This is a genomic window from Collinsella aerofaciens (assembly GCF_040926185.1).
GTDB classification, from domain to species: Bacteria; Actinomycetota; Coriobacteriia; order Coriobacteriales; family Coriobacteriaceae; genus Collinsella; species Collinsella aerofaciens_BC.
Window position 1 is genome coordinate 1 of record NZ_JBCOIQ010000010.1, and the last position, 57,671, is coordinate 57,671.

The window sequence follows — 57,671 nt, forward strand, 5'->3', positions numbered from 1 at the left end:
GCGAAGATGCGCAAGGCGATGCGGGTGACCCAGAAGCAGGCCGCCGCGGGGCTCGGCCTGTCCGCGGCCACACTCGGGCACTTGGAACGGGGGAAACGGCGGTCGACGAAACTGGAGAGGAGGTATTACGAGCTCCTGTGCGAATTGGAGAGAGCGCTCCCGCAAACTGCCTCTTGACAACTTATAGGAGCGTCGGTTTTATTGCCTAAAACAGGTTGTGCTCAGCGGTTTTCGAATTTTCCCCGCACTTCGGAAAACACGGCAACACCGAGCGCCCTGAAGTGAAAATCGCTGCGAAGTAAGGCCAAGCAGCCACGCGTCAGTAAAGTTACGTGCGAACAGAAAAACGCCCGCAATTTCGTCTTTTCCCAACTGAGATGTAAGTTTTGACAGGCCGAATCTTACATCCAAGCAAAAAGAGGGCGGGATTGAAGGGGAGAATATAGAACGATGTCGTTTTCGGAGAGGAACATGCCCGTGACAGAGGCCGAACAGAACCAGATCTTCGATATCTACTATGAGATGCGGGGTCTCGCGGCAACGCTCCTTGCGGCGTCTCGCGGCGACCTACAGGATCCGGACAGAATCGTCGAATATGCCGCAGGCCAAATCGACCGCCTTGCCGATAATCTCGCGTCATGCATTACGGGGAAATTCAAGCAGAGGGCGGAATAGCTCTCGTTTTAGCGCTTTATGAATGAATTGTTTGGCTACCGGTCGAGAGGCCGCCTGCCGGCCCGCTCACAGAGACGGGTCGCAGGACATACACCACAAGTCGATTCTGAAATCCCGAGTTCACTCTTCGAAGAAGTCGGTATCGACCGCTTTAATCTCGTAGATCTGCCTCGTGCTCACTCCGACTCCGTAGTCGATCATAAGGCCGGCGAGGGCTGGGCCGTCGACGAGCACGACCGTTTGGCCTAGGAGCCCGTCAGCATATCTGCGAGCTTCCTTGGAGAACCGTGCCGTAGTGATGAACAGACCCTTGGATACGCCCTTACCGGAAAGGGCTCCGACGAACGCCTGCACCTCGGGGCGGCCAACCGTTCTCGAAGGGTCCCAGCGCTTGGCCTGATAGCAGATGGTGCCGAAGCCAAGGCGATCTTCGCGCACCACGCCGTCGATCCCTTCGTCGCCGCTCTTCCTGGTGACATCCGCATGGGATTCCAGGCTCTCCCCGTAGCCCATCGCCACGAGCAGTTTTCCCACCAGGTGCTCGAAGAAGTACGGGTCCTTGGCCATGATGGCGGAAATGAGATCATCGACGAGCGCATCCCTGATTTCGCTGTAGGCGGACTCCATGACCTCCTGGGGCGACTCCTGGTCCTCCTCAGTGGGCGTCGTGGGGGCCTCCGCCGAGGTCTTGGCCTTGCTGGCGGCCCGGTAGCCGTCCTTCCAGGCTTTGAACGACGGACACCGATCATAGAGCGCCTTGGCCGTGATGGGGCCGGGGTAATCGGCAAGGTACGACCTGCCGGCACCGGTGATGCGGTAGGTCCCCTTCCTCTCCCCGTATTCAAGGAGTTTGGCCTTCTCCAGGTCGGTGATTCCCCAATACACACGGTTGTAGAGCCTCAACTGCCCGCTCTTGAGGCGCTCGGCACGTTCATCACCTGTCATGTCGAACGCTGTCGCTACGGCTTCTTGAAGGTCGGAACCGGTCAGGCACCCATCGCCTTTCGCCAGTGTCTCAAGGATGGGCCGCATGGTCTCATGCCATTTGGGCATCGTCATCGCTACTCACCGACCTTTTCGGCATAGAGATTGAATAGATGGGAGACGATCTTGTTCTCGTCTCCATTGAAATCGACGCCGTAGGCCGATTCGATTGCCTCGTCGAGCTTGCCGTGGGCTTCGAACAGCTCTGGATACAGGAACTCGTCCGCCGGTTTATAGAGGTCGGCCAGGGACGCGCCGTGATACAGCCCCCTTGCAGAAAGCACCGCCTGACCGGCATCGATGATGGCTCGCCGTCCCTCATCGGTTAATTTCGGCAGGGGGAAGTTGTTCCACACGATGGTGTTCGAGAAACGGCAGTCGCTCTTGAGCTCGCCTCCGACCGCCTTCTGCCACGCCATGAAGACCCCTGATGAGATGATTCCGAACAGGAGACCATCGGGGTCGTCGGCGAAGAAACAGGCGTCCGTGGCGATTTCCCCGGATTCGCACCGTTTGACCGTGAAGTACTTTCGCCCACCGGAAAAGTGACGTGGGACGCAGAGGAACGGCCCGTCGGCCTTCCTCACCTCAGCATAGCGCCAGGGCTCATCAGCAAGCAGCCTCGTCGATGCTTTCTTCGAGGCCAAACGGAAATCTCGGACTCCCTGGACCCTCCCCCTCAAGATCGGGGATTTGGCGATATCCGATCTGGGCGCGTCCGCAAGCCACAAAGACCATCTTTCCTTGTTGTTAATCAACTCCTGGGCTCCCACACACGGGACTACATATTTTGCGGCGACGCTGTCGGAAATAACGTCCTCGTATTCTTCTCTTGTCTTAATCTGGAAGTATCCCCCATCCGCCGGTTTACCTCCGATGACCATAGGAGATACATCCTCAAACAGTGGTCTCATTTTCTTCTCAACAAAGACGTTCGGGGCGTCAAGCAGGTAACCGTTCAAATTGTTCGGATGCTCAATCGTCCTTTTGCCCCGATGATACGAGAAGGCAACAGGCTCCACGGGACCCTGGGAGAATCCAACGATGACTACGTGCACATGGGCCTCGTCGTCAGCCGCCGAATCCCATACGAAAGAACGGTGCGCGAAACTGACCCTCCATCCCGCGTCGAATAGGGGTCTGAAAAGGGATGGAACCGGCTGGCCCTGGCAAATCGAGTTCGTCGAGACAAACGAAAACTCCGCGTCAGTATTAACCAAATAATCGGCCGCTTTCCTATACCAGCATGTCGCATAGTCGAGATAGCCGTCGTAGCCCCGGCCCCAAACATACTTAAGGTCGTCCACCTGCTCATCGGTCCTTTGGGACTGCCCGATAAACGGCGGATTGCCGAGAACGTAGTTGACCTCATCACTTGGGACCACGTCGTTCCAGTCGATGCGGAGAGCGTTCGCGTTAACGATGCCCTCGTAGTCCCTGAGCGGCAACTCCTGATAGACGCGCTGCGTCACTTTTGCGGTGTCAGCGTCCGCCTGCTTCTCAGCGATCCAGAGCGCCGTGCGGGCAACGCAACAAGCGAAGTCCTCAAGCTCAATACCATGGAAGTTTTTTAGGTTAACCAGCACGTCGCGATCGCCGGAATCCTCAAAGCTGAACGACGTCTGCTCACCCTGGAGCTCGAAGAGGATACGATTCTCCAGCTGTCTCAGGCAGAGATAGCTTTCGGTGAGGAAGTTACCGGAACCGGCCGCTGGGTCGAGAATGGAGATGCTTCCGATCTTCTCGTGAAGGTCCTTGAGCGCACGGGTCCTCGCGCCGCCCGCGACGGGCTTAGCGCAGACCTCATCGAACTCGGCCTTGAGGCCGTCGAGAAAGAGCGGGTCTATGACCTTGTGAATGTTCTCGGGGCTCGTGAAGTGCTGGCCGTTTGCGCGGCGGTGGTCGTGGGACAGCGCGCCCTCGAAGATGGAGCCGAAGACCGTGGGGCTCACGCCCGACCAATCAAACTCCTGGCACCCCTCGACGATGAGCGTATGGCGGAAGTTCTCGGACAGGGGCGGAATCTCCGTCTTCTCGCGGAAGAGGCCGCCGTTCATGTAGGGCAGCTTCTTCAGCCAGGACTCGGCATACTTGTCGCGGTCCTCGTCCTTGGTGTCGAGCCAAACAAACAGGTCCTTGAGGCCGCGCCTGAGGTCACCCGCCGAGAAGTGGGCAACGTAGTCGCGGAAGGCGTTTGGGGCAACGAGCCCCGAGTCCTCACAGAACATCAAAAACATGAGGCGCGTCATGAGCACGGAGAGTGCATGGTGATTCTCGGGCGTGTTGGGGTCATCAAACGCCTCGGCGACCTGGTCATGAAGCTTTGACATGATCTTGCCGGCTTCGACCGAGACCGCGCGCGAGATCGTGGCCGGGGCATCAGTCCCGCCCTTGAGGAACTGGACGGCCGCGAGGTTCTTGGGAAGCTCCGCGAGCGGCAACTTGAAAAGAGGCTCTCGACATAGCGAATCCCGCTCGCGGTCGAAGACCCAAAACTCGGCAAAATTGCAAGCGATGATATAGCGCGGCTGCTGCGAGAGGGGCATGCCCTGGGCATAGGCGTTGCCCTGCTTCGCGGGCGTCACCTTGCGGCCCTGGCGCGTCTCCTCCTTGGCGAGATCGATTCCAAGCGACTTCTGCTCTACAAGGGTTTTTGCTGACGGAATGAAGACGTCGATATATCCCTCATGCGTGCTTGCGTCGGTGGAGACGGGCTTCTCGAACTCGAGCCTCGAGACTGCATCCTCCACACCCAGGACATTCTGATAGAAGTCGATCCAGAACCGCTGGGTGTCCTGGTTCTCATTTCCCTTGTTCGCCCACCTGCTGGCGAATGACTCCGCGTCAGATTTTTTACCGGCCATCCGGCCTCCTTGTATCGAAATTCATCGCTTTCGATTGTAGGGGAGGGGAGTCCGGTGACTCACCTATATAGCTCAGTAATGAATAATTGTTGTGGGCGGATGGGGGCGAAAATATGAATTGCGCCTCAAAGGGCGTCGGAGAACAGTCTTTCTTGGTGCTGACGTTTTCTCAATTTCGATTGGATTGATCTGTCTTGTCTTATTCGATTCAACATTGAGGCGTCATGGCATATGGAACCAGCGATTTCAATACGACGCAGATGAGTACGGGGACATACCCGGTTTTTGTTGTTTGGCTTAAGATTGAGCTGTTGCGACGTTATGAGTGCTTTTTCGGCGGTAGGCGTGTTTGCTTGCCGATGAATGATTTGATTGGAAGACCGTATGGACGTCAGGCTGCTTGGAAAGAAGAGCGAGGGTGAGGGTCTCGAGGCCGCAGTTCCTGTTGATTCGGCTCTTGCAGAGTTAAAAGACAAGAGCGATGAGCAACTGGCAGAGGCTCAGAAGTTTTTGATTGACTTTATGAAAAAAGTTGCTCGGTTAAAAGGGGTGAAGATTGATCGGGCCCATTTCCTCCACTCAGAGCTGAGGAAGAAGGGCGTCTATAAAGATGTCGTCGAGTTTGCAGTGGAAACGACTCCCGTTACCGCCGGAATTGATGCGGGCCTGATCGATAGAATCGCTAGAGATATTATTGATTTTGAGACAAAGAAGTCAACGGCTCTTTCCTTTGCAGCGGGTCTTCCCGGAGGTGTCGCGATGGCGGGCACCATTCCTGCCGATATTACGCAATACTACGTGCACGCATTTAGGATTATGCAGAAGCTGGCATACCTGTATGGCTGGCAGACCTTTTTTGAAGAATGCGACGACGTTGATGACGAGACTCTCTACGAAATGGCAGTGTTGCTCGGTGTGATGATGGGTGTAGGCAGCGCGAATTCGATGCTAACCGTAATCGCCAAAAACGCCCAAGAGGCGGTCGCGAAAAAGGTCGCTCGCCAGTCGTTAACCAAGACCAGTTGGTATCCGATCCTAAAGAAGCTCTTGAGTTTCATGGGTATCAAGATAACCAAGCAGACGGTGGGGGATGCTGCTGGCAAGGTCGTTATGGGCGTCGGCGGCATAATCTCTGGCACTGTCACTTTTTTAGGCCTTTCAAAAGGATCAGCGCGCTTATGTAGACAACTTAAGTGCTTGCCGCAGGCAAACGAGCGAATTCCCGGCACTGGATACCATGAAAAAGATGAGGCTGCGGTTGCCAAGAGGCGAGTCGACGTGGCGGAACCACTCTTCATCGAAAAGTTCGGATTCACCCCCATGTTCTACGGCTCTGTTGTTGAATATGCTGACCGGCTGGAGGAGTCGCTGGCGACTGGAGAGGCGAAGCTCGACGCATATAATCCGGACGTTATTCTTTGATGCTCGACGGAATTAGGCTGTGTACAACAGAGTTGTCGAGCAATCTAATGTGAACGTTGGATGATGCGGGCTATTTGCTGAAGCGGGGTTATAAGTTTTCACCCCGTTTCCACCCCCCCGGCTTGCCACCTCCATTGCTAGGTTCTCTAATCGCAAAATACTTTATCGATAGTGGAAATATCTTGCCGGTGTATCTTGGTGCGAAGGGATGCTTTGAGGCACCTCTGCAATGTATGGTTCGCTTGATTAGGGGGCGTTATGGCCAAAGGCATTATTTACGTGATGGAGACCGTTGTCCCCGGTCTCGTGAAGATTGGCAAGACCGGCACCGGTAACTTCGAGGGGCGTATGTACTCGCTTGAGCGCAACGGATACTTCAATGTTGTCGGCCTGAAGCGCCGGTTTGCCATCGAGGTCGAGGACTATGACGAGAAGGAGGCACTGCTCGACGAGATCTTCTCGAAGGCGCGTGTGCCGGGCTCGGAACTCTTTGCTCTCGATATTGACTTAGTGATTCAGCTTCTTGCGTCCTTTGACGGAAGGCAGGTGTATCCCGAGGCCGAGACCCGCGAGGAGTCCTTTGACCAGGCGACCGAAAAACGCCATATGAAGGATGACTGGACCTCCATCCCTGATGAAACCTATCACCTGAAGCAGACCCGTAAGGGCAAGGGCACAGCTGTGGCTCAGATGGTTGTTGAGGACGGTGCGTTTATCGTTAAGGCCGGTGCGAAATGTCTGCCGGTTAACGAGGGGGTCGTCTGGACCCCCGAGCCACGTCGTACGGCACCGATCGTGGACGGCGTGCTGCAGGCGGATGTGGTGACGAAATCGCCTTCGACTGCTGGTTGGGTTGTGCTTGGCGGCTCTAATAACGGATGGAATGTTTGGAAGAGCGCCGCCGGAAAGACGTTGGATGAGTACCGAAAACATATGGGGAGCTAGTTCTTTGACATTATTTGCCGAGAGGGAAACGAGATGAGGGGCGTCTGTGTTTGGCAAGAAGCGCTGGGCGATTTTTATCATATTGGCCGTTTCGGTCGTTTTGTTTATATTGGCAAGACCATTTCCTGCTGTGCAGGCTCATAAGAGCGCTTTTACTGTGTGGTCTCAGGAAGACGGAACTCTCTACATATGCAACCGGTCCGAGAGGCCCGAGGAGGGATCGACTTTCAAGAAAGCTCGAGTGTCGAAAGTCGAGGATCTTGACCTCAAAGAGAAAAAGTCCCGTAGCCTGTTGGATGACAATGCCGCTTTACTCGTAAGGCGTGTTGTCGTATTGGATCGGCTGAGCCCGAAGTATTGTGCGGAGTGGTTTAGCGATTTTAGGAACTGCAAGAGTTTTGATTTAGAAAAGCTCGACACATCGAAAACCAAAAGCTTCAGCCAAATGTTTAATGGCTGCGAAAATGTGGAAGAGCTTGATTTGGGCAATTTCAAGGGGGAAGCGGCCCGAGATTTCTCTTGGATGTTTTGTTGCTGCTATAACCTGGAATCGATAGATTTAAGCTCCCTTGTTGCGTCTGAGGGCGTCGACTTTAGTCATATGTTCTTTGGCTGTTCGGCACTCGATGAGCTCGAGATTGATTCAATTAAGCCAGTTAAGGGCGAAGACTTTACGGATATGTTCGCAAACTGTGGCGTTCTCGAACTTGATTGTAGCGACTGGAAGGCTGCTTGCGGTGCCACGGCAGCAGGTTTTGACTATGACGCCCCCGGGGTAATTCAGCCCGAGTGGATCGAGAGGGCTGCCGCCTGGCAACCGGGTAGCGTTTCTTCAAGCAGCGAGAGTGGGGTTCTGGCTGATACCTGCAAGGCCCCCGGCTGTACTAATTCCCCTAAGAACAAGTGCGGGTACTGCAACTCCCATCACTTGGAGTACTGTGATGACCCTTATTGCTCGACAGGGCGGTGCAAGCACATCGGCTGCGATAGTCCGGCCCAGCAGGGATCAAACGGGTACTGCTGGGTGCATAAAGATGAACAGGCGAGGCAGGAGCGCGAAAGAGCTTACGGTTCGGAGAACAGCCATTCAAGTCAGTGTAAGGTCGCTTATTGTGATCGTCCGGTTTATAGAAACGGCTACTGCTCATACCATTACGTTGAATGATAATTGCTGAAGCTGTTCTTAGTAATTTGGTGCTTGATTATCGTAGGGCTTCTTGTGAAGGCTCCGTCCCTGGATGTAAATGTTCGGGGACGGAGCCGTTAACTGATGGAGGCCGTGTGTAGGTGGGATGGGGCGAAAATATCTTTAGAAATCTTTTTCACCCCTTTTTCACCCCTTCGCGGAGTGTCGAGGAGTCAAGAAAACAAAAAAGCTCAGAAGCAATTATGCTTCTGAGCTGCACTAATGCAATGGAGCCAGCGACCGGGCTCGAACCGGTGACCCCCGCTTTACGAGAGCGGTGCTCTACCAACTGAGCTACGCTGGCGGCCATGTGGTGACGCAACTGAGGCGTCAACGGCTGTCTATGATACGGGACATCGCAAATCCGCGCAAGGGTTCTGGCGGCTTTTCTCACTTTAAATGCACTAATATTAGAGGCGTGATGTCTGCGACGTCCATTTGGCGCTTGACCTGCTGTTGGGTTGGTGGCTGACGTCCCGCTCGTATGGGTCTCAAACAGAATGGGGCAGCCATGGCTCAACCCAAGATCCTTCTCACGCGTATCGATGACTGTTTCATTTACGGGCAAGACGTTGAGCTGTGGAACGAGGCCGTGGGCTCCAACCTTGTCCTAATCGTCAACGATGAGATCGCGGCGGATTCGCGCCAATGGGCACCCATGAGGGTAGCGGTGCCAGAAGGCGTTTGGACACGGTTTTTCTCGGTGCAAAGGACCGTCGACATCATTCATACCGCAACGCCGCGCCAGTTGATTCTGATTATGGTGGCCTCACCCGCCGATGCGCTCGCGCTGGTTAAGGGTGGTGTGCCGATCACCAAGATCAGCATTGGGCATATGCAGACAGGGGGGGCAAGCGCCCCATAACGCCCGCGGTTGCCGTGAGCGACGCAGACGTTGCTGCCCTCAAAGAACTGCAGGCGCTCGGCATAGAGCTAGAAATCCGCCATCTCCCCAGCTCCAATCCCGACCCCATCCAACTAGTCATTTAAGAACGTCCCCAATGACTAGGTAGCAAAGCGCCCGTCGGCGGTGGTGCCGGCGGGCGCTGCTGTGCGATATGTCACGTTGCGGGCTTAGTGCCTCATAAAGTGGTATTCGATCACATTGCTGTAGGGGTGACCCGGGCCCACAATGCCCTGTGGGAACAGCGGCTGGTGCGGCGTGTCGGGGTACATCTCTGCCTCGAGGGCAAAGCCGGCGCCCCAGCTATAGTTAGCATCGTCCTTGGCGTGCTCGTCGCCCAGCCAGTTGCCGGTGTAGAGCTGCACGCCCGGGGCGGTGGTGTAGTAGTCCAGCTCACGACCGGTCCACATCTCCTCGACGTGCATCGCGCGGCGCAGATTACGGCCGTACTGATAGCCATCGATGCACAGACAGTGATCGTAGCCACGGGCCTGCTTAATCTGCGGGTCATCGGCTTCCATGCCAGGAGCGACAGGGCGCAGCTCGCGGAAGTCAAACGGCGTGCCCTCGACCGGAGCAATCTCGCCGGTGGGGATGTTCTGCTCGTTGATGGGCAGGTAGTGGGCAGCGTTGGCAATAAAGAAGTGCTCACAGTCCATGCCGGCGTTATGACCGGCAAGGTTAAAGTACGTGTGGTTGGTCATGGACACGTAGGTGGCGCGGTCGCTCTCGCAGCCATACTCGATGCGAAAGACGCCGGTGCGTGTAACGGTAAACACGGCCGTAAAGGTGCGGTTGCCGGGGAGACCCAGCTCGCCATCCTCAAGCGAGGTGGTCATGCGAACGGCGTTGTGAGTCTCGTCGAGTTCAACGTCCCACACGCGCTTGTGCAGACCATGCTCAAGGTCGCTGTGCAGGTTGTTGGCGCCTTCGTTGGCCGGCATATGCCAGTCCGTGCCAGCGATAGTGATCGTGGCACCTGCAGTGCGGTTGGCCACGGGGCCGATGGTCGCGCCAAAGCAGGCGGGGTTGTCAAAGTAATCCTCGAGCTTATCGAAGCCCAGCACCACATCGCGCACGTTGCCGGGAATGTCGGGCACATCGATACCCAGCACGGTGGCACCATAGTCCATAATGCGAACGCAGATCTCGGGCCCGTTGAGGGTGTAACGATGAACGGGGGTACCGCACGGCGCGGTGCCGAAAAGCTCGGAAGTGATCATTTGGTTCCTAACATCGAGGTATTTCCGACAAACTGTAGCGCGAACACGCGAGATTATCACTACACCCCACTAAAGCAGGGGGTATTTTTCTCAAAAAAGTGATGATTGGAGCTGTGCGGGCGTTCATTTTTGACGCGCACGGGTCTGATACAATTTGTTCGTTACTGTTTGAATGATATGCACGCATAGAACGGCGAGGATTCATCGTGATTAAGGCAGAGCGACAGGATAGGGTTCGCCAGCTGCTCGATGAGCAGGGCACGGTTTCGGTTAAGGAGATTTCGGATGCGTTAGGTGTCTCGGACATGACGATCCGTCGCGACCTTGAGGAGCTTGCGAGCCTAGGCGAGATCGAGCGTGTGCACGGCGGAGCCCGCAGTGCACAGGGCCGTCCCCACGCTATGCTGCGCCACGAGTACTCGCACAGCGAAAAGCGCACCAAGCATGCCGAGGAAAAGCTGCAGATCGCGCGCCGTGCTGTGGAGCTTATCGAGGAGGGCTCGACCATCTTTTTGGGTACGGGCACCACGGCTGAGCAGATGGCCTCGATGCTGCCGGCGTTTCGCCTGCGCATTGTGACCAATTCGCTTTCGGTGTTTAACCTGCTCGAGGCGCGCGAAGACTGCGACCTGTGCCTCGTGGGCGGCATGTATCGCCGCCGCACCGCCGCCTTTGTGGGGCCCATGGCCGAGGATACCCTGCGCGCGCTGGGAATCGACGCAGCCTATATCGGCGCCAACGGCATTTTGGACGGAGACGTGTCCACGTCTAACATGGAAGAGGGCCGCATCCAGCAGCTCGCCTTTAGCAAGGCCGACTCGCGCTATCTGATCGCCGACTCCAGCAAGATCGGCAAGCGCGACTTCTACACCTTCTGCCGCCTGGACAGTTTGGACGCCGTGGTGTGCGAGCCGGGTATTACCGCCGAAGATCGTGCCGCCATCGAGGAACACACGCAGGTCATTTGCTAACTAGCGTAGCAGGCGATACTTCTGCCCTCTGCCGGTGCCTTCAACTGTCGCCAGGCCTGTCTCAACGAGTTTTTTGAGGATGCGAAGAAGCTTCGAGCGACTAAAGGTGACTTTGGCCGCAAGCTCGCTTGTCGATTGAGGGTGTACTCCGCTCAGCAGTCCGAATACGATAAGTTCGTCGCCTTTGAGCCCCGGGTTATCCATGAGTAGGGGAAGTGTTACCACAATGGCGTTATCCGAAACTTGAAACCGGGGCTTTCTGACGCTGTCCTTATAGGTATCGCGAATTCGCATGATGCCCGTTCCGAAGGCTTCGATAAGACCCAGGCGCAAAAAGACTTCGGCAAGAATACGATTGCGTCTAACGGATAGCATGTCGGACAGATATTCATCGACGGTCATGCTTGCCGGCAAGCCGCCGGGCGAAGCGACTTCCACACGGTCGTCGAACATCGAGATGCGGATGTGTGCGGGCGCATCCCAAGTCCTATGAACGACTGCATTGGTAATGGCCTCGCGGAATGCTTCGAGCGGAATGAGCTCCTTGCGGATCCGCTCCATCCCCTGGATCTCTTCGTAGCAGTACTGGGCTTCGAAAAGCTCAAGGGCTCCGTCAATTTCCGCTAGAACGGATGCATGTTCAAGAGTCTTGCGCTGCTTAATGAGGTTGATAGTTTCACCAAACACTGCGATGTCGATACCCGGGAAGCCATTCTCGTCCGCGAGCAGCTCTGCCGCGTTGTTGTAGGTTCCGGTTTCATCAAGCAGGCCAAGGGTTTTGAGAGTATCGGTTGTGAATGACTGAAGCGAAAGTTTTGCTGTTAGACGATTCTCTAAAACGGTGAAAGATAAATCTTGTTTGTTTGCCGGGAGCTGCTCAAAGGAGAGGTTTTGACCCTCGAGTACAAGACGCGAAAGGCCTAGGGTATCAACTGGAATGGTCGCGGTGTCATTGCGCTTGTATGCCTTCGAGCGGTATAGGTAAGGCTTCGATCTGCCGGGAAAGACCGTAAGCTCCACGGTTGCATCGGGCTCGTCGATCTTTAGGGAGTAATCGGGCTGGGGGATGATCGAATCGTTAATCTTGTTTTCGATATCCAGGCAGGTCTGCTTGGGGTCATCGAGGCCAACGGCTTCTCCGTCGTCGTTAATTCCAAATAGAACGCGTCCTCCCGTGCCATTTGCATAAGCGGAGACGGTTTTAAGGAACGAATTGGTGACGCATTCCTTGAATTCAAGATCTTTGGATTCTTGCATTGTGATGCTCCGTTTCGCTTCAATTTGACGTGAAAAATAACACGTAAAAATTTTACACGTCATTTTACGCGTCAAAATTATGACACGAAAAAATTTGCGTGTCATTATGCGCGTCAAAGTGACGCGAAATGACGCGCAAACGCGAATGCATTGGCATTCTGAACAATAACGGAGTTTGTAAGCCTGGGGCTTGATTGGGCTAACGCATGGAATTATCCGTATTCTCGAACACGCTTTCGGTATCATTTTGGCATTAAAAGATACCGAAGTGTGTTCGTGATGCCGATAATAATTAAGAAAGAGGAGCGCTTCGTAGCTGCCTGGAAAGTGAGGATTTGACCATCTGATTGTCTCGATCTGTAACAACTAGGCGATCAAATGCTCGTTAGATGTTACAGATTTAGATTTTCTGCCTGGCCGATTCCGTTTGTCTCAATCTGTAACAACTGGGACCGAAAAGCTCGGCTAGATGTTACAGATCGAGATTGAGCGGATTGACCTGTGCGTTTGTCTCGATCTGTAACAGGTAGATGGTCAAAAGTGGGCTAGGTGTTACAGATTTAGATTATTCGGACCGGCCTGCGCGTTCGTCTCAATCTGTAACAATTAGGACCGAAAATCCCAGCTAGATGTTACAGATCGAGACGAATGATCCGCTCGGGCCCACCAAAAACAAAAAGGCCGCATACGAACCCGTGGAGGGATTCGCATGCGGCCGACAGGGGGTATGCGGCAAAAGTTAGGCCATAAGCAGGCCGGTCTCCGCGACGTTCTTGTACCAGTACGCGCTCGCCTTGGGATAGCGCTTCTGGGTCTCAAAGTCGATGTAGAACAGGCCATAACGCTTGTTGTAGCCGTTGGTCCAGGAGAACTGGTCCTGCAGCGACCACACAAAGTAACCGTCGACGTTTACGCCGCCGTCGATTGCCTTGAGGATCCATGCGAGATGCTGACGCATGTAATCGATACGAGGGGCGTCGTCAATAAAGCCGTCCTCAAAGTCGTCCTTATAGCCCATGCCGTTCTCGGTAATGTAGATCTTCTTGTAGTTGGGGTAATCGTTCTTAATGCGGAGCAGCAGGTCGTAGAGGCCCTCGGGATAGATAATCCAGTCCCAATCGGTGGTGGGTACGCCTTCGCGCACGCATGACTCGCCCACTCCCTTGAGGAACCAGCGCGAGGAGCCCTTGTCGCCGGTGCCATTGTGGTTGATGTCGTTTTCGCCCTCGGCAGCACGCAGGAACTGGCACTTGTAGGTGTTGACGCCCAAGCAATCGTTGTAGGGGAGCGCGGCGGTCAGCGCGGCGATGTCCTCGTCGCGGACGTCGAGCTCGCCGCCGGCGATATGGGCCAGCTTGGTCGCAGCCTCCATGGTGTCGGCTGCATAGTGGCCGCGGAAGGTAGCGTCGAGTACCCAGCGGTTGTTGATGACGTCGGCCATGCGAGCTGCCTCGCAGTCGGCGGCGTTGTTGGGATCGAGGGGATACTTGGGCTCCAGGTTCTGGACAATGCCGATCTCGCCCTCAAAGCCGCCCTCATGGAAGGCGACGACAGCCTTGGCGTGGGCCACCATCATGTTGTGCATGAGCTGGAAGGCCTTGTCCAGGCGGTACTTCTCGCCGTGCGGCCAGTTGCCGACGATAAAGCTGCCCTCGGCGGTCGCGGGAATCTCGTTAAAGGTAAACCAGTGCTTGACCTCGGTGAACTCGGCAAAGCAGAACTTGGCGTACTCGACAAAGGCGTCGATCGTCGTGCGCGTCAGGAAACCCTCGCCGCCGTTCTGGTAAAAGGCCTCGGGCGTATCGAAGTGATCGAGCGTGACATAGGGGATAACGCCGGCTTTATTGCAGGTGGCAAAGAGCTCGTGATAGAAGGCAACACCCTCGGGGTTGATCTCGCCAGTGCCGTTGGGGAAGATGCGGCTCCAAGCGATGGAGACGCGGATACCGTTGATGCCGAAGCGCTGGCACAGGTCGATATCGACCGGGTACTTGTTGTAGAAATCGCTTGCGGGATCGGGGGAGAAGCGACCCTGGGCTGCCAGGAAATCGTCCCAGGGCACTTTGCCCTTGCCGTGCGTACGGGTCTCGCCCTCAACCTGGTAAGCAGCGGTGGCGCCGCCAAACACAAAGCCGTCGGGGAACTGCATGGGGTTGGTCATGAGTCATCCTTTCTGTGGGATACGAATAGGGAGAGGTGCCCGAACCGGGAATCCGGGCACCAACAGAGGGAGGAACTAGTCGAGGTTCTCGCGGAGCCACTTGATGGCGCCAGCGGGGTCGCGAGTAAGGTCGATATATTCCTTACCGCGGGGAGCGAGCAGCTTAATGCCCAGGCGATCGGTGTCGGCCTTCATGTCGTTGTAGTAGCTACGAACCTGCGGGGCGAGCACGATGACGTCGTACTGATCCATGATGGCAGTGTGCTGACCATAGGCGCCTGCGGAGGAAGCGATGTTCTCTCCGGTCTGCGCAGCACCTTCCTTGATGGCGTTGGCAAGCATGGCAGAGGTGCCGGCGCCGGCGCACAGGACGAGGACCTTCAGGCCATCGACGTCCTTCTTAGCGGATGCGTCGGCGGCGGGCTCGGGCTGGTCGGCAACAGGCTTGCTGTCGGCGGCAGCGGCGGTCGGCTCGACGGAAGCGGCGGTCTGCTCGGCAGCGGGCGCAGAGGCGTTGGCGGCGATGGAAGCAGCACCATCGGACTCGAGGCCCAGCTCGGCGGCGCGCTCGGCCTCCTGGTCGCAGAGCAGCTTATCGTATGCCTTCAAGAACGGCAGGTAGATGATGGCGTCCAGCAAGATGATGATCGCGACAAATACCAAGGCGATAAGCTGGAAGTTCGTGGTGATGAAAATGCCGATGGGGGCGGGGGTGGCCCAAGGCACCACGAAGGAGAAGCCGTTCATGCCTACGTTATCGATAAAGAACTTGGCAACACTTACGTTGACGCAGCCGGCGGCAACAAAGGGGACGAGCATGTAGGGGTTAAGGATCATCGGCGCGCCAAAGAGCAGCGGTTCGTTGACGGCGAAGGCAACAGGAACAATCGAGGCCTTACCGACGGCTTTGAGCTGCTTGGACTTCATAAAGAGAATCAGCAGAAGTGGCACGATGAATGTGGCGCCGGTGCCGCCGAACTCGCCCACGAGCGACATGTTAAAGGTGAGGGAGTGGGCGGGGTGGCCACCGGCCAGCAGAACCTGCAGGTTCTCGGCCTGGTTGGCAAGACGGATGGGGTCGATGCCCGGCTGGACGATCGAGGGGCCGTGGACGCCGATGAACCAGAAGAACGCGGTGGCTGCCTGGATAAGGATAAGGCCAGGATAGGTTTCTGCAGCGGTAAAGAGCGGGGAGAGCAGTTTGATAAGCAGCTCGGAGAACGGAACGCCCATGAGGTTGCGCACGACGACATCGATGATGCCGCAGATGATGACGGCGCCGCCAAAGGGGATGATGTCGCGGAAGTTCTGAGCGATGGCGCCCGGGACCTCCTTGGGCAGCTTAATGGTCAGATCGCGCGAGACACAGAACTTATAGACCCACACGGTAATGAACGCGGCGATATAGGCAGAGAACAGACCGCGCGTACCCATGCTGGTGCAATCGAAAACCGAAAGCTCAGCACCGTTGAGCTTGGTGGTGAACTGCGTAACAGCGAGCAGCAGCATGCTGCACTGGGCGGCCACCATGGTGGAACCGTCGTTGAGCACCTTGCCGGCGGGCATGCGACGGTTCATGGAAGCCGTGAAGTTCTTGGCGGTGGTGCCGGCAACCATGATGCCCATGACGCCCATGGTGAAGTTGTACAGCTTGTTGCACCAGTCGATGAGCGGCTGGGGCAGCGTGATGCCAACTACGCCGGGAAGGGTGGCGATCAGCAGAAAGATCGAAGAGGTAAGGACGATGGGCATGCACCCAAGGAATCCGTCTTTGATGGCCTGGAGGTAGATGTTCCTCGAGATCTTCTCGAAGAACGGTTGATGCTTTTCGAGCATCTTTACGATGGCGTCCATAGAGCTCCTTTGCTACTTGATGCGCGATGCATGTGGATGGAACTGGTCGTCGATGGATGGTCAGGATTGCCCGGAAACCTTCCTGCTCAAGGAAGGCATTGCGAAATGACAACGTTGTCATTTCGTTAATGACAACGTAAGACATTTTTCGAAGAGCAACAAGGATTTACAGGTGAACGGTCGATATCGTCCGATAAACGGCTGATTTATCAGTCAGGCAGGTAGTGTATGCTAGAACACAAAAAAACAAGCGATGCAAAACCGACTGGAGAAGTAGTGGCAACGATGGACAAGAAAAATGTCTCAATGAACGATGTGGCGATTGCTGCGGGTGTTTCTCTCAAGACGGTTTCGCGTGTGATCAACGAGCCCGATAGCGTGCGAGAGTCGACACGCGATAGGGTCCATGCGGCCATGGAGGCGCTTGGGTTCCGGGCGAACTTTGCCGCGCGTTCACTCAAGTTGGGTCGTTACGGGTGCATCGGCGTGGTGCTGTTCCACTTGTCGGGCGGTGCCGTGGACATGATTGACGGTATTGCCGATGCCGCCGAAGAGCGAGGCTTTGCGCTCACGATGATTAAGAAGTGCGGAGGTGAGAAGATGACTCTTGCCGATGCGGCGCGTAGGATGTCGCAGCTGCCTGTTGATGGCATGATCTTCAACCTGCGTCAGATGGTCGATGACTTTGATAGCTTTGAGGCGCCGAAAGACCTCAAGACGGTGATTATCACACCGATGGAGCATCCTACCTGCTCCACCGTCAGTGACGATCAAGAGGGCGGCGCTCGTATGGCGTGCGAGTACTTCTTGAATCGCGGGCACAAGAACGTGTACTTCGTCTCTGGTAAGAAAGAGTCGCTGTCGAGCCAGTGCCGTATGAAAGGTTGGCGTGCGGCACTCGAGACGCGTGGCATTGAGCCGCCCGAGCCTCTGCAAGGCGATTGGAATGCGGATAGTGGCTATGCTGCGGGCCTTGTGCTTGCCGATAAACCCGATTGCACGGCGGTCCTCGCGGCTAACGACTGCATGGCAAACGGCGTGATGATGGCTCTACGTGACAAAGGGCTCAGTGTGCCCGACGACGTGTCCGTGATCGGCTTCGACGATGAGCTCTACAAGACGATTCCCAACTCGATTCTGACGTCGGTGAAGTTTCGCCACCGCGAGCTGGGCATCCGTGCGCTTAACGAGGTCGTCGCAGGTCTGGAAGCCCCGAGCTCCAGAAGCCGTACGCTCGTCTCGGGTGTGTTGGTCGAGCGCGCGAGCGTGCGGGATTTGCGGGCGTAGACGTGCTCGGCCTGCTCGTCTAAGTCTGTAACAGGTGGGACCCGAAAACTCGGCTAGATGTTACAGATTGAGATGAACAGGAGGACGGGTGCGGTCTAAACAAAATGGCCCGCGCATCACACATCGATGCACGGGCCATTTATTGTCTGCGAGCGGCAGGTGGTGTCAGCGTCTTATGCCTCGAGGTTTTCCTCGATCCAGGCGACGGCACCCTTGGGATCCTTAGTGAGGTCGATGTACTGTTTGCCCTTGGGCGACAGCAGCGTGATGCCCAAGCGGTCGGTGTCGGCCTTCATCTCGTTGTAATAGGTGCGAACCTGCGGAGCCAGGACGATGACGTTGTACTGGTCCATGATGGCGTAGTGACTGCCGTAGGCACCGGCGTTGGCGGTAATGTCGATGCCCAGCTCGTCGGCGCCTTCCTTAAGCGCGTTGGCGAGCAGTGCAGAGGTGCCGGCGCCAGCGCACAGAACCAGAACCCTCAGATCCTTGCCCTTAAGGGCGGACGGAGCTGCGGAGGCCTCAGTGGCAGAAGCGGTCTCGACAACAGGAGCCTCAACGGCGGGGGCGTCAGCGGTCTTGACGGTCTTGGTCTCCTCGGCCTCTTCTTCGGCCAGGGTCTCGGCCTCCTGCTTGCACAGGACGTTGTCGTAGGCCTTGCAGAACGGGTAGTAGATCAAGAAGTCAACGACCAGCAGGACGACAACCAGGACCAGAGAGATCGGCTGGAAGTTGGTGTCGATGAAGGTGCCGATCGGTCCGGGGAGTGCCCACGGCATGGCATAGATAAAGCCGTTCATGCCCAAAAAGTCGATGAAGAACTTACCAATGAGGACGTTGGCCACGGGGGCAAACAGGAACGGGATCAGGAAGTACGGGTTGAGGATGATGGGCGCGGCGAACAGCAGCGGCTCGTTGACGGCGAACATCACGGGTACGACAGAGGCTTTGCCGACGGCCTTGAGCTGCTTGGAGCGCATAAAGAGCAGGAAGATGATCGGGACAATGAACGTGGCGCCGGTGCCGCCGAGTTCGCCGATGTAGTTACCGAAGTTCTCGGTCAGGGCGAGGGCGGGGTGACCGCCGGCCTGCAGCGTGGCGAGGTTGGTGGTGATGTTGCCAAACAGCGCGGCGTTGAGGGCAGGCTTAACGACCGAGGGGCCGTGGATGCCCATGAACCAGAACAGCGGGATCATGAACCAGATGAGGGCGAGGCCGGCGTAGGAATCGGCAGCGGCGAACAGCGGGCTCACCAGCGTGGAGATGACGTTGGCAAACGGGACGGCCAAGCAGGTGCGGCAGATAACGTCGATGACGGCGACAAACAGGATGGAGAAGCTGAAGGCGAAGATGTCGCGGAAGTTCTGGGCGATGGCGCCGGGGACTTCTTTGGGCAGCTTGATGGTGATGTCTCGCTTAATGCAGAAGGCATAGATGTTGACCGTGGCAAATGCGGCGACAAAGGAGCTCAGCAGGCCCTTGGTGCCCATGTTGTCGGTAAAGAACACCGAGACATCGGCGCCGTCGATCTTGGCACTCGTCTGGGTAACGGCCAAGATGAGCATAGCGCACATGGCGGCGACCATGGTGCTCGTGGCGTTGATGGCCTTGCCGGCAGGCATGCGGCGGTTCTTGGAGCCGGTCAGCGCGCTTGCGGTGGTGCCGGCGACCATGATGCCCACGACGCCCATCGTGAAGTTGTAAACCTTGTTGCAGAAGTTCACGACGTCGACGTTCCACCAGTCGGGCAGCGTAAAGCCGCCGACCGTGGCGACAACGCCCGGCAGGGTCGAAATAAGCAGGAAGACAGAAGAAGACAGGATGATGGGCATTGCTGCCAAAAAGCCGTCTTTAATGGCCTGAAGGTAGATGTTCTTAGAGACCTTGTCGAAGTACGGCGGACCTTTCTCCAAGAACTTAACGATCGATTCCATAGTTCACGCTCCTCTTTGCATGAAATCTTAATGGCATGGACATTGAAAACCTATATGGTCTCCCGCTTGCTAAAAGCCCGGGTGCAGGCGGGGTCGGTCCCAGGGGGAGAGAGGGGAGCGGCTGGGTTTGTATCGCATGGGGCCGCTCCCCCTCGGGGGAAAGCGAGGCGATGCGCTACTGCGCGTCCGCCATAGTGTCGGCGAGCTCCTTGTACCAGAGTGCCGACTGCTTGATGTAGCGTTTTTGCGTGTCGAAGTCGATGTAGAACAGGCCGTAGCGCTTGTTATAGCCATTGGCCCACGAGAACTGGTCCTGCAGGCTCCAGATAAAGTAGCCCTGGACGTCGACGCCCTCGGTACGCGCCTGGAGCACCTTCTCCATGTGCTGGTCGACAAAGTCGATGCGCTCGGGATCGGCGACGATGCCGTTTGCGTCGGGCTCGGGGTCCTTGTGGCCCAGGCCGTTTTCGGTGATATAGATGACGGGGAGGTTGGGATAGGTGGCGCTGATGTGCTTGAGCGTGTCGTAGAGGCCTTGCGGGTAGATGAGCCAATCCCAGTCGGTGGTGGGGATACCCGGCATATCGACCTGCTGCCCGACGCCCTTAAACTTAAAGCACGAGGTGCCCTTGTCTCCGGTGCCGTTAAAGCTGTTGGTGGACTCGCCATCGTAGGCGGCGATAAACGCCGACTGATAGTAGTTGAGGCCGAACATATCGTTGCGGGGCGCCGCCTTGGCGAGCTCCTCCATGTCGCTGTCCTCAACCGTAAGCGTGGCGTTGTTGGCACGCAGAATCTCGTTGATGAGTGAGAGGGTGCGCGCGGAGTAGTGACCCAGGAAGGCGCCGTCCATGATGAAGTCGGTGTAGAAGGCGTTGTACAGGTCGGCGGCGTGCTGGTCGGCGGGCGAGTCTGTGGCAGGATATGCCGGCGTCAGGACGTTGACCATGCCAATGCGTCCGCCCAGGTGCTCGGTCTCGTCAAGATCCTTATACAGGTTGACGGCGCGGGCGTGGGCAACGAGCTCGTTGTGCTGGCTCTGGATGCCGCTCGTCACATCAAAGTGATGGTTGGGCGGGAAGTTGCCTTGGATGTATTGGGAGTGCGAGAGGCTGATGAGCTCGTTGATGGTGAACCAATTCTTGACCTCGCGGAACTCGCGGAAGCAGAACTCGGCATAGCGCACATAGGCGTCGACGGTCTTGCGGTTGAGCCAGTCGCCCTGGTTGAACAGGGCGGCGGGGGAGTCAAAGTGATGCAGGGACACATAGGGCTCGACGCCATACTTTTTGCAGCAGGCGAACAGCTCGTGGTAGTGCTTAACGCCCTCGGCGAGGGGCTCGGCATCGTCGCCGTTGGGGAAGATGCGGGTCCAGGCGATGGACACACGGATGGCGTTGAGTCCATGCTCGGCAGAAAGGCGGATATCCTCCTCGTAGCGGTTGTAGAAATCACTGGCCGGGTCGGGCAAAAAGCGACCCTGGGCGACAAGGTAATCGTCCCACATGGTCTTACCCTTGCCTGCCACCTTCGTGGAACCTTCCGTTTGGTACGCGGCGGTTGCGGCGCCCCAAACAAAGCCCTTCGGCAGCTGCTGTACGCGGTTTAGCAAAGACATATGCATACACCCTCTCGTCTCGCTGTTCGATATTGTGCGTTTGCGCTCAGGAGGCTCCCTGGTTAGCGTTCAGCGGTGAAAAAGCCCGATAAACACTATCTTAAAATGATTAGAACCAAAATGAGCACGTGAACATTTGACAATGAGCACGTTAACATCCGGCTGGGATGTATAGAAACAAAACAACTTCAAACAGCCGCGAACGGTTGTATTTGTTCGGTAAGCGGTTTTGATTGACAGAAGTTTTCATGTTGTGGTATATGGCTCGGGTATCATGAGCACGTTATCAATGTATGTACGATGCGCCATGGGCGCGGGGAATAGTTGGGAAGCAGGTTAGCGTGGAAGGCATGGCTCAGCAAACAAGGAATGGTCATTCGGCGAGCGCGGCAGAGGTTGCGGCGCTCGCTGGCGTGAGCCGCCAGACTGTGTCTCGCGTGGTCAACGGTATGCCTAACGTGACGGAAAAGACGCGCAAGCGTGTGCTGGCCGCCATGGAAGAGCTGGGCTTTCGTCCCAATTTTGCTGGAGCGGCGTTGCGCGGCGGGTCGTATCGTTCTATTGGCCTGTGCATGTACAACATCACACGTGTCGGTAACCTGGCGACGCTCGAGGGTATCATGCAAGCGGCGCGCGAGCACGATTTTGCCGTCACTATGATCGAGATGGGCGGCGACAAGCCCTATACACTTGCCGATGCCTCGCGCCGCATGGTCGAGCGACCCGTCGACGGCATGATTCTCAACATGAACCGCATGGCTCCCGATTTTGAGGAGTTTGTTCCCCAGCCGGGAGTGCGAACGGTCATCCTGTCCATGTATGCGCATCCGCGCTGCACGACGATCGACTCCGACCAGTATGGTTCGTGCGAGCTGTTGACCAATTATCTGCTGGAACATGGTCACTCGAATATGCGGTTTGTGGCGGGTCCGGAAAACTCGATTTCCTCGCGTTTTCGTGAGGCCGGTTGGCGCGATACGCTGGGTCGTGCTCATGTCGATGCCGCTCCGATGCTGCGTGGCGATTGGAGTGCGGACAGTGGGTACGCCATGGGCGAGCGGATTGCGGCCGAGGTGCTTGCCGGCGGGTCGCAGGCGCCGACTGCCGTGCTTGCGGCAAATGACCAGATGGCGCTGGGCGTTATCGCCGCGCTCGAGAACGCGGGCCTGTCCGTGCCCGACGACGTGAGCGTGGTTGGTATCGACGACGCACTCGAGGGACTTGTTCCTCACAATCGGCTGACGACGCTGCGATTTGATTTGCGCGGTGTCGGTAAGCTTGCGTTTGAGGCGGCGATTGGAGAGAGCTCGTCTATCGAGGCGATTCATGTGCCGAGTACGCTGGTCGAACGCTCGACTGTTAGGGACATACGGGGTTAGGTCCTACTCCGTTTGTCTCGATTTGTAACAGGTAGACGGTCAAAAGCGGGCTACGTGTTACAGATTTAGATTCTTCGGAAAGAGTAATCCTGTTCGTCTCAATCTGTAACAGCTAGGACCAAAAAACTCGGCTAGATGTTACAGATCGAGACAAACGGCTCCCGACCAGCCCAAAAACAAAAAGACCGGGGGCGGCGCGCCGTGTGACGTGCCGCCCCCGGCTGAGAAATGGGGACAGGTTGTGTGAGCGGGCAACCCCGCCAGCCACTAGTCCAGACGACGGGTCTGCGCTACGTGCTTGTACCAGTAGGCGCTTGCCTTGGGTGTGCGCTTCTGGGTCTCAAAGTCAACGTAGAAGAAGCCGTAACGCTTGTTGTAGCCATTGGTCCAGGAGAACTGATCCTGCAGGCTCCACAGGAAGTAGCCGCCTACGTTGACGCCTACCTCCATGGCCTTGAGCAGCCAACGCAGGTGCTGCTCGATGTAGTCGATGCGCGGCTGGTCGTCCACAAAGCCGTCTTTGTAGGGATCCTTGTAGCCCATGCCGTTTTCGGTAATGAAGATCTGCTTGTAGTTGGGGTAGCGCTGCTTAATGTAGACGAGCAGATCGAACAGACCCTCGGGATAGATGATCCAGTCCCAGTCGGTGGTGGGGATGCCGGGCTTGTTCACATGCTCGCCAATACCCTTAACGCGCCAGCGGCCGGTGCCCTTCTCGCCCGTACCGTTGTGGTGCAGGTCGTTCTCGCCATCGTAAGCCTTCAAGAAGCGGCACTGGTAGTTGTTAACGCCCAGGTAGTCGTTGTAGAGCGCGGCCTCGCGCATGATTTCCAGATCCTCGTCCAGGATCTCGATGGTGCCGCCCGAGACGGCGGCCAGGCGGTTGGCGCACTCGAGGGTGTCGGGCGCGTAGTCGCCGCGGAAGGTGGCGTCGAGCAGAAACTGGTTCTGCAGCACGTGCTCGTTGTTGGCGGCTTTGATGTCGGCGGGGTCGTTCTCGTTGAGCGGATACTTAAACTCCAGCGACTGAATGACGCCGATCTTGCCCTTAAAGCCGCCGTTGTGGAAGGCCAGTACTGCCTTGGCGTGGGCGAGCATCATGTTGTGCTCGCACTGGAAGGCCTCGGCCAGATGCGCCTTGACGCCACCGGGGAAGGTGCCCTCGATGTAGGTGTTGGAGGCGTCGGCCCAGATCTCGTTAAAGGTGAACCAGTAGGTCACCTGGTCGGTGTACTCCTTAAAGCAGAAGGTGGCAAAGTCCACAAAGGCGTCGATGGTCTCGCGGTTGAGGAAGTCGCCCTTCTCAAAGAGGGGAAGCGGCGTATCGAAGTGATGCAGCGTGACAAACGGCTCAACGTGGTGCTTGTGGCACTCGGCGAAGAGGTCGTGGTAGAACTGGACACCCTCGGGGTTGATTTCGCCGGTACCGTTGGGGAAGATGCGGCTCCAGGCGATGGAGAGGCGGATGCCGTTGATACCGAACTCCTCGCACAGCTCCAAGTCGACGGGGTACTGGTTGTAGAAGTCCGAAGCGGGATCGGGGGAGAAGCGCCCCTGGGCCTCCAGGAAGTCGTCCCAGGCAACCTTGCCCTTACCGTGGGTGCGGGTCTCGCCCTCTACCTGGTAGGCAGCGGTGGCGCCGCCAAAGACAAAGTCCTCGGGAAACTGCGCAGGCGGGTTGGTGACGCTAGCAGGGTTAACGGACATGATGATCCAATCGTCTAAATCGAAGGGCTAGCCGGCTGTGGATGGTCGGCTGGCCCTGAGCGTTACTTACTTCGAAAGCTGTTCACTCACGAAGGCGAGAGACTTGTCGCCGTTCTGGGAGAGCTCGATGTACTGCTTGCCGCGGCAGGCGACGCACTTGTTGCCCACGCGCTCGCAGTCCTTTTGCAGGTCGGCCAGGTAGCTGGCAGCCTGCGGGGCCAGGACGACCAGGTCAAAGTCGGGGAGCATGTCGACGTGGTTGCCATATGCCTCGGCAGCGGTCTCAAGATTGATGCCGCGCTCTTTGGCGGCCTTGGCCAGTGCGTTGGCGAGCAGGCCCGAGGTTCCGCCGCCCTGGCAGAGCACGAGCACGCGCTTGCCGTTGAGGTCGCTGGCGGTCGTTGCCTCGGCAGCGGGTGCTGCAGAAGCGGCGGGGGCATCGGCCTTCACGGCCTCGGCAGCAGCGCCGGCGGCAACGCTCTTGGCGTCAGCCTTGCCCTGGAAGGCATCGTTGAGCTTGGCAGCCTTCTCGGCGTTCTTGGCGGCGAGCTCCTCCTCGGAAATCTCGGCCTCCTCGGCGCACTTCTGGGCGTCATAGGCACGGAAGAACGGATAGTACAGAACGAAGTCGACGACCAGGATAAGGGCGAGCATCACAAAGGCGAGCGGCTGGAAGCCCAGGCCCATGATGGTGCCGATGGGGCCGGGGACGGTCCAGGGCAGGGTGTACATAAAGCCGTTCATGCCCAAGAAGTCGATAAAGATCTTGAGGATCCAGATATTGGCGATCGGGGCAAAGACAAACGGGACAAAGAAGACGGGGTTGAGCACGATGGGCGCGGCGAACAGCAGCGGCTCGTTGACGGCAAAGCACACGGGGACGATAGCTGCCTTACCGACGGCGCGCATCTCCTGAGACTTGGCCAGGAAGCAGAACATAAAGACCAGGACGAGCGTGGCGCCGGTGCCGCCCATGCAGACGACGAAGTACTGGGCACCCTGGGTCAGGACAGCGGAAGCGTGCTGACCAGCCTGGAACGCAGCCAGGTTGTCGGTCATGTTGGCAACGAGGGCGGCGGCGATGGCGGGCTCGACGATTGAGGGGCCGTGGACGCCGACGAACCAGAAGAGGCTCATGGCGCCGTAAATTACAGCGAGGCCAATATAGCCGTCGGCAGCGGTGAACAGGGGCTGGAACACCTGGATGACGCCCTGGGCAAAGCAGAAGCCAAAGGCAGCGCGGAAGACGATGTCAAAGACCCAAAAGACGGTGATGCAGACGGAGAAGGGGATGATGTCCTTAAAGGTCTGCGAGATGTTGGGCGGAACCTGCTCGGGCATCTTGACGGTGATGTTGCGCTTAATGAAGAACTTGTAGATGATGCCGGTCACAAACGCAGCGATGAAAGCGGTCAGCAGGCCCTTGGAACCAAGGTAGGTGGTGTTGAAACCACTGGCAGCGTCCGTGGCGATGGTGTCGCTCGAAAGGAGCAAGAAGCCGATGATAGCTGCGCACATGCACGAGATGAAGTTGATCTGGTTGTTCTTGGGCAGATCGCGGTTCTGAGCGTCGGCGAAGTGCTTGGCTGTGGTGGCGGCGCAGGCGATGGCCAGGATGCCCATGGAGTAGTTGTAGCACTTCCACAGGGCGTTGTTGATGTCATCGGGCCAGTAGAAACCCCAGATGTTGGGGACCGAGGCTACCAGGCAGAAGATGGACGAGAAGATGATGATGGGGATGACGGAGATAAAGCCGTCGCGGATCGCCTTGAGGTACTTATTGCGGGCGATCGCGTTGAAAAAGGGCTGGCCCTTTTCGATGATGGCGATAAGTTGCTCCATGCAATGCTCCTAAGAGTCGGTGGGTTAACAACGATGGTAGCTTTTGGCGTTCGGTTGCCAAAATGTTGACGTTGCCATTTTGCGACACAAAAAAAGACGCGAACCGGTGGTTCCTGTGCCTGCGAACCGTCGATTCCTTATACGTAAACGTTTGAGCCGCCCGGTGGCTCTGTGTTTGCGCAATGGCAACGTTAACATTTGGGTGCCAAAAGCCGTTTGGGGAAGCAAAAATGTCGGTGAACGGTAGGTTTTGGGTGGTGAGCGTATGGTGGGGGAGGCGTTGGATATACTTGAAGGCGTTAAAAATGACTGCGTAGAGTGCCACCAATGGCATCGTCGACATAGAAAGATCGACCTATGGCCGCTGTAAAAAAATCGGTTTCCGTTAAGGATGTGGCGCGTCTCGCGGGCGTCTCGGAGCAGACAGTCTCGCGCACGGTGCACGATTCGCCCAGCGTGCGCCCCGAGACCAAGGAGCGCGTGCGTGCCGCCATGCGCGAGCTGGGGTATCGCCCCAATTTTGCCGGTCGATCGCTGCGCCGCGGTAAGTTTAAGACCGTCGGCGTCGCTATGTTCAACATTACCGGCACCGGCAACCTCGACCGTATGGAGGGCTTTGCCGCCGCCGCCGACAAACACGGCTACGCCATCACCCTCACTAAAGTAGATGGGCATCCGTATACCCTCGAGAGCACATCGTCGCGTATGAGTGCACTGCCGGTGGACGGTATGGTTGTGATCATGAACCGCATGCCGGCGGACTTTGGAACCTTTGAACCGCTGCCCGGCATGCAGACGGTGCTCGTTACGATGTTGGAGCACCCGCTGTGCTCGACGGTCGATAACGACCAGTTCGATTGCTCGCGCCAGGTGGTCGAGTACTTGCTGGAGCAGGGGCACAAGACCGTGCACTTTATCTCGTGCCCCGAGCGCTCGCTTTCGGGCATGCGGCGCGAGGAAGGCTGGCGTGAGACATTGCGTGCGCATGGCATTGAGCCACCGCAGCTCGTGCGCGGCGACTGGACGGCGCAGAGCGGATATGCTGCCGGCCAGGTGCTTGCGGATGATCCGACCTGTACGGCCATTTATGCCTCCAACGATGCCATGGCCTACGGCTGCATTCGCGGGCTCGAGTCGCGCGGAAAGCGCGTGCCCCAGGACGTGAGCGTGGTGGGTGTTGACGATAGCCTGGGCGATATCGTGCCCGATTGTCGCCTGACCACGGTGCGCTTTGACAACAAGCGCGTCGGCATGTGGGCGGTCGACAAGATTGCCGGCGCCGAGGGCGTTGCACCTGGTGTAGAGCACATGCTGTTTCCGGGCGTGCTCGTCGAGGGCGATACGGTGCGCGATATACGCTAGGGTGCGGACCTGTTTGGGTTGCCGATAATTGTGTTTGATAATGTTCGGATTGGTTTAAAAGCCGTTCACGGGTGAAAAGCAACCGTTCATAGCTCGAAATTGCATTTTGCGCTGTTCTTTTTTGTTTGAATGTTACTGTTCCTACCATACACAACGCAACGCGTATGCCCGGACGCGATGCTCTCCATTGGTTCATATGTGAAAGGAACGCAACATGGCAACCAAAGAAGAAATCTCGATGGTTGGATTCGAGATTGTCGCATACGCAGGTGACGCCCAGACCGATCTGCTTGCAGCGCTCGATGCTGCTCGCGAGGGTGACTTTGAGAAGGCCGAGCAGCTGCACAAGGATGCCAGCGATGCGCTCATCGGTGCCCACGACACGCAGACCAAGCTGCTTTCGCAGGAGGCCGGCGGTGGCGAGATGGAGATGACCTTCATCATGGCTCACGCTCAGGACACTCTCATGACCACTATGATCCTGGAGAAGCAGGCCCGCTTTACCATCGATGCCTACAAGCGCATCGCTGAGCTCGAGGCCAAGCTCGCCTAACGAGCCCTCACAACCAAGTTCCCTTCCAAAAGCCCTGCCGCACCCGCGACAGGGCTTTTTCTGTCCTCCTCCAAGTTGCGGTGAAATAGGGACTGAATAGGGGCCGGCGGGCGCAAAACAATCCCTATTCCACCGCAACTCATCCCGAGATAGTCATTGGGGACGTTCTTAAACGACTGGTCATTGGGGACAGTCTTGGTGCGCTCCGTTCGTCCTCCCGTTCGATTTTTGCTCGGTGGGTATACTTCCATCCGCAATACAGGCCGGAATGAGGAGGTATCCAAATGCCGGACAACGGATTGATTCAAAAGAAAGATGCGCACGAGATGGCTCATGGGCGTCCTGTCCAGATAACCGAGCACACGGCGGTAACCGAGCTGCAGCCCAGTCTGTCCGATGTCGTGTGCGCAAACAAAAAGCTGCAGATTGGCTTTATCGTTGCGCTCGTGGTCCTGGCGCTGCTGTCGGGCTTTGTAGCTCGTCCGCATTTCGCCGATACCAAAACTTGGGACTCCACCATCGAGGTCATCGACCAAAAGAAGGGTAACGTACTGGCGCTCACGACCTCGTGCGTGGCGCTGTCTGCGGGCATTACCGCGCTGCCGGGTGATACGGGAACGCCGGTTGCCGAGCAGCTCGCGCAGCTTTCAGGCAACCTTGGTATCGTGCTTGCCGTGCTCTACCTCGAGAAATACCTGCTAACCATTTTGTGGTCGGTTGGCTTGGGCATCTTAATCCCGTTTGCGTTGGTGCTCTTTGCGGTGTCGCTCGGCATTCACGGGCGCTGGAGCACGAGCGCTGTCCTGCGCCGTGTGGCGACACGCGTGCTGGTAGTTGCCGTGATCGGCATGGCGTTGGTGCCTGCAAGCGTTTGGGTGTCGCAGAAGGTCGATGAAACGTATCGCGTAAGTATTGAGCAAGCTGAGCAAAAGGCTGCGGACGCTGCGGACGCGGCCGACACCACGGACAAGTCAGCCGAGACCAGCTCAAAATCGAATAAGATAAAATCCGAGGCCACAGAGTCCAAAAACGTGCTCGAGCAGTTGACTGATGGGGCCTCGAGCCTTGTTACGTCGGTGACCAGCGGTGCCAAGCAGATGACCGACGAGATCGTGCAGCAGGTGACCGACCTCATCGAAGGCGTCATCGTGATGATCGTGACTTCGTGCGTTATCCCGCTGCTGGTGCTCGTGGCGTTCCTGTGGCTGGGACACGTACTGCTAGGGATCGATATTTCCGGCCCGGCGAACTATTTGACGGGCCGCTTTCTGAGTGCTCCGTCCAAGCACGCCAAATAGGGTGGGCAGTCCGAGTAGCTAAAACAGCTGTATATACCGGGGAATACCGCCGAAGGGCGGCCGAGACACGTTCTTGGCCGCCCTTTTGTTTGTTGAACACGTGGTCGCTACGTCCGCGCCCGGCTCAAACGGTCAGCAATCATCCGTGAACGATATTTGTTCAAAAAAGAACAAAGATAAACAAATAGTTGTTGCAGTTACTGTTCGAATGTGTTCAAATAAACATGAACAGTGAAGAACCGCACATTCAGATGCCCGGACCTGAACGCGATTCAACACTTCCAAACAGAAACTACGCACCTGCGTATCTCTCAAGGAGGATGTCATGAGGGTTGTAATCGCTTCCGATGCCGACGGTATGTCGATGAAGGAGTCTATCAAGGAGATGCTCATCGCCGACGGTCACGAGGTCGTCGACTATTCCGAGACCCCTGCCGCGGACTTTGTCGATTCCGCGACCGCCGTTGCCAAGGACCTGCTGGAGCACAAGGATTCCCAGGGCTTCGCATTCGATAAGTACGGCGTCGGCTCCTATATGGCCGCCGTCAAGATCAAGGGCATGGTCGTCGCCAACATTTCCGACGAGCGTTCCGCTTACATGACCCGCGAGCACAACGGCTCGCGCATGGTCACCATGGGCCCGGGCGTTGTGGGCACCGAGGTCGCCAAGAAGATCGCCCGCGAGTTCCTGCGTGCACAGTACGCCGGCGGCCGTCACCAGATCCGTGTCGACATGCTCAACAAGATGGCCTAACGAGAGCCACCGAGAACTCGAACTTCTACCTCAACTTGTGAATTCAGACGAAAGGACGTTCTGATGAAGAAGACCATCGCAATCGGTTGCGACCATATCGTTACGGACGAGAAGATCTATCTGGCCGACCGCCTGGAGCAGGCTGGTTACAAGGTGCTCGACTGCGGCACCTACAGCCACACCCGTACGCACTATCCCATCTACGGTAAGGCCGTGGGCGAGGCTGTTGCCAGCGGCAAGGCCGACTTTGGCGTGGCCCTGTGCGGCACCGGCATCGGCATCACCAACGCCGTCAACAAGGTTCCCGGCGCCCGCTGCGCCCTGGTCCGCGATATGACCTCTGCCCTGTATGCCCGTCGCGAGCTCAACGCCAACATCGTGGGCTTTGGCGGCAAGATTACCGGCGAGTTCCTGATGGCCGACATCATGCTTGCCTTCCTGGAGGAGCCCTACGAGAAGACCCCCGAGCACGATGCCCTGATCGCCAAGATCGATGCCTGCAACAAGGCCGACGCCGAGGCTCAGGCTGACCCGCACTTCTTTGACGAGTTCCTCGAGAAGTGGGACCGCGGCGAATACCACGACTAAGGAGGTTACGCGGTTTACCAAACCGCGTAACGGGTCGACGCTGCGCGACGCTCGCTGACGTTGAGGGTGCCTGTGGGGTTACCGCTGTTGTTGCGAAGCGTTCTGGTACGGCAAGTTGCTCCGATAACACGTTTGCTTGCTGAGCTTGTGTGCTTCGCTCTTGGCGGTACTCGGCATTCTGCAGCTTTTCAATTGACGGCTCGCGTTTCTGTAATGGGGCGCGGGCCAGTTTTCTATCAGCCCAATTGGCTTGGCGGGCTTGGCGTGCATTGTTCTTTTGCGTGCGGCGCCGCCTCATTACCTTTGTGCTAAAGGCACGGCGTTCGCAATGGATCGTGCAAGATGATATGTGAAGGAGAAGATTCCCATGGAGTTTGTTCTTGATAACGGTTCTATCCGCGTGGCACTGAGCACGGCGGGCGGGTCGTTCACTTCTATTACGGCCAACGGCCGTGAGTACCTGTGGCAGGGCGACCCGGCGGTGTGGTCGGGCCAGGCACCCATTTGTTTCCCGATCTGCGGCGGCCTTCGTGACGGTCGCGCAATGACCATGGGCGGCCGCGAGGTCAAGCTCGCCCGCCACGGCTTTGCGCGCAAACAGGAGTGGAAGCTTGAGGAGCAGAGCGACAACATGGTTGCGCTGAGCTTAAGCTCTGCCGACCATGCCGAGTTGCTCGAGCAGTACCCGTATCCGTTTAAGATCGTTGCTCGTTACACGATCGATGCGGAGAAGGTGGCCGTGTCGTACGAGGTGACCAATGAGGGCACCGAGGACATGCCGTTCTTTGTGGGCGGTCACCCTGGCTTTAAGTGCCCGCTTGACGAGGGCGAGTCCTACGACGACTACGAGCTCCGTTTTGAGCAGCGCGAGGCCGCCGAGCTCTGTACTGCCGTTCCCTCGACGGGCCTGATTGATGTTGAGCATCGCAGCAAGAACCCGATGGTTGGCCATGACCTGCCGCTGACCCACGAACTCTTTGACTTCGCAGAGACCATCTTTGACGTGCTCGAGAGCCACGTGGTTACGCTTACCAAGAAAACCGAGGACAAGGGCGTGCGCCTGACGTTCCCCGATATGCCATACCTGATTGTGTGGAGCAAGCCCGAGGGCGACTTTGTGGCCGTGGAACCGTGGGGCGGCCTGTCCACCTGCTCCGACGAGGACGATATTCTGGAGCACAAGCGCGGCTGCCTGGTGGCCAAGCCGGGAGAGACCGTCACCCGCGGCTTTGAGATCGAGATCCTTTAACGAGCTATCGTATGTTTGGGGCGGGTTATGCCGCCCCGGAACAGGAGTTCAACATGATTCTGACCGTTACCATGAACCCGTCGATTGATACGCGCTATCAGCTCGACAAGCTGATCATCGACGATGTTAACCGTGTGACACCCGAAAAGACCGCTGGCGGCAAGGGCCTCAACGTGAGTCGCGTGCTGCTGCAGCTGGGTGACGACGTGCTCGCGACCGGCCTGCTCGGCGGCCACATGGGTGCCTATATGGCTGAGCTTATGGATGCCGACGGCGTCAAGAACGACTTTGTGCCCATCGCCGGTGAGACGCGCATTTGCCTGAATATCCTGCACGAGGGCAATCAGACCGAGCTTTTGGAGAGCGGTCCGCAGATCGCCCCGGCCGAGCTCGAGGCCTTTACGGCCAAGTTTGCCGAGCTTGCAGCGAAGGCGGACGTTGTGACGCTTTCGGGCTCGCTGCCGCGTGGGGTCGATGCCGGCTACTATGCCGAGCTCGTCAAGATCGCCGAGGAGGCGGGCGCCAAGGTGCTGCTCGACACCTCGGGTGCATCGCTGGAGGCCGCGCTGGAGTCCGACGCTAAGCCTGAGCTCGTAAAGCCCAACCTGACCGAGATTAACGGCCTGCTGGGTACGTCCTTTACGACCGATGATGTCGATGCCCTGCGCGAGGCGCTTGCCGCCGATGACCGCTTTGCCGGTATTCCCTGGGTTGTCGTTTCGATGGGCGCTGCCGGTTCGGTGGGCTTCCATGAGGGCCGCGCGTTCCGCGCCAAGACGCCCGCGATTGCGGCTGTGAACGCGACGGGTTCCGGTGACTCGACCATCGCCGGCTTTGCGCATGCCATTGCTGCTGGTGCCGACGATGTCACGGTGCTCAAGACCGCCAATACCTGCGGCAAGCTCAACGCCATGGATCCCAAGACCGGCCATCTGGTCATGGACCGCTGGGACGAGATCTTCAACAACGTTGAAGTAACGGAGCTTTAAAGTTACGGCGTTTTACCAAACGCCGTAACTGGCCGACGCTGCGCGGGCCGCATTTGGACAATCTGACGTTCAACTTCAAGGGCGCGACCAGAAGGTCAGCGCCCTTTCGTTTCACGTCACCTTGTCTCAAATGCGACCCGCTCGCTGTCGTTGCCAAAACATCGACGTAGTCATTGGGGACGTTCTTGTTTGACTAGTCATTTAAGAACGTCCCCAATGACAACTCCGATGACTGTTTTGCAGCTGTATGCGCCTCTTTCTCCTCCTCCTTAATCTCTCAGTGGATGAGGAAGATGAATGCTGCGCACAGGGCGATGATGCCGCCGACGGTTGCGATTTCGTGCCAGTCGCGCACGATGACGGTACGGAGGATCTCGCTTCCCAGCTTGAACTCCAGACCCATGGCCAGGCCTTTGGCCAGCGTGAGCTTGGTGGCGGGGAGCGTTTAAGATAGAGCTGGAATCCGCGCAGGCCGGAATAGATGATGATTCTGACGCCGATGAATTCGAAAAGCAGAATGGCAATCTCGACGATTTGTTCCATGAGTGTGTCGAGTGCGAGAAGAATATCAGCCATACCTGTCGTTCTTCCGCCTGTTCAAAAGCACAATCGGTCACAATGCCTTTAACGGCTAAATCATACCCTGTTTATGCACGGACGAATCTTGTGGGCTAATGCCGGGCGCTTGTGGGCCTCCGTTTCGTCGACAAAGGTTTGTTTTGCCAAAACAACCTGCACAAAACGGGTAGACGGCAGTCGCGCCCATTGGACTGTTTGATTTAATTCCACATTCGTAATCTGACCTTGTCAAATAAAGGCGAGCGCCATAGGAGGCGCTCTCAGACAAGGAGGCAGATAATGTGTGAAAAGATGTGGGCGGGCGTCGTTCATGCTAAGGACGACATTCGCTATGAACAAATTGATAAGCCTGAGCCCAGGGCTGGAGAAGTTCTGGTGAAGGTCAAATATTCCGGTATCTGTGGTTCGGATGTCCCTCGTGTGTTGGGCGACGCATGCCATTACTATCCCAACGTGCTTGGTCATGAGTTTTCCGGCACGATCGAGAGCGTTGGCGAGGGCGTTGAGGGCCTTAATCCTGGAGATCGCGTTGCCGGTGCACCACTCGTTCCTTGCATGAAGTGCGAGGACTGCCAGCGCGGCGATTACTCGCTTTGCAAGCACTACAGCTTTATCGGTACGCGTCAGTTTGGTAGCTTTGCGGAATATGTCTGCATTCCCGCCATGTGCGCCGTTAAGTTCGACGAAAGCGTGAGCTTTGAGCAAGCCGCGCTTATTGAACCCACGACCATTGCACTCCACGGCCTTGAACGTCTGGACTATGAAGGTGGCAAGACGGTCGCTGTCTTAGGAGGCGGAACCATAGGTATCATTACGGCACAGTGGGCTCGCGCTTTCGGCGCCCGTGAGGTTACGGTGTTCGATGTAATCCCGGAGCGCTTGGACTTTGCTAAGAAAATGGGCGCCACGAGCGTTGTGAACTCCATGGATGAGGACTGGAAAGACCAGGTTGCCACCATTACCGACGGCCGCGGATATGACTATGTCTATGAAACTGCGGGCGCCAACGCAACCATGCATATGGTCTTTGAAGTCGTGGGCAACAAGGGTCAAGCGTGTCTGATTGGCAAGCCTACGCGCGAGCTAACCTTTACCGTGGCGGAATGGGAGAAGCTCAACCGTAAAGAGTTCACGCTTACCGGGTCTTGGCTTGGATATACCGCGCCGTTCCCGGGACATGAATGGACTCTTACGGCAGAGGCGTATCGCAACGGCATGATCCCCTATGACGAGGGACACATTTTTGACAAGTATCCACTCGCCAAGATTTCTGAGGCGTTTGACCAGTTCCGAACCCCCGGCCTGGTCAAAGGCAAAATTCTCATTGATTGTGAGCAATAGGAGCTCGCAAAGATACATATGTGGCGAAAAGCTGCCACCGACTGCTGCCGGTGCCTTCGCCGCTCAGCCATCACCAAAAAAGAAACTGGAGGGTAGTCCCCTCCTCGAGAAAACAGATATGGAAAGGAAACAATCATGACTACGACGGCAGACTGGAAAGACGGAGAGAAGATTATCGGCGCCTGCATGAATTGCGCTGAGTACACCAATCTTGAGAAGACGATTGCCGAGCTCGATGCCGCAGGCGTTGACCTGTATCATCTGGATATTATGGATGGAACATTTGTCCCCAACATCGCGCTTGGCCCCCAGGACGTTCAGGCGATAGCAAAGCTCACCGGTAAGGTCTGCGATGTGCATTTGATGGTTCAGGACGCGCCCAAGTACATCGATATGTTTGTCGAGATGGGCACTCAGATTGTCCACGTCCACTCCGAGAATGATTCCCAGATTACTCGAACTCTGCAGCATATCCGTGATCTGGGTGCTAAATCGAGTCTGGCAATTAGTCCCTGCACATCGTTCGAGACGATTCAGGAGTCGCTTAACGTATGCGATTACGTCCTGGTTATGCGTGTCAATCCTGGTTTTGCCGGCCAGAAAGCACTTCCATTTGTCGATGAAAAGATTGAAAAGCTTGTGGCTGCCAAGGAGCATTATGGTTACAAGATTCTGGTTGATGGAGGTGTCTCGGCTGAAAGCGTCCGCGACTTGTGGAAAGCAGGCGTCGACGGCTTCTGCCTGGGTAACGCCGGCCTGTTCGGTAAGGATCGTACATATGCGCAGATTATCGAGGAACTGCGTTCATACCCCAAGTAGGGGTCGATGTGCCAAACCGATCGTTTAACCAAATAGCGAAAAACGGGTAGACGGTGGGTTCGTATTATTGGGCTGTAACCTTGGGGGCAAAGGCGCGATAGTGATATCAACGAAACGGGTCACGTTAGCCGGCGCCCCCGTCAAACTTTATTGCATGGCGGCGAATGCCAAATCGTTTGCCTGTCAGATAGGAGTGCATCATGAGTAAGAGTACGGTTAAAGTCTTGGTTGCTTGCGGCAGCGGTGTCGCAACCTCTACGGTCGCCCAGGCTGCCGTTAAAGAAATTGCAGAGCGTGCGGGCGTTCCCGTCCAGCTCTTTAAGGGCACGATCGGCGAGGTCGGCGTTAAACAGTACGACGTCGACATCGTCTGTACAACGACCAATTATCGCAAGCCGCTGGAACGCCCGTTTTTGAGCGTTTTCCCGCTGATTTCGGGCATTAACAAAGATAAGTGCGAGTCGGATTTGGTTGAGCTGCTTAAAAAGGTCCAGGCCGAGTAACTGCATGTTGCGTTGCGCTTTGCGAGTGAGAAAGCCCGCCATTGTTGGGAGATGAACTTCATGGATATCGTACTTGCGTTCTTTAAAGAATTTATTAATATGGGCGCCGCTGTTATGCTGCCCGTTGTCATTTTTGCCCTGGGACTGTTTTTTCGCATGAAACCTGCACAGGCTTTACGCGCCGGTCTTCTTGTCGGCATTGGCTTTCAAGGCGTGGTACTTACCATCAACTTTTTGTTGAGCACCATTCAGCCCGCGCTGGACTATTACACCGCCCTCGGTTCCGGTTACGATGTGGCCGAGATTGGCTTTGCGGCACTGGGAGGCGCCAGCTGGACAACTCCGTTCGCTGTGTTCGCCATCCCTGCTATCGTCATCGTTAACATCATTCTGCTGCGTCTTAAGGTCACCAAGGTTCTGAACGTTGATATTTGGAACTTTATGCACTTTTTGGTTCCCGGCGCCCTTGCTTACGTCCTTTTTGGCAATGCTATTGTTGGTTTCTTGGTCGCTGTAGCGCTCTCGGTTGTAACCTTGTTCGTTGCCGAGAGGGTTGCCCCCAAGTGGGGAGAGTTCTTTGGTCTTGAAGGCACCGCCTGTACCTGCTTAGGCTACATCGTGTATGAGTATCCCCTGAGCGTGCTTATCAACAAGGTCATCGACTTCATTCCCGGCCTGAACAAGATTGATCTCGATCTTGATACCCTCTCGACAAAGATTGGCATTCTGGGTGATCCCGCAGTTATCGGCCTATTTGTTGGTGGTTTTTTGGGCATTATGACGCAGCAGGGCTTTACTACCATCGTAACCATGTGCGTTGGCATGGCCGCAGTCATGGTGCTTCTGCCTCGCATGGTTGCCATTATGATGGAGGGCCTGACTCCCATCGGCGCTGGCGCAAATGAGTTCGTTAAGAAGCACATCGATTCCGACGCCAATATTTACGTGGGTATGGACATTGCTCTTGCCCTGGGCGATCCGTGCTGCATTACCTGCACCGCCATTATGATTCCGGTTACTGTCGGATTGGCATTTCTCGTTCCCGACATGCGCTTCTTCCCGGCGGCAATTCTGGCTGAAGTCTGCTATGTCGCCCCTATGGCCGTGCTTTCGAGCAAAGGCAACGTGTTCCGCACTCTGGTGTGCATGACGGTCTTCATGTATCTGATGCTCTTCTTCGCCAATATGTTTGCCCCTTACGCCACGCAGATGCTTAACGCCTGCGGCATCGATGCGGGCGGTCATCTGGTGACGGCATCGCACTTTGGCTACAACCCCGGCAATCTCATCGTGTCCTTTATTGCTAAGGCCATGGGTATCTAATGGACGGTGATAACAATGGATGAAGTTATTAGTATCCCAAAGACATCCGAGAGGGCCTGCGATGGTGTAGCGAAAGGCTTTCTCGCTATCGAGGGAAGCGCCGAGACCGCTATTGAGGCCATCGAGTTGTGCGGAAGCGAGCTTGAGCGTCAGGGGTATGTGACGGGTGCTTTTGCGAGGGACTGCATTGAGCGGGAGGTCAGCTATCCTACGGGCATCTGCACCGACATTCCCGTGGCGTTGCCCCATTGCAAGTCCGATGCGATAATTACGAGCGCTCTGTGCTATCTTCGACTCGATTCGCCCGTTCGGTTTGCTCGTATGGACGATGAGGAAGAATTCGTCGAGACTCGTCATATCTTTAATTTGGCTATTGCGCCTGGCGACCATCTCGAATTTCTATCCAAGACCATGCAGCTGCTAGCAGATCCTGCAGTGCTTTCGGGTTTTGAGAACAAGCCGATCGGCGAAGTTGCCGAATACCTGAAGACGCATTTGTCGTAACGAACAGGAGGAGCCATGTCGGTCAAAAAGCGGAGCGCTGAGATACTTCGTCGTCTCGTCGATGCGCCGAGTCATCGCTTAAGGCTCAGTGCACTCATGGATGACTATCGTATTTCGGAGAAGACGCTCAGGGCCGACATTGCCTCCTCCGCAGCGTTCGCTCAGGATCCGCGCGGCGACTCTATGGTCGAAGTATCGGAGAATCATGTGTTGCTAGCTGCGGGCGCTGATGTTGAAGGCCTTGCGGATCTGCTCGACAGTATGGACTTATACGATTACCGCCTGTCATTTGATGAACGCAAGTTTTTTATTGCCTGCACACTCCTTTCGCTTGGCTCTGACGAATGGTGCTCGATGCAGCAGTTGGCGGACGCGATGTATGTGACGCGCAACACGGTAATTTCAGACGTTAAGGCCGTCGATGATTATCTGGCGGGTTACGGGATTGCCCTGGTGAGTAAGAGCAAGCGGGGGCTTCGCATCGAAGCGACTCCTGACCAGGCGGGCAATCTGGTTATCGATCTGTTTTCTGAAGTCTTGGCCCAACGACTGTGCCGCCACGACTATTTTTCTCATTTGATTTCACAAGTTCTTGGCGCTCAAATTGAGATCGACGACCTGTTGGATGCGATGCGCACGTTCTTGAAGAGCAAGAACATCTTTTTGGCTGTGACTGTTGAGATTGAAATAGTCGCCAGCTTGATGGTCGCACTTGGTTTCAGTGGAGATGCCACATCGATTTTCGCTGATGCAGGCGGTACGCTTGACTGCGTTGGGACACAAGATCGTCCGCTCGACGTTATTGGCCAACTGGTGCAGTTTGTGGCATCCAAGCTGGATATGGGCGTTTTGAATGGTGGTCGTATCGCTACCATTGAGCAGATGATTTTGGATCGCAATTTATCGCCCCATATCAGGCGCTTTGATGATTTTGATTTGTACTGCGCCATCACTCATTTTCTGTTGTTGGTGGCACGCGAAATCGACATTGATATTCAGAATGACGATCTATTGGTAGAGTCCCTTCTCTCGCACCTTAAGAGCGTCTCGAATTGGAGTTCCGATGCCTTTGAGGTCGGTGTTTCCGGGCCGTCTGGAGTGATGGTCGGTATGGTGCAAAAGGCGGCGGAGCCGCATTTTCACGTACTCGAGGATTACCTCAATCGCGCCATGGATGATTCGATGCGCGCAAGTGTGGTGATTCACATCTGCGCTGCACTTTATCGCTCTGAAAGCTCTATGCGCTCGTGCAACGTACTCATTTCGTGTCCGTCCTCGGTTGCAACGAGTAAATATCTCGAGGCGCAGATCGCTCAGTACTTCAAACTCAATATTTGCGGCGTTGTCCAAACTGCCGTGATAGAAGCGGGGGAGGCGTCACTCGATGGAATCGACTTTGTCATCTCGACGGTTCCGTTGACTAATATTTCGATTCCAGTGGTGGTCGTGAGCCCTGTTCTTTCAGTCGATGACATCAATCGCGTGCAAGCGCATGCTTTTAAGCAGAGCAGGCGAGAGGGACTGCCGGTTAAGGACGGCCCTTCAATTATTTCTGAGCTTTGTCGTGTATATGAACAGGGCAACGCTCGCAAAACGGCATATCTCAACCATGAGCTTGCTGCGGTTTTGGAACGAGTGAGCCGAATTGAGACGGAGACGACGAGTTCATCTCCTTTGCTTCGTATGCTCGATCGCCGTTTTATCCGTGTTGAACGTGCGACGCTTCCGTGGCGTGAAGCGATGCGTTGCGCGTCGGCACGGCTCATGAACGAAGGCTATTTTACTTCTGCATATGTCGATAAGGCGATTGATAACGTTGAGGAGTATGGCTCCTATATCATCGTTAACCAGGGGATCGCGCTTGCCCATGCGGGCAGCGAAGATGGGGTCCATAAAGATGGACTCAGCCTATTGGCCTCACGGGAAGGCGTTGAATTCGATGAGGGCGATCGCGTTCATCTGCTATTCTTCTTTTCACAGGTGGGTAATGGCGATTATCTAGAGCTGTTCCGCGAAATAATTCGACTCGGAAACGACCAAGCCGGTATGGCCCTTATCTGTGATGCCGAATCGGCTGAAGATGCATATCAGTCCTTAGTTGAGATGCTGGCAGATTATGGGGCCGTGGCATAGATTGGTCTCTTGATTCGTTTTCCTCCGGCCCTGTCAGATCGCGTTGAGGCGAGGAATAGGTAGCGCGGCGCCCGTCGGCGAGATTGCCGGCGGGCGCCGTTGTCGTGTGGGCGGTTATGTCGTGCGGGCTGCGGTTGAACGCCCGGTCCTGCGCTCTACAGCGAGTCGATAAAGCGCTGCTGGGCGGCGCGGCCGGCTTCGTCCCACTTAAAGACGCCGGCGTTGTCGAGCACGTGGCCAAACACCACGCCGACCTCCTCGTGCAGGATATCGATGGCGTTGTCTGCCGTAAGCTCGTCGGCGCGGCGGGCAAAAACGTCTTCGGCCCATGCGGCGTGGTTGCGGCATAGATCATCGCCCTCGAGCGCGCTAGCAAGGTCGTAGCTGGCATCGACCTTGGCCGCCAGCAGGTGCTCGCGGACAGCGCCGAGCTCGGGAACCAGGCGCGGCGGAAGAATGGCCAGGCCCATGACCTCGATCAGGCCGATGTTCTCCTTCTTAATGTGGTGGTACTCGGCATGCGGGTGGAACACGCCCAGCGGATGCTCGTCGGTCGTGATGTTGCAGCGAAGCGCCAGGTAGGCCTCGTAGATTTCGCCGCCGGCATTTCCGCGAGAGTCGACGCGGCGGATGACGGGCGTCACGGTGTTGTGCGCCACGCCATCGGCTGTGTACGCGATGACGCCCACAGACTCATCGGTCCACTCGCGCCAGGCGAGGATAATCTTCTCGGCAGCGTCGAGCAGCTGAGCGCGGTCATGCGAGCGCAGGCGCAGCACCGAGAGCGGCCACTGCAGCACGGTACCGCTGACCTGGTCAAAACCGGGCACGCTAAACTGCGAGACCTCGGCGGCATGCATCATGGGGAACTCGTGCGCGCCGCCCTGGAAGTGGTCGTGCGACAGAATCGAGCCGCCCACGATGGGCAGGTCGGCGTTGGAGCCAATAAAGTAGTGCGGGAACAGGTCGACAAAGTCGAGCAGGCAGGTCAGCCCCTTGCGGTCGACGTGCATCGGACGATGCTCGGAGCTCATGGCAATGCAGTGCTCGTTAAAGTACGCGTACGGGCTGTATTGGAAGCCCCAGCGCTCGCCGTCGAGCTTAATGGGGATAACGCGCAGATTCTGGCGGGCGGGATGGGCGCCGCCGTCGGCTGCAGCGGAGCGTCCGGGATAGCCCTCGTTTTCGATGCAGAGCTGGCAGGCGGGATACTTCTCGCCCGTGTTTTTGGCGGCGCCGGCCGCGGCAATATCGCGCGGGTCCTTTTCGGGCTTTGACAGGTTGATGGTAATCTCGAGGTCGCCCCAGTTGGTGGGGGTGCTCCATTTGATGTTGCGCGCGATGGCGGCACGGCGCACGTAGCCGGCGTCGCAGCACAGGCCGTAGAACCAATCAGTCGCGGCGCGGGGCTCGTTGACGCCCATGCGGCCGTTGAATTCCTCGTTTACAACCGAAGGCCTCGGCATCAGCACGCCCATGATGCGCATGGCGATGCGGTCGCGGCCCGATACCGTGTCCTCGGCAGCACCGTTGGCAACAGCCGCCTCGGCAAGCGCGGCAAGTGTGCCTTCAAGGTCAAAGTTGGGCAGGGTATCGGGGTGCAAGAGCGAGAGTTTCTCGACCTGGAGCGCCCAGGCCATGTCGAGCGCCGGGCCCGTGGCGCCGATGCACTCCAAAATGGTGTTGTAGGCCCAGATGCGATCGTCCTGTCGGATCATCGATCGATGGATGGCATACTCAATCAAGCCCTGCGCGGCCTCGCGCACGTCAGTCATTACAGCCATGCCGCGTAAGCCCCCTTGTCAGAAATTGCGTAGTGGCGGGCAGAGCCCTCGCCCAGCCAGCCGTTCATCTTGGCAATGAAGGTGTCGACCAGGTCGAGCGGCACGAAGGCCTGGATGGTGCCACCAAAGCCGCCACCGTGGATACGGACGGCGCCACGGCCGTCGAGCACGTGCTCGGCCAGCGCCAGGGCATACATGGAGGGCTGCTCGGAGCCCAGCTTGGCAACGACATTCTGTAGGTACATGGCAGAGCTGGCGCCGGACTCGCGCGTCAGGACCAGGAACTGATCGATGTCTCCGGCGTTCAGGGCAGCCCAGCGCTTGTCGACCAGGCCGTTTTCGTACCAGTAGTGAACGGCGCGCAGGCAGGCGCGGTCGCCCAGCTTGGCGCGCAGCTCGGGGAGCTTGGCGTCAAAGACCGCCACGTTTACCTCGCACAGGCGTGCCTTGCCAAACTCGGCAGCGACGTCCTGCATCTCGCGCGGAACGGCGGCGTAGTCGTCGGTGGCGGCCACGTGGTCGGCACCGACCTTAACGAGCACGAGCGCATAACCGTGATCCTCAAAGTTGAGCTCGAGCTTCTGGGTTTTAGGCTGAGCCTGGTCCTCAAAGTCCATGTAGGCAAGGCCGCCCAGGCACACGGCGGCCTGGTCCATCAGACCGCAGGGCTTGCCGTAATAGTTGTTCTCGGTGCGCTGGCTCATCTGCGCGAGCGCGACGGGCTCGATGGCGGGTGCGCCCCAGAGGGTTTCCATGGCGCGACCGTACGCGGCCTCGACGGCGGCAGAGCTGGAAAGACCGCCGCCCGAGGGGACGGAGCAGGTGAAGGCGAAATCGAAGCCGTGGGGCTCAACGCCAAGGGCTGCAATCTCGTGGGCCATGCCGCGGACGAGGCCCGCGGACGTGCCCTTCTCGGACTCTTGAATATCCAGCGTGTCGAGCATGATTTCAAACGTAGGATAGCCCTCGTCGGCGACGCGAATCTTGTTGGAGTCGGTTGCCACGGCGATGCCGTCAACGGCGACATCGAGCGAGCCGGCGATAACGTGGCCGCCCTCGTGGTCGGTGTGGTTGCCGCTGATCTCGGAACGGCCGGGCGCGTGCACGTAGAGCACCTGGCGGTCGCCGATGGGGCCAAACTCCTCCTCAAATAGCTTGGCGAGCGTGGCGAATGTCTTTTCGTCGGGGGTGGTCATGGGAGTCCTTTCCTTGGCGCGCCCGGGTGGGTTTTGCGTCGTTATGAGTACGTTAACAACTTAAAGCGGCATGAACCAAGTGTTCACGATACCGCACGTTACGGGCTATGTTAACGTACTCATAACACATCGCTTGTCACTTTTTGAGAATCTGGTAATCGGTAGAAATACAGCCGTGAACGGTATTGCCGTATGGACTTATAAAGCAGAAGAGATGCGGATTGAAAAAGTAGAGTACGTTAACATGCGTCCGACGATAGCGGGCCTCGGCGCGGGCTAAACTCCTGCCCGGGCCGGCATTCACGCTATTCAGATCTCGCAAGGGTGAAGGTGATCCTGTGGCAAGGCGCCCGTCCAACGATACAGGTACGCGTCCGGTCTCCATGGCCGACGTCGCCCGCGCTGCTGGCGTTTCGCAGCAGACGGTTTCGCGCGTCGCCAACGGCTTGCCCAACGTTAACGAGCAGACGCGCCAGCGCGTGCAGTCCGCTATGCAAGAGCTCGGCTTTCGTCCGAGTTATGCCGGTCGCTCGCTGCGCGACGGTCGATACCATTCGGTTGGCCTATGCGTCAACGATGTCACCAAGTTTGGCAACCTCTCAATGATCGACGGCATCGCCAGCGCTGCTCGCGAGCATAATTGTGCCATCACGCTGGTCGAGATGTCCAAGACCGAGGAGTTTTCGCTTGCCGAGGCCACGCGTCGTATGGCCGCACTGCCCGTGGACGGCATCATCATCGGCATGAGCCGCATGGCGCCCGATTTTGAGACGTTTGATCCACTGCCGGGCATTGGCACGGTCATCGTTACCATGTATGCGCACCCGCGGGTGACCACGGTCGATTCCGATCATTACGGCTGCTCGCTATTGCTTATGGATCACCTGTTTGAGCTGGGGCACGAGCAGATTCGCTATATTGGCGGCCCGTCGTTCTCGGTCGACGAACAATTTCGTCGCGCCGGTTGGCAGGATGCACTCGAGCGTAAACACATCGAGCCGGCAGAGCCGCTCGAGGGCGACTGGTCTGCAAACAGCGGCTACGAGGCCGGCAGGCGCCTGGCCGAGCACGATCACACCATGACGGCGATTTACGCGGCAAACGACCAGATGGCAAACGGCGCAATTGCGGCGCTGCGCGATAGCGGCCTGCGTGTGCCCGAGGACGTGAGCGTGGTGGGCGTCGATGATTCGCTCGATGATTTTGTGGCACACAACGAGCTCACGACCGTGCGATTCGATCTACATCAGCGCGGACGCGAGGTGTTTGAGCATGCGGTTCCCGAGGCGGGTACGGCGGGCAAAACCGTTGCCATTCGTATTCCCGGCCAGCTCATTATTCGACATAGCACGGCGATACCACGCTCATAGTTTACGCAGGTAAACGGCGATTTATCGTATTTCAATAACAATCGGTAAGGATGCCGGCAGATAACAGTTGGAATGCTGCCGAGTGCTATGATAGACGGGTTATTTTGTCTATCTAGGAGGCTTTGCCTGATGGAGATCACCAAGGATATCCGCTACGTTGGCGTCGACGATCACGACATTGACCTGTTCGAGGGCCAGTACGATGTGTCCGAGAACGGTATGGCATACAACAGCTACGTTATCTTGGGCGAAAAGATCGCTGTCGCCGATTCAGTCGACGGCGGTTTTGTTGACGAGTGGCTCGGCAACCTCGAGGCCGTGCTCGATGGCCGTACGCCTGACTACCTGATCGTCCATCACATGGAGCCCGATCACTCCGCCGGTATCGCCGCCTTTATGGAGCGCTATCCCCAGGCACAGATTGTGGCCAGCATGGGCGCCTTCCGCATGATGGTCAACTACTTTGGCACCGACTTCCCCGAGCGCAAAATGGTCGTCAAAGAGGGCGATGTGCTCGATCTGGGCGGCCACAGCCTGACCTTTATCGGCGCCCCCAACGTTCACTGGCCCGAGGTGATTTTCTCCTACGAGTCCACCGACAAGGTGCTCTTTAGTGCCGACGGCTTTGGCAAGTTCGGCGCCAACGACATCGAGGATCCGGAAGGGTGGGCCTGCGAGGCTCGCCGTTACTACTTTGGCATCGTCGGTAAGTTTGGCAAGTTCGTGCAGGCCGTCCTCAAGAAGGCCGCCGACCTGGACATCCAGATCATCTGCCCGCTCCACGGCCCCGTGCTGACCGAGAACCTGGGCTACTACCTCGACACCTATAACACCTGGTCGAGCTATCAGCCCGAGGACGAGGGCATCACGATCGCCTATGCGAGCGTGTATGGCCATCTGAAGGCTGCCGTCGAGGAGCTCGCATCTGCGCTCGAGGCTCGCGGCCAGAAGGTCTCCGTCTTTGACCTTGCTCGCGACGACATGGCCGAGGCCGTTGAGGATGCGTTCCGCTACGACCGTCTGGTGCTCGCCTCCATTACCTATCAGGGCGAGATCTTCCCGTGCATGAGCACCTTTATCCACACGCTCGCCGAGCATGCCTACCAGAACCGCACCGTGGCGCTTGTCGAGTCCGGTTCCTGGGCGCCCGCAGCTGCCAAGGTTATGACCAAGGAGCTCGAGGGCATGAAGGACATCACCCTGACGCAGAACAAGGTGACTGTGCTGGGCTCGCTCAACGACGCCTCGCGCGCCCAAATCGAGGCCCTCGCCGACGAGCTGTCCAAGTAGCGATATATCGCTTTTAACGCTCAAACCACCACGAAGGGGACAGGCACCTTTGTGGTGGTTTTTGTTTAAGCGCCGGCGATGACGAGGGCTGGACGTGAGCTGTCAGTGGCCTCGGCGATCGAGGTGGCGACGGCATGGTCGGGGTCACGGTCCATCACGATGGAGTCGACATCGGCAAGCTCGGCAAAGCGGTACATGCCGCGTCCGTTAACCTTGCTGGCGTCCATGAGGGCGACGCTTTGATGGGCCGCGGTGATCATAGCCGTTTTGGTCTCGGCCATCTGGGGAAAGTCGGTCGTAAAGCCGCAGCTGGGGACAAAGGCGCCGGGGCACATGACGGCCAGATCGGCATGGACCATTTGGAGCGCCTGCATAGTGAGCGGTCCGTACAAATAACGATGGCCTTTGCGCAGCGCCCCGCCCAGCATGACGACATCGACTGAGGGCATGCTCTCGTCGATGTAATCGGCAATGGTAATGTCGGCCGTGATGACGGTGATACCGTCGCGCTGATCGAGGAGCCGGACGAACTCGAGCGCCGTGGTGCCCGAGTCGACGAGCAGCGTGTCGCCGTCATTGACGAGCTCGATGGCGCTTTGCGCGATGGCCTGCTTGGCGGCGACGTTGACATTGATGCGGCGATCCTGCGTGGAGACGGTCAGACGTTTGTGGAGTGATACGGCACCGCCGTGCGTGCGGCGCAGCTTGCCTGCTTCGGCGAGCGCGTCCAGGTCGGCGCGGGCGGTGACGGAGGACACGCCAAAGGTCTGGGCGATTTCTGCTACCTGCACCGAGGCATTATGATCGAGCATTTCCATAATGGCGGTACGGCGTTCGTCGGCAAAGGCACGGTTGGTGGCTTGGGCCATGCTTGCTCCATTCTCGGCTAAATTTGCAGGAATTGTGTTGACTCTATTTTCGTTCATTTTCTTTTTGAGTAAGAAAACACCTTTCGATTACTTATCTTTTCTATAAAAGAAAGACGCTGAACGCCCAAAATTCAATATCGAACATGTCCACTCGGCTCATATTCCTTCCGTTTACTTTTCAAAAACGACTGTATTGACCTGCATGGGCTCAATATCTCGCGCGTGTAAAGCCGCTGAATTTCATACAATGAGCGCAGAAAAACGCAAGGTAAAACGCCTTGTGAACAACTACGCCCGATGTCCAGATGCGGGCGAGGGAGAGGAGCAAACGCTCATGGCACTTGTTACCACCGAAAAGATGCTCAAGGACGCTCAGGCCGGCCACTACGCTGTTGGCGCTTTCAACGTCGAGAACCTCGAGTTTGTTATGGCCGTTCTGGCCGCTGCCGAGGAGACCAAGTCCCCCGTCATCATGCAGACCACCCCGGGCACCATCAAGACCGCTGGTCTGGACTACTTCTACGGCATGGTCAAGGCTGCCGCCGAGCGCGCTTCCGTGCCCGTCGCTCTGCACCTCGATCACGGCGATGGCTATGACCGCTGCATGCAGGCTTTCCGCACGGGCTACACCTCTGTCATGATCGACGGTTCGCACGAGTCCTTCGAGGACAACATCGCCCTGACCAAGTCCGTCGCCGATGCTGGCCGCGCCATGGGCGTGCCCGTCGAGGCTGAGCTCGGTAAGGTTGGCGGCAAGGAGGACGACGGTCCCGCGGTTGAGGGCGAGAGCCCCTACACCGATCCGGCCGAGGCCAAGGAGTTCGTCGAGCGTACCGGCTGCACCTCCCTCGCTATTGGCGTTGGCACCAGCCACGGTGTGTACACGAGCGATCCGCACATCGAGCAGTCCGTGGTCAAGGCCATTCGCGACGCCGTCGACGTGCCGCTGGTTCTGCACGGCACCTCCGGTGTGCCCGATGAGCAGGTTGCCGAGGCCGTGAAGAACGGCATCTGCAAGGTTAACTACGCCACCGAGCTGCGTCAGGCCTACACCAAGGGCTTCATGGCCTACATGGCCGAGAACCCCGCCTGCTTCGATCCCAAGAAGCCGGCCAAGGAGGGTATGCGTGAGATCACCGAGCTGGTTAAGATCCGCATGACCAACCTCAACTCCGTGGGCAAAGCAGAGTAACAACAAGGGTACTCTGATCCCACCGGACGGTTTGGGCGGGTCCCGTACTTAGTTTCCAAAACGTCCTCGCGCATGAAGGCCCCCGTTGTCTCGCTTCTTCGAAGCGTTGACAACGGGGGCCTTCGCGCTGCGGAATGATTTTGGAAACTAAGTACGGGACCCGCCCAAACCGTCCTGCTCAATCGCCCTTGTGGCGTTAGGTCTGAAAATAATAAGAAGCCTTCGCGCTGCGGAATGATTTTGGAAACCAAGTACGGGACCCGCCCAAACCGTCCTGCTCAATCGCCCTTGTGGTGTTGGGGCTGAAAGGGTGGGGCGCGGGGGTTACTTGGTTGTTAGGGTTAGCAGGTCGTTGGGGGTTTCGAGGTTGTAGGTGGCATTTGGGATGTCTTGGTGTGATCCCCATGCCGCTCTGGCAAAACTGACCCCTGCCGAAGTTGCGCATTGTTCGTCGTAGACGGTGTCGCCAACGTAGACGACGTTGCCAGGATTCGCGCCCGTACGCCGGAGATATTCGAGCATGGGAGCGGGTGCGGGTTTATGTTCGGTTGTGTCTTCGACAAGGATGATGTGCTCAAAATACTTATCGAAGCCAAGGGGTGCAATTTCTTCTGCGTATTCATTGCGCGCACGTGAGGAGACGATGCCAAGTTTGCAGCCGTTGTCGGAGAGTGTTGCGATAACTTCGTGCAAGCCGGGAAACACGCTGATGGTGCTTTTAAAGCTGGCGGCAACTTGGCACCAGCGATCCAGCGTTGCCTGTGAGTAGATCCCAAGTTTCTCAAGGGCGTTCTTGCCGGGTATGCCGAGGGCAAATTCAAGCTCGTGTCGGGGGAGCGTTTTGCCGGTTTCTTCTTGGATAATCTGGCCAAGCGATGACAGCACGCTTTCTTCTGTATCTGCCAATGTCCCATCAACGTCAAACACGATATAGTCAAAGTACTTCATATAGTAGCTCCTATCCGTTGTTTGCCTGCAAGTTTGATGCAGTGACAGAAGAAGGGCTAGCGGGATTTCTGCCTGGTACTATCGAGATTCTGCCTCGCTGCTCGATAGCTCGAAGGAGTGCATCCCATTTGTTCTTTAAATACCTGGCCAAGATGGCTTGCTGTCGCAAAGCCGCATTGGCGCGCGACTGTCTGGACCGTTCGCGTGGTGTGTGCCAAAAGTTCGCAAGCACGGTTTACGCGGTATGCGCGCAGATATGCCGCCGGGGTCGTTCCTGCGCAAGCTTCGATAATGCGGTAACACTCTCTTTCGCTTACGCCGGCTGCAGATGCCATCTGGGGCACATCTATAGCGGCTGCATAGTTTGCGCGGATATAGTCCAGGATTGCCTTGAACTGTACGTCGCGGTTGGTCATCCAAGAGGCGTTGTCGGAGGAAAAGAGCGGTTCGGCCTTGGCGTAAATCTGAATCCAGAGCTCTGACAAGCTATTCCGAAGCGCCATCTCGTTCTGCGGCCGTTGAAGGTCGTGGTTAAAGGAACTCTTTAGCAAATCGATAAAGGGCATATCGTCGGGGTTGGTGGGCGACCATTTGAGCACATCGACGCCTCGACATTGCAGCAAAGGATTGATATAGCGCTTTTGAAGGCGTCCCGCGGGATCGCCGAGCATCGACGGCTGAAAGATATGCAACATTTGAATGGCCGGTGCCGAATTGGGTGATTGCAGCGTGCTGTGCAAAACGCCGCCGTTGATAAAGCCGGCGGACCCTTCCTCAAAGCGCACGTGTTCATGAGCCGCGCGCGTTCGATAGCCAATCGCTCCCTGCTCCATGTAGAAAAGCTCAACTTCGGAATGCCAGTGCCAGGGGACGGAATTGCCCGGATAGCGAGCGAATTCTGCGCGTTCGGCAATATAGGGCCAGTCTTCGGCGGTCTCGGGAAACGCTTCCTCGCGTCCTCCGCGGTGCAATTCTATGTGATCCATGTTTCGCATGGCATCAGTATAAAGCGCGATGGGCTTAGATTGCTCTTGCCTGTTCGGGGAACGCCTTGTCTAGAGATGCTTGGAGCTTTTCGAACGATGCTCGCAAGTTGTGGCTCTGGTTTGTTGAGCGTTTGGCTTTTGTGGCGGGGGAGTCGAGGAGACTGTTTCTCTGTGTCGGGGGGAAGGAGAAAAGGTTTGCATATTTTAGGGATGGCTGCTGTGTTGCGTCATTGGAAGAATGCATGCTTATGCGGCCTCCTCGATGTCCACCAAAAGGTTGCGCACGGGGTTTGCTGCTAGGTCCCGTGCGTTGGCAGTATTATGCCGCGGCTGTTGCAAAGAAGCGCTAAAGAAAGGCTTAATCAGGTTTGATGTAACCATGAAACCGCAGTTCAAGGCTATCGAGTAACACTCTTGAAAGGTTTTGAGCTTAAGGGCTTTCTAAGGTTTGTGGCGCGGGTGTGGTTAGCCTGTGTGGGGCGTGTGGACGGCTCGTTCCTAGCGCTGCGGCTCTGCGGCCCGCACCTGTTCGATGACCTTTTCCATGGTGGCGTCGATGCGGTCCTTTTTGAGTTCGCATTCCCAGATGGTTATGGGTGTCCAGCCCATTTGAGTGAGTGCTGCCACGGCAGCGCGGTCACGCTCGACGTTGCGACGGAACTTTGCCTCCCAAAACTCAACGTTGCGCTTGGGCTGGCTAGGGTTGCACTTGGGGCAGCGGTGCCAAAAGCAGCCGTTGACGAAGATGGCAATCTTGCGCCCAGGAAAGGCGATGTCGGGCTTGCCGGGAACCTTCCATTCCAGGCGATAGCCGGTGAGGCCCGCTGCGCGCAGGCGCTGGCGAACGAGCAGCTCTGGCTTGGTATTGGCGCGCTTGTTGCCCTTCATGGACTTTTTGATGGCGGCGCGACGGCGGACCAGTTCGCGCTCGTCAGCGGAGAGGTCCGAGGTATCGATGCCGTCGAGCAGACCGGGCTTGGGACGCTTCTTGCTGCGGCGCTTAGGTGCGCGCTTGGGTTTGGTGGCGGGTTTGTCGGCTGTGTTGGGCACGGCGTCATCGGCGGAGCTTGTCTCGAGTCGGTCTTCCTTCAGATCAATCAGGGCATCGATAAGCCCCTTGTCGGCGGGCATCCATTCCACCGTGGCAAGCGAGGCGCGCGGAATCCAGCGGATATCGAGCTGGCGGTCGTGCTTCTGGGGTTCATCGGATTCATCGGCGAGCGAGCAGTAGTAGCACTCCATGGAGAGATGGAAATCGGGGTAGTCATACTCAACGGTATAGAAATCGCGCAGGTTGGTGACTTTTACCTGCAGCTCTTCCATGAGCTCGCGGCGTACGGCGTCCTCGGGCGTCTCGCCGCGCATGAGCTTGCCACCGGGGAACTCCCAAAGTCCCAGCATGTCGCCATAGCCGCGCTGCACGGCAAGCAGCTCGTCAGATCCTTCCTTGCGAATGATCCCAGCGGCAACATGAACAGTCTTCAACAGGAGTCCTCTCTCAATATCAACACGTGGCAGGGTAGCTACCCGTACCTTACACAACGGTAAGGCAAGCGTAAGCCATATCGATGGTAGCCGACTCGTCTTCTTGCGACTATAGATGCCGTAGACTAATCGCAAGAAAGGACTCGGTATGCAAACCACGCAAGCAGCGACCCCGGTACTGGAGGTCGCGCATCTCGAAAAGGTATACGGTGCGCTGGGCAATGTGACCCGCGCGCTCAACGACGTTAGCTTTACCGTCAATCGCGGCGAGTTCGTAGGCATCATGGGCGCCTCGGGCTCGGGTAAGTCGACGCTGCTCAACTGCGTGTCGACCATCGACAGCGCCACGAGCGGCATCATTCGCATCAACGGCCAGGATGTGACGCGCATGAAGCAGGCTAAGCTCTCGCAGTTCCGCCGTGATGAGCTCGGCTTTATCTTCCAGGACTCCAACCTGCTCGATACGCTCACAGCACGCGAGAACATCGCCCTGCCGCTCACCATTGCCCGCACAAACTCGGCAGAGATCTCGACCCGCGTGCAGGATGTGGCCGCGCGTCTGTCTATCAGTCAGGTGCTCGACAAGTATCCCTACCAGATGTCCGGCGGTCAGCAGCAGCGCGTTGCCGCGGCCCGCGCGCTCGTCACCGACCCCACCATGATCATGGCCGACGAGCCCACCGGCGCCCTCGATTCCAAGAGTGCCCGCCTGCTGCTCGAGAGCCTGGAGGCCCTCAATCGCCGCCTGCGCGCCACCGTGCTCATGGTCACGCATGACAGCTTTGCCGCCAGCTACACGAGCCGCGTGCTGTTTATCCGCGACGGCAAGATCTTCACCGAGCTGCGCCGCGGCGACACCGACCGTCGCGAGTTCTTCGACCGCATTATGGAGGTCGTTGCCATGATGGGCGGTGAGGGCTCCGATGCTCTGTAAACTCGCTTGGGGTAACGTCCGCCGCGCCGGCCGCGACTACCTCGTCTACCTTTTGACGCTCACCCTGGGCGTCACGGTCTTCTATGCTTTTAACACCATCTCGATGCAGGTCGACATCGCCGGAATCGATGAAGAGGGCTTGGCGCAGGTTATGGGCAGCATGCTCGGCGTCCTGACGTACTTTTTGGCCGGTGTCATGGCCTTTTTGATGGTGTACGCCAATAACTTCATCATGAAACGCCGCAAGAAGGAGTTTGGCCTGTACCAGGTGCTCGGCATGGGGCGCGGGCGCGTCGCCACGATCATGGCGCTCGAGACCGTGATCGTCTCGGTCGTGGCCTTTGTCGCCGGCATTGTGCTGGGTATGGGACTCTCCCAGCTCATGACGTTCTTTACGGCCTCGCTCTTTAAGACACAGATCGCCAATTTCCACTTCTTTTTCTCGGTGCATGCGTTCAATCTGACCCTTGCCTGCATGCTCGTAATGTTTGTGCTCACGCTACTGCTGAACCTTCGCGCCGTGCGTCGTACCAAACTCATCGAGCTTATGGGTGCCGAGCGTCGCAACGAGAGCATCAAGACACGCAACCCCTGGATCGCGATTGCCATCTTTGCCGTGGGCGTGGTGCTTGTGGGCGTGGCCTATTACCGTCTGCTACGTGATGGGTTCCCGCTAACCGCGACGGACAGCAAGCTGCAAGAGGCTATGAACCAGTTTGGTATTACGACCGCTATGGTTACCGTGGGCACCTTTGCCCTGTTCTGGGGACTCTCGGGCATGCTCATCAAGCTGCTGCAGAGCCTGCGCAGCGTGTATTGGCGCGGCCTCAACATGTTTACCGTGCGCCAGCTTGCGGCCAAGGTCAACACGGTGTGCTTTTCGATGGGCGTCATCGCGATGCTCCTGTTTTTGGCCATCACCTCGGTGACGTGCGGTATGTCGATTGCCAATGTGATGAACGAAAACCTGGAGCGCTATAACCCTGTTGACGTGTCTCAGGGGTATGTCTATTACACGCCCGATACGCTCGACTACTACAAAGAATATGTCAATCCGTCTGAAGCCGACCGCATGGTGCTAGCCGATACAACGGTCGATTTGTACTCCGCATGGCACGGCAAGGGCAAGTCGGCGGACAACAACGACGAGACCGGCAAGAAGGTCAATATCGCCGATGTTGCCGGTGAGCATGTTCAGATCGATTCGTATCTGAGTTACCCGTTTGGCGGTTCGAATCCTTCGGTGTCTGCGGGTGAGATGTGCAAGACCATGGGCGAAAAGCTCCCCAAGGCGCTCGGGGGTAGCAATGCCGATACGATGGATCTGTTTGTGACGCCGGCGAGCCAGTACAACAAACTGCGCCAGATGATGGGCGAGGAGCCGGTGAGCATTGGCCGCGACCAGTACCTGCTTACGTGTGATATGGGCGGTGAGCTGGGCGACCTGTACACCAAGTACATGGCCGGCGGCCATACCCTCACCTTGGGCGGGCATGAGCTCAAGCCCGCAACCGATAAGTCGGACAAGGACACGGCGGCCATCGCCAACTCGGCGATGGGCAGTAATCCGGGTACCGTCGTCGTTGCCGACGAGCTGTTGTCCCAACTTAATCTGCAGCCGTATTCCAGTAGCCTGCTCGTTAATTACAAACAGGGGATGGATACGACCGAGGCAGACGAGAGCGTTAAATACACTTTGCTCGACAATCTGCTCGTTGACGGCAAGGAGCCAGGGTCATGGGGAATCTTCATCACACGCTCCGAGGTGTACACGCAAGCAGCGCAAATGAACGGCATGATTAGCTATCTGGCCATCTACATTGGCTTTGTACTGGTCGTTGCGTGCGCGGCGATACTGTCGATCCAGCAGCTCTCCAATGTGGCCGACGGCAGCCGCAGCTATCGTGTGCTGGCGCAGATTGGCTGCGATGACCGCCAGATCCGTCATTCGGTGATGGCGCAGCAGGCGGTGTTCTTCCTGTTCCCGCTGGCAGTGGGCCTGGCGCACTCCTTTGTGGCGCTCAAGGTGATTATCGAGCTGGTGAGCATATTCGGAGATATGAGCATCGGCGGCACCGTGGGCCTCACCTGTGCAATCTTCCTGGCAGCATACGGTGGCTACTTCCTGGTGACCTACCTCATGAGCGCCGGCACGGTACAAGCTGCCATCGTCACCCGCTACAGCGAGTAACAAGCGGGCAAAACGGTCGCAAAACCAGAGCGAATAACCGCCGCGAAGGGAGTCCAGCTCCCTTCGCGCCGGTATTTTGCGTATCTAGAGCATCTCAGATGCAAGTGAGTAGGCTTTTTTGGATCTGCCGAGCACATCGCGGCAAGTGCTCAATAAAATCGACGGTCAGGGCTGTGGCGTTTTGAGGTGTGCCCGGCATCTCGCCAAAAGCCTACTCACTTGGTTTTACTGCTAGAAAACCGCCGCGAGGGAAAGTAGCTCCCTCGCGGCGGTTTTTGGTGTTTGCCCAGATAAAACCTGCCAAAATAAACCTGTCCCTTTTTGGCAGGTTATCGCTTCCAAAAGTGGAGGATGAGCGTCGTGCGGTTTTGCTGTTCGGTTTTGACCAGGATGTTGTGGATGTGGGTCTTGACGGTGCCCACGGCAAGGAATAACTCGTCAGCGATCTCTTGGTTCGATTTGCCCAGTACGACCAGACGCATAACTTCGGTCTCACGGTTGGAGAGCTTGTAGGCGTTGCGATAGAAGGGCATCTGCTCTTCGATGTGTCGATCAAGATCGCTGACGTTCTTTTCCTCGGGCGCCTCCTGCATGCGGATTGAAAGCACGTGGTAGGAGTAGATGATCAGCAGAATCGCAAAGTAGCAGGCAAAGACGTTTTCGCTAAAGTTGCGCTCGGACAGATATAGTTGCAGCCAAGAGGGCGCCAGACTCATGGGGACAATCAGAATGTTGTAGAAATCCTCGGCAACGATGCAGCCAACCAGAATGGCGCCGATAATCAGGTGTTTCTTTTGGTTGTTAACACGCGCCTTCAGCTCAACCTTCGTACTCTTGCGAGCCGTCCAAAAGATATACAGTCCCACAAAGATGAGGAACACCTGACGCATGGTGTAGTAAAGCCACTGGTGCATGGGGCCATAGGGGACGGCAACGATAATCAACAGCTCGCTTACCAAGAACGTTGCGACGGGAATGACGAACAGCTTTTTAGAATGCTTGTCGAGCAAGTCCATGGCGATCAGCCAAATAAAAGCCTGCGAAGCGGTCGCCACGAGGGTCCGCAGCACAGGCATGGTAATTGAGTAATAGTCGCTGGCCGGAAAACTCTGGTTTTGCAATGTGTATTCAAAAAAGAAGATCTCGGTCATCTCGATGGCGTAACAAATAAAAACACCGCTGCCATAGATAAAAAAGCGTCGACGGGACGAGGCATAGGCGGCAAGCGAAAGCACTGCCGTCACAATACAGATAACGAGTATCGCTAGGGTGTAGAAGAACATGAGCGTGTTCATCTGTCGCCGTCCCATCTCATCTGATCTTTGGATAAGCTCCGTAAACCCTACGGATATACCGCCCTCAACCGTATGTCCCGTTGCGGATTAGAGGACGTGATACAGCATAGCCGTATACCGTTCGCGGTTCTAGATGGTAAACCCCCTGTAAACTCTTGACCTGCGGGTTTATATTGGTTTAGAGGGGGTGTAACTCCGTGAACGGTCTTTAATCCCGAATAAACTAGGTAAAAATTGCATACGGGTGAATGATGGTCTTGTCAACACGAGGCGTGATGTTCGAGCGCCTCATAGTAATAGTCGGCAAGACCGGCGGAAAGGAAATCGACATGGCACTGCCTAAGGATTTCATCGACACCAACGACTTCACCAAAGAGCAGATCTTGGCTATCGAGGATCTTGGCCTGGCAATGAAGAAGGCCATCAAGGTTGACGGTTATTATCCGCACCTGCTCCGCAACAAGAGCCTTGGCATGATCTTCCAGCAGGTCTCCACCCGCACTCGTCTTTCCTTCGAGACCGCTATGACCGACCTCGGCGGTCATGCTCAGTTCTATGGCCCTGGCACCATCCAGCTCGGCGGTCACGAGTCCCTGGGCGACACCGCTCGCGTTATGGGCTCGCTGCTCGACATCATGATGGCTCGCGTTGACCGTCACAAGGACGTCGTCGGCCTTGCCGAGGGCTCTGCTGTGCCCGTCATCAACGGCATGTCAGAGTTCAACCACCCCACGCAGGAGATGGGCGACCTCATGACCATGCTCGAGAACCTCCCCGAGGGCAAGAATATCGAGGACTGCACCCTGGCCTTCATCGGCGACGCCACCCAGGTCTGCGTCTCCCTCATGTTCATCGCCTCCAAGGTCGGCATGAAGTTCGTCCAGTTTGGACCTAAGGGCCACCAGATCCCCGACGGCGGCCTGCACGTTGGCACCGTCGAGGAGCGCGCCGAGTTCGGCAAGCAGATGATGGCCATCGCCGAGGAGAACTGCAAGGTCTCCGGCGGCTCTGTCGTCATCTCCGACGACATCGAGTGCATCAAGGGCGCCGACTTCATCTACACCGACGTGTGGTATGGCCTGTACGACGAGGAGGTCTCGGGCGAGAACTACATGGACGTGTTCTATCCCAAGTATCAGGTCACCATGGACATGATGAACTTTGCCGGCCCCAACTCCAAGTTCATGCACTGCCTGCCGGCCACCCGCAACGAGGAGGTCGTCGACGAGGTCATGGACGACCCCGAGCGCTCCCTGTGCTGGGTCGAGGCCGAGAACCGCAAGCACTCCATCCGTGCTCTCCTTGCCGCTCTGGGCAAGCGCACCCCGCTCAACGACGAGGGTGTCGAGTACTCCGCCAAGGCCGAGCTCCACGCCGCTCTCGAGGCTCTCGAGCAGCTCTAAGCCCCAAGGCTTTTAAAAGCACGTTTGCGGGCGGCGGATGCTCGTCTCCTGTCGCCCGCTCACCGAGGCCCAAGCGATTGCCTTAGTGCCTTGGGCCTCGGATCTGTCCAAGACTGAGCAAAGGAGCTCATCATGAGCGACGGAAAGAAAAAGCTTTCCTTCTTGACGGTCATTTCGACCATCATCTGCGTCGTCTTCGTCTGCGAGGCCGCCGCGCCTGCTGCTGCCATTGGCAACCAGCAGTTCTTCTGGTGGATCTTCCTGATCCTGACCTTCCTGCTCCCGTATGGCATGGTTGTCGCCGAGCTCGGCACCACCTATGACGGCGAGGGTGGCATTTACGACTGGGTACGCGATGGCCTGGGCGACAAGTGGGGCGCCCGCATTTCGTACTACTACTGGGTTAACTACCCGCTGTGGATTGCCTCGCTGGCTACCATGTTCCCCGACATTCTGGGCATGGTCTTTGGCGTTGAGTTCAATCTGATCGCCAAGATGGGTATCGATCTTGCCTTTGTGT

46 protein-coding genes, 1 tRNA gene and 1 pseudogene (1 of these 48 running past the window's edge) are annotated in these 57,671 nt (G+C 57.1%); 29 read left to right on the top strand and 19 right to left on the bottom strand.

What is annotated here, in order from left to right; translation table 11 throughout:
• The first annotated feature begins 6 nt into the window (after positions 1 to 6).
• A complete protein-coding gene (locus AB5750_RS05735) occupies positions 7 to 177 on the top strand; it encodes a helix-turn-helix domain-containing protein (RefSeq protein ID WP_368146262.1) in 171 nt (56 codons plus the stop codon).
• 300 nt (positions 178 to 477) lie between these two features.
• On the top strand, positions 478 to 675 hold the full coding sequence (locus tag AB5750_RS05740; protein WP_368145791.1) for a hypothetical protein: 198 nt from the start codon (positions 478 to 480) through the stop codon (positions 673 to 675).
• Between the two features lie 120 nt (positions 676 to 795).
• Here the strand turns inward: AB5750_RS05740 and AB5750_RS05745 are convergent, their stop codons facing one another.
• The gene (locus AB5750_RS05745) at positions 796 to 1,734 is read right to left on the bottom strand and encodes a restriction endonuclease (protein ID WP_368145792.1); all 939 of its coding nucleotides are present in this window, start codon (positions 1,732 to 1,734) and stop codon (positions 796 to 798) included.
• 2 nt (positions 1,735 to 1,736) lie between these two features.
• Entirely contained in the window at positions 1,737 to 4,523 is a 2,787-nt protein-coding gene (locus AB5750_RS05750) for a class I SAM-dependent DNA methyltransferase (RefSeq protein WP_368145793.1), read from the bottom strand.
• A 384-nt stretch (positions 4,524 to 4,907) separates the two neighbouring features.
• On the opposite strand from AB5750_RS05750, the gene AB5750_RS05755 reads away from it, so the two are divergent.
• The 3 genes from AB5750_RS05755 (at position 4,908) to AB5750_RS05765 (ending at position 8,055) form a co-directional block, all read left to right on the top strand.
• Entirely contained in the window at positions 4,908 to 5,945 is a 1,038-nt protein-coding gene (locus tag AB5750_RS05755; protein ID WP_368145794.1) for a hypothetical protein, read from the top strand.
• Between the two features lie 258 nt (positions 5,946 to 6,203).
• Positions 6,204 to 6,890 (top strand): DUF4357 domain-containing protein, encoded by a 687-nt coding sequence (locus tag AB5750_RS05760; protein WP_368145795.1) that lies wholly within the window; start codon positions 6,204 to 6,206, stop codon positions 6,888 to 6,890.
• A 46-nt stretch (positions 6,891 to 6,936) separates the two neighbouring features.
• Positions 6,937 to 8,055, top strand: a complete 1,119-nt coding sequence (locus tag AB5750_RS05765) for a BspA family leucine-rich repeat surface protein (protein ID WP_368145796.1) — start codon at positions 6,937 to 6,939, stop codon at positions 8,053 to 8,055.
• A 249-nt stretch (positions 8,056 to 8,304) separates the two neighbouring features.
• On the opposite strand, the gene AB5750_RS05770 is transcribed toward AB5750_RS05765, so the two are convergent.
• Positions 8,305 to 8,380, bottom strand: a tRNA-Thr gene (locus AB5750_RS05770).
• Between the two features lie 207 nt (positions 8,381 to 8,587).
• Between AB5750_RS05770 and AB5750_RS05775 the strand changes: the two are divergent.
• Positions 8,588 to 9,066: pseudogene (locus AB5750_RS05775) on the top strand (PTS sugar transporter subunit IIB).
• 84 nt (positions 9,067 to 9,150) lie between these two features.
• Here the strand turns inward: AB5750_RS05775 and AB5750_RS05780 are convergent.
• A complete protein-coding gene (locus AB5750_RS05780; protein ID WP_368145797.1) occupies positions 9,151 to 10,203 on the bottom strand; it encodes an aldose epimerase family protein in 1,053 nt (350 codons plus the stop codon).
• Positions 10,204 to 10,409: 206 nt separating this feature from the next.
• On the opposite strand from AB5750_RS05780, the gene AB5750_RS05785 reads away from it, so the two are divergent.
• Positions 10,410 to 11,174 (top strand): DeoR/GlpR family DNA-binding transcription regulator, encoded by a 765-nt coding sequence (locus AB5750_RS05785; protein WP_368145798.1) that lies wholly within the window; start codon positions 10,410 to 10,412, stop codon positions 11,172 to 11,174.
• On the opposite strand, the gene AB5750_RS05790 is transcribed toward AB5750_RS05785, so the two are convergent.
• From AB5750_RS05790 to AB5750_RS05800, 3 genes are all read right to left on the bottom strand, one after another.
• Positions 11,175 to 12,431, bottom strand: coding sequence for an ATP-binding protein (locus AB5750_RS05790; protein ID WP_138340180.1), 1,257 nt, complete (start codon positions 12,429 to 12,431; stop codon positions 11,175 to 11,177). It abuts the gene before it with no gap.
• 739 nt (positions 12,432 to 13,170) lie between these two features.
• Positions 13,171 to 14,592 carry a 6-phospho-beta-galactosidase gene (gene lacG, locus AB5750_RS05795; RefSeq protein WP_260699522.1) on the bottom strand — a complete coding sequence of 474 codons (1,422 nt, stop codon included), beginning with the start codon at positions 14,590 to 14,592 and terminating at the stop codon, positions 13,171 to 13,173.
• Positions 14,593 to 14,667: 75 nt separating this feature from the next.
• The gene (locus AB5750_RS05800; protein ID WP_368145799.1) at positions 14,668 to 16,446 is read right to left on the bottom strand and encodes a PTS lactose transporter subunit IIBC; all 1,779 of its coding nucleotides are present in this window, start codon (positions 16,444 to 16,446) and stop codon (positions 14,668 to 14,670) included.
• 285 nt (positions 16,447 to 16,731) lie between these two features.
• On the opposite strand from AB5750_RS05800, the gene AB5750_RS05805 reads away from it, so the two are divergent.
• Complete coding sequence (locus tag AB5750_RS05805) at positions 16,732 to 17,733, top strand: LacI family DNA-binding transcriptional regulator (RefSeq protein ID WP_368145800.1); 1,002 nt, start codon at positions 16,732 to 16,734, stop codon at positions 17,731 to 17,733.
• A gap of 173 nt (positions 17,734 to 17,906) precedes the next feature.
• Here AB5750_RS05805 and AB5750_RS05810 read toward each other — a convergent pair whose 3' ends face one another.
• A complete protein-coding gene (locus AB5750_RS05810) occupies positions 17,907 to 19,667 on the bottom strand; it encodes a PTS lactose transporter subunit IIBC (protein ID WP_368145801.1) in 1,761 nt (586 codons plus the stop codon).
• A gap of 175 nt (positions 19,668 to 19,842) precedes the next feature.
• Positions 19,843 to 21,285, bottom strand: coding sequence for a 6-phospho-beta-galactosidase (gene lacG / locus AB5750_RS05815; RefSeq protein WP_320677917.1), 1,443 nt, complete (start codon positions 21,283 to 21,285; stop codon positions 19,843 to 19,845).
• Positions 21,286 to 21,635: 350 nt separating this feature from the next.
• On the opposite strand from lacG (AB5750_RS05815), the gene AB5750_RS05820 reads away from it, so the two are divergent.
• Positions 21,636 to 22,664 carry a LacI family DNA-binding transcriptional regulator gene (locus tag AB5750_RS05820; RefSeq protein WP_055310566.1) on the top strand — a complete coding sequence of 343 codons (1,029 nt, stop codon included), beginning with the start codon at positions 21,636 to 21,638 and terminating at the stop codon, positions 22,662 to 22,664.
• Positions 22,665 to 22,931: 267 nt separating this feature from the next.
• Here the strand turns inward: AB5750_RS05820 and lacG (AB5750_RS05825) are convergent, their stop codons facing one another.
• Together lacG (AB5750_RS05825) and AB5750_RS05830 are read right to left on the bottom strand one after the other, a co-directional pair.
• Positions 22,932 to 24,371, bottom strand: coding sequence for a 6-phospho-beta-galactosidase (gene lacG, locus AB5750_RS05825; protein WP_148346288.1), 1,440 nt, complete (start codon positions 24,369 to 24,371; stop codon positions 22,932 to 22,934).
• A gap of 66 nt (positions 24,372 to 24,437) precedes the next feature.
• Entirely contained in the window at positions 24,438 to 26,213 is a 1,776-nt protein-coding gene (locus AB5750_RS05830; RefSeq protein ID WP_196025650.1) for a lactose/cellobiose PTS transporter subunit IIB, read from the bottom strand.
• A gap of 357 nt (positions 26,214 to 26,570) precedes the next feature.
• Here AB5750_RS05830 and AB5750_RS05835 point away from each other — a divergent pair, with 357 nt between their 5' ends.
• The 7 genes from AB5750_RS05835 to AB5750_RS05865 all read left to right on the top strand — a co-directional run bounded on the left by AB5750_RS05835 (position 26,571) and on the right by AB5750_RS05865 (position 33,006).
• On the top strand, positions 26,571 to 27,575 hold the full coding sequence (locus tag AB5750_RS05835) for a LacI family DNA-binding transcriptional regulator (RefSeq protein ID WP_368145802.1): 1,005 nt from the start codon (positions 26,571 to 26,573) through the stop codon (positions 27,573 to 27,575).
• Between the two features lie 214 nt (positions 27,576 to 27,789).
• Positions 27,790 to 28,128, top strand: a complete 339-nt coding sequence (locus tag AB5750_RS05840; RefSeq protein WP_055252615.1) for a PTS lactose/cellobiose transporter subunit IIA — start codon at positions 27,790 to 27,792, stop codon at positions 28,126 to 28,128.
• Positions 28,129 to 28,412: 284 nt separating this feature from the next.
• Positions 28,413 to 29,426, top strand: a complete 1,014-nt coding sequence (locus tag AB5750_RS05845; protein WP_368145803.1) for a hypothetical protein — start codon at positions 28,413 to 28,415, stop codon at positions 29,424 to 29,426.
• Positions 29,427 to 29,751: 325 nt separating this feature from the next.
• Positions 29,752 to 30,180: a galactose-6-phosphate isomerase subunit LacA gene (gene lacA / locus AB5750_RS05850; RefSeq protein ID WP_006234830.1), complete on the top strand. Its 429-nt coding sequence runs from the start codon at positions 29,752 to 29,754 to the stop codon at positions 30,178 to 30,180.
• 63 nt (positions 30,181 to 30,243) lie between these two features.
• Positions 30,244 to 30,768 (top strand): galactose-6-phosphate isomerase subunit LacB, encoded by a 525-nt coding sequence (gene lacB / locus AB5750_RS05855; RefSeq protein ID WP_006234831.1) that lies wholly within the window; start codon positions 30,244 to 30,246, stop codon positions 30,766 to 30,768.
• 367 nt (positions 30,769 to 31,135) lie between these two features.
• On the top strand, positions 31,136 to 32,017 hold the full coding sequence (locus AB5750_RS05860; RefSeq protein ID WP_368145804.1) for an aldose 1-epimerase family protein: 882 nt from the start codon (positions 31,136 to 31,138) through the stop codon (positions 32,015 to 32,017).
• A gap of 53 nt (positions 32,018 to 32,070) precedes the next feature.
• Complete coding sequence (locus tag AB5750_RS05865) at positions 32,071 to 33,006, top strand: hexose kinase (RefSeq protein ID WP_055252629.1); 936 nt, start codon at positions 32,071 to 32,073, stop codon at positions 33,004 to 33,006.
• 277 nt (positions 33,007 to 33,283) lie between these two features.
• Here the strand turns inward: AB5750_RS05865 and AB5750_RS05870 are convergent, their stop codons facing one another.
• Positions 33,284 to 33,427: a DUF1622 domain-containing protein gene (locus AB5750_RS05870; RefSeq protein ID WP_438266021.1), complete on the bottom strand. Its 144-nt coding sequence runs from the start codon at positions 33,425 to 33,427 to the stop codon at positions 33,284 to 33,286.
• 437 nt (positions 33,428 to 33,864) lie between these two features.
• On the opposite strand from AB5750_RS05870, the gene AB5750_RS05875 reads away from it, so the two are divergent.
• From AB5750_RS05875 to AB5750_RS05900, 6 genes are all read left to right on the top strand, one after another.
• The gene (locus AB5750_RS05875) at positions 33,865 to 34,926 is read left to right on the top strand and encodes a galactitol-1-phosphate 5-dehydrogenase (protein WP_368145806.1); all 1,062 of its coding nucleotides are present in this window, start codon (positions 33,865 to 33,867) and stop codon (positions 34,924 to 34,926) included.
• 135 nt (positions 34,927 to 35,061) lie between these two features.
• Positions 35,062 to 35,745 carry a ribulose-phosphate 3-epimerase gene (locus AB5750_RS05880; protein ID WP_368145807.1) on the top strand — a complete coding sequence of 228 codons (684 nt, stop codon included), beginning with the start codon at positions 35,062 to 35,064 and terminating at the stop codon, positions 35,743 to 35,745.
• 200 nt (positions 35,746 to 35,945) lie between these two features.
• Positions 35,946 to 36,248, top strand: coding sequence for a PTS sugar transporter subunit IIB (locus tag AB5750_RS05885; protein WP_368145808.1), 303 nt, complete (start codon positions 35,946 to 35,948; stop codon positions 36,246 to 36,248).
• Between the two features lie 60 nt (positions 36,249 to 36,308).
• Complete coding sequence (locus tag AB5750_RS05890) at positions 36,309 to 37,571, top strand: PTS transporter subunit IIC (protein ID WP_368145809.1); 1,263 nt, start codon at positions 36,309 to 36,311, stop codon at positions 37,569 to 37,571.
• 15 nt (positions 37,572 to 37,586) lie between these two features.
• The gene (locus tag AB5750_RS05895; RefSeq protein WP_368145810.1) at positions 37,587 to 38,075 is read left to right on the top strand and encodes a PTS sugar transporter subunit IIA; all 489 of its coding nucleotides are present in this window, start codon (positions 37,587 to 37,589) and stop codon (positions 38,073 to 38,075) included.
• 15 nt (positions 38,076 to 38,090) lie between these two features.
• A complete protein-coding gene (locus AB5750_RS05900; protein ID WP_368145811.1) occupies positions 38,091 to 40,208 on the top strand; it encodes a BglG family transcription antiterminator in 2,118 nt (705 codons plus the stop codon).
• Between the two features lie 155 nt (positions 40,209 to 40,363).
• On the opposite strand, the gene AB5750_RS05905 is transcribed toward AB5750_RS05900, so the two are convergent.
• Together AB5750_RS05905 and AB5750_RS05910 are read right to left on the bottom strand one after the other, a co-directional pair.
• Complete coding sequence (locus tag AB5750_RS05905; protein WP_195543951.1) at positions 40,364 to 41,992, bottom strand: UDP-glucose--hexose-1-phosphate uridylyltransferase; 1,629 nt, start codon at positions 41,990 to 41,992, stop codon at positions 40,364 to 40,366.
• Entirely contained in the window at positions 41,983 to 43,188 is a 1,206-nt protein-coding gene (locus AB5750_RS05910) for a galactokinase (protein ID WP_368145812.1), read from the bottom strand. Before AB5750_RS05910 ends, AB5750_RS05905 begins: the two co-directional genes overlap by 10 nt.
• 383 nt (positions 43,189 to 43,571) lie before the next feature.
• Between AB5750_RS05910 and AB5750_RS05915 the strand changes: the two genes are divergently transcribed.
• Positions 43,572 to 44,558 (top strand): LacI family DNA-binding transcriptional regulator, encoded by a 987-nt coding sequence (locus AB5750_RS05915; RefSeq protein WP_368145825.1) that lies wholly within the window; start codon positions 43,572 to 43,574, stop codon positions 44,556 to 44,558.
• Between the two features lie 129 nt (positions 44,559 to 44,687).
• On the top strand, positions 44,688 to 45,848 hold the full coding sequence (locus AB5750_RS05920) for an FprA family A-type flavoprotein (protein WP_368145813.1): 1,161 nt from the start codon (positions 44,688 to 44,690) through the stop codon (positions 45,846 to 45,848).
• A gap of 65 nt (positions 45,849 to 45,913) precedes the next feature.
• On the opposite strand, the gene AB5750_RS05925 is transcribed toward AB5750_RS05920, so the two are convergent.
• Positions 45,914 to 46,717: a DeoR/GlpR family DNA-binding transcription regulator gene (locus AB5750_RS05925; RefSeq protein ID WP_368134925.1), complete on the bottom strand. Its 804-nt coding sequence runs from the start codon at positions 46,715 to 46,717 to the stop codon at positions 45,914 to 45,916.
• A 334-nt stretch (positions 46,718 to 47,051) separates the two neighbouring features.
• Here AB5750_RS05925 and AB5750_RS05930 point away from each other — a divergent pair, with 334 nt between their 5' ends.
• On the top strand, positions 47,052 to 47,909 hold the full coding sequence (locus tag AB5750_RS05930; RefSeq protein ID WP_022095149.1) for a class II fructose-bisphosphate aldolase: 858 nt from the start codon (positions 47,052 to 47,054) through the stop codon (positions 47,907 to 47,909).
• A 324-nt stretch (positions 47,910 to 48,233) separates the two neighbouring features.
• Here AB5750_RS05930 and AB5750_RS05935 read toward each other — a convergent pair whose 3' ends face one another.
• From AB5750_RS05935 to vsr, 3 genes are all read right to left on the bottom strand, one after another.
• Entirely contained in the window at positions 48,234 to 48,857 is a 624-nt protein-coding gene (locus tag AB5750_RS05935) for an HAD family hydrolase (protein ID WP_271746985.1), read from the bottom strand.
• A gap of 56 nt (positions 48,858 to 48,913) precedes the next feature.
• The gene (locus AB5750_RS05940; protein ID WP_195543956.1) at positions 48,914 to 49,843 is read right to left on the bottom strand and encodes an AraC family transcriptional regulator; all 930 of its coding nucleotides are present in this window, start codon (positions 49,841 to 49,843) and stop codon (positions 48,914 to 48,916) included.
• 498 nt (positions 49,844 to 50,341) lie between these two features.
• On the bottom strand, positions 50,342 to 51,328 hold the full coding sequence (vsr, locus tag AB5750_RS05945) for a DNA mismatch endonuclease Vsr (protein WP_368145814.1): 987 nt from the start codon (positions 51,326 to 51,328) through the stop codon (positions 50,342 to 50,344).
• Between the two features lie 148 nt (positions 51,329 to 51,476).
• Between vsr and AB5750_RS05950 the strand changes: the two genes are divergently transcribed.
• Together AB5750_RS05950 and AB5750_RS05955 are read left to right on the top strand one after the other, a co-directional pair.
• Complete coding sequence (locus AB5750_RS05950) at positions 51,477 to 52,262, top strand: ABC transporter ATP-binding protein (protein ID WP_368145815.1); 786 nt, start codon at positions 51,477 to 51,479, stop codon at positions 52,260 to 52,262.
• Positions 52,252 to 54,453 carry an ABC transporter permease gene (locus tag AB5750_RS05955; protein ID WP_368145816.1) on the top strand — a complete coding sequence of 734 codons (2,202 nt, stop codon included), beginning with the start codon at positions 52,252 to 52,254 and terminating at the stop codon, positions 54,451 to 54,453. The genes AB5750_RS05950 and AB5750_RS05955 overlap by 11 nt, the downstream gene beginning before the upstream one ends.
• A 329-nt stretch (positions 54,454 to 54,782) precedes the next feature.
• On the opposite strand, the gene AB5750_RS05960 is transcribed toward AB5750_RS05955, so the two are convergent.
• Positions 54,783 to 55,748, bottom strand: a complete 966-nt coding sequence (locus tag AB5750_RS05960; RefSeq protein ID WP_368145817.1) for a response regulator transcription factor — start codon at positions 55,746 to 55,748, stop codon at positions 54,783 to 54,785.
• Positions 55,749 to 56,077: 329 nt separating this feature from the next.
• Here AB5750_RS05960 and ptcA point away from each other — a divergent pair, with 329 nt between their 5' ends.
• Both ptcA and AB5750_RS05970 read left to right on the top strand, forming a co-directional pair.
• Positions 56,078 to 57,151 (top strand): putrescine carbamoyltransferase, encoded by a 1,074-nt coding sequence (gene ptcA / locus AB5750_RS05965; protein WP_368145818.1) that lies wholly within the window; start codon positions 56,078 to 56,080, stop codon positions 57,149 to 57,151.
• Positions 57,152 to 57,283: 132 nt separating this feature from the next.
• Positions 57,284 to 57,671, top strand: the start of a protein-coding gene (locus AB5750_RS05970) for an APC family permease (RefSeq protein WP_368145819.1). The gene runs 1,043 nt beyond the window's last position; only the first 388 of its 1,431 coding nucleotides appear in the window; its start codon is at positions 57,284 to 57,286; its stop codon lies beyond the right edge, outside the window.

What these genes read in the sequence shown, in the direction of transcription:
- AB5750_RS05840 (WP_055252615.1), top strand. Translation starts at nt 27,790, where the DNA reads ATGGCAACCAAAGAAGAAATCTCGATGGTTGGATTCGAGATTGTCGCA.
- AB5750_RS05780 (WP_368145797.1), bottom strand. Translation starts at nt 10,203, where the DNA reads ATGATCACTTCCGAGCTTTTCGGCACCGCGCCGTGCGGTACCCCCGTT.
- AB5750_RS05735 (WP_368146262.1), top strand. Translation starts at nt 7, where the DNA reads ATGCGCAAGGCGATGCGGGTGACCCAGAAGCAGGCCGCCGCGGGGCTC.
- AB5750_RS05910 (WP_368145812.1), bottom strand. Translation starts at nt 43,188, where the DNA reads ATGACCACCCCCGACGAAAAGACATTCGCCACGCTCGCCAAGCTATTT.
- AB5750_RS05760 (WP_368145795.1), top strand. Translation starts at nt 6,204, where the DNA reads ATGGCCAAAGGCATTATTTACGTGATGGAGACCGTTGTCCCCGGTCTC.
- AB5750_RS05950 (WP_368145815.1), top strand. Translation starts at nt 51,477, where the DNA reads ATGCAAACCACGCAAGCAGCGACCCCGGTACTGGAGGTCGCGCATCTC.
- ptcA (WP_368145818.1), top strand. Translation starts at nt 56,078, where the DNA reads ATGGCACTGCCTAAGGATTTCATCGACACCAACGACTTCACCAAAGAG.
- AB5750_RS05835 (WP_368145802.1), top strand. Translation starts at nt 26,571, where the DNA reads ATGGCCGCTGTAAAAAAATCGGTTTCCGTTAAGGATGTGGCGCGTCTC.
- AB5750_RS05900 (WP_368145811.1), top strand. Translation starts at nt 38,091, where the DNA reads ATGTCGGTCAAAAAGCGGAGCGCTGAGATACTTCGTCGTCTCGTCGAT.
- AB5750_RS05830 (WP_196025650.1), bottom strand. Translation starts at nt 26,213, where the DNA reads ATGGAGCAACTTATCGCCATCATCGAAAAGGGCCAGCCCTTTTTCAAC.
- lacB (WP_006234831.1), top strand. Translation starts at nt 30,244, where the DNA reads ATGAAGAAGACCATCGCAATCGGTTGCGACCATATCGTTACGGACGAG.
- AB5750_RS05750 (WP_368145793.1), bottom strand. Translation starts at nt 4,523, where the DNA reads ATGGCCGGTAAAAAATCTGACGCGGAGTCATTCGCCAGCAGGTGGGCG.
- AB5750_RS05905 (WP_195543951.1), bottom strand. Translation starts at nt 41,992, where the DNA reads ATGGCTGTAATGACTGACGTGCGCGAGGCCGCGCAGGGCTTGATTGAG.
- AB5750_RS05930 (WP_022095149.1), top strand. Translation starts at nt 47,052, where the DNA reads ATGGCACTTGTTACCACCGAAAAGATGCTCAAGGACGCTCAGGCCGGC.
- AB5750_RS05790 (WP_138340180.1), bottom strand. Translation starts at nt 12,431, where the DNA reads ATGCAAGAATCCAAAGATCTTGAATTCAAGGAATGCGTCACCAATTCG.
- AB5750_RS05915 (WP_368145825.1), top strand. Translation starts at nt 43,572, where the DNA reads ATGGCCGACGTCGCCCGCGCTGCTGGCGTTTCGCAGCAGACGGTTTCG.
- lacG (WP_320677917.1), bottom strand. Translation starts at nt 21,285, where the DNA reads ATGTCTTTGCTAAACCGCGTACAGCAGCTGCCGAAGGGCTTTGTTTGG.
- AB5750_RS05865 (WP_055252629.1), top strand. Translation starts at nt 32,071, where the DNA reads ATGATTCTGACCGTTACCATGAACCCGTCGATTGATACGCGCTATCAG.
- lacG (WP_148346288.1), bottom strand. Translation starts at nt 24,371, where the DNA reads ATGTCCGTTAACCCTGCTAGCGTCACCAACCCGCCTGCGCAGTTTCCC.
- AB5750_RS05885 (WP_368145808.1), top strand. Translation starts at nt 35,946, where the DNA reads ATGAGTAAGAGTACGGTTAAAGTCTTGGTTGCTTGCGGCAGCGGTGTC.
- AB5750_RS05860 (WP_368145804.1), top strand. Translation starts at nt 31,136, where the DNA reads ATGGAGTTTGTTCTTGATAACGGTTCTATCCGCGTGGCACTGAGCACG.
- AB5750_RS05935 (WP_271746985.1), bottom strand. Translation starts at nt 48,857, where the DNA reads ATGAAGTACTTTGACTATATCGTGTTTGACGTTGATGGGACATTGGCA.
- AB5750_RS05745 (WP_368145792.1), bottom strand. Translation starts at nt 1,734, where the DNA reads ATGACGATGCCCAAATGGCATGAGACCATGCGGCCCATCCTTGAGACA.
- AB5750_RS05810 (WP_368145801.1), bottom strand. Translation starts at nt 19,667, where the DNA reads ATGGAATCGATCGTTAAGTTCTTGGAGAAAGGTCCGCCGTACTTCGAC.
- lacG (WP_260699522.1), bottom strand. Translation starts at nt 14,592, where the DNA reads ATGACCAACCCCATGCAGTTCCCCGACGGCTTTGTGTTTGGCGGCGCC.
- AB5750_RS05805 (WP_368145800.1), top strand. Translation starts at nt 16,732, where the DNA reads ATGGACAAGAAAAATGTCTCAATGAACGATGTGGCGATTGCTGCGGGT.
- AB5750_RS05845 (WP_368145803.1), top strand. Translation starts at nt 28,413, where the DNA reads ATGCCGGACAACGGATTGATTCAAAAGAAAGATGCGCACGAGATGGCT.
- AB5750_RS05820 (WP_055310566.1), top strand. Translation starts at nt 21,636, where the DNA reads ATGGCTCAGCAAACAAGGAATGGTCATTCGGCGAGCGCGGCAGAGGTT.
- lacA (WP_006234830.1), top strand. Translation starts at nt 29,752, where the DNA reads ATGAGGGTTGTAATCGCTTCCGATGCCGACGGTATGTCGATGAAGGAG.
- AB5750_RS05925 (WP_368134925.1), bottom strand. Translation starts at nt 46,717, where the DNA reads ATGGCCCAAGCCACCAACCGTGCCTTTGCCGACGAACGCCGTACCGCC.
- AB5750_RS05800 (WP_368145799.1), bottom strand. Translation starts at nt 16,446, where the DNA reads ATGGACGCCATCGTAAAGATGCTCGAAAAGCATCAACCGTTCTTCGAG.
- AB5750_RS05755 (WP_368145794.1), top strand. Translation starts at nt 4,908, where the DNA reads ATGGACGTCAGGCTGCTTGGAAAGAAGAGCGAGGGTGAGGGTCTCGAG.
- AB5750_RS05890 (WP_368145809.1), top strand. Translation starts at nt 36,309, where the DNA reads ATGGATATCGTACTTGCGTTCTTTAAAGAATTTATTAATATGGGCGCC.
- AB5750_RS05920 (WP_368145813.1), top strand. Translation starts at nt 44,688, where the DNA reads ATGGAGATCACCAAGGATATCCGCTACGTTGGCGTCGACGATCACGAC.
- AB5750_RS05960 (WP_368145817.1), bottom strand. Translation starts at nt 55,748, where the DNA reads ATGAACACGCTCATGTTCTTCTACACCCTAGCGATACTCGTTATCTGT.
- AB5750_RS05940 (WP_195543956.1), bottom strand. Translation starts at nt 49,843, where the DNA reads ATGGATCACATAGAATTGCACCGCGGAGGACGCGAGGAAGCGTTTCCC.
- AB5750_RS05875 (WP_368145806.1), top strand. Translation starts at nt 33,865, where the DNA reads ATGTGTGAAAAGATGTGGGCGGGCGTCGTTCATGCTAAGGACGACATT.
- AB5750_RS05955 (WP_368145816.1), top strand. Translation starts at nt 52,252, where the DNA reads ATGCTCTGTAAACTCGCTTGGGGTAACGTCCGCCGCGCCGGCCGCGAC.
- AB5750_RS05880 (WP_368145807.1), top strand. Translation starts at nt 35,062, where the DNA reads ATGACTACGACGGCAGACTGGAAAGACGGAGAGAAGATTATCGGCGCC.
- AB5750_RS05895 (WP_368145810.1), top strand. Translation starts at nt 37,587, where the DNA reads ATGGATGAAGTTATTAGTATCCCAAAGACATCCGAGAGGGCCTGCGAT.